Source organism: Acidimangrovimonas pyrenivorans (assembly GCF_042643245.1).
Classification (GTDB): domain Bacteria; phylum Pseudomonadota; class Alphaproteobacteria; order Rhodobacterales; family Rhodobacteraceae; genus Acidimangrovimonas; species Acidimangrovimonas pyrenivorans.
In genome coordinates, this window is record NZ_JBHRSK010000004.1 from 336847 (window position 1) to 391880 (window position 55034).

The 55034-nt window shown below is 68.4% G+C and carries 55 protein-coding genes and 1 tRNA gene (2 of these 56 only partly in view); 33 read left to right on the plus strand and 23 right to left on the minus strand.

Going from position 1 to position 55034, the window contains the following annotated elements; genetic code table 11:
- The 3 genes in view from ACFOES_RS04565 to ACFOES_RS04575 are tightly spaced (at most 4 nt apart) and all read right to left on the minus strand, a layout consistent with a single transcriptional unit that may run on beyond the window.
- Positions 1-199, minus strand: the 5' end (the start) of a protein-coding gene (locus tag ACFOES_RS04565) for an HD domain-containing protein (RefSeq protein WP_377831994.1). The gene continues 443 nt to the left of window position 1, outside the view; 199 of the gene's 642 nt are visible here — the first part of the coding sequence; its start codon is at positions 197-199; the stop codon falls past the left edge of the window.
- Positions 196-423 (minus strand): hypothetical protein, encoded by a 228-nt coding sequence (locus ACFOES_RS04570; RefSeq protein WP_377831995.1) that lies wholly within the window; start codon positions 421-423, stop codon positions 196-198. Before ACFOES_RS04570 ends, ACFOES_RS04565 begins: the two co-directional genes overlap by 4 nt.
- 4 nt (positions 424-427) lie before the next feature.
- Positions 428-1087, minus strand: coding sequence for an alpha/beta hydrolase (locus ACFOES_RS04575; RefSeq protein WP_377831996.1), 660 nt, complete (start codon positions 1085-1087; stop codon positions 428-430).
- Between the two features lie 161 nt (positions 1088-1248).
- On the opposite strand from ACFOES_RS04575, the gene ACFOES_RS04580 reads away from it, so the two are divergent.
- The 14 genes from ACFOES_RS04580 to ACFOES_RS04645 all read left to right on the plus strand — a co-directional run bounded on the left by ACFOES_RS04580 (position 1249) and on the right by ACFOES_RS04645 (position 15248).
- Complete coding sequence (locus ACFOES_RS04580) at positions 1249-1710, plus strand: Fe-S cluster assembly transcriptional regulator IscR (RefSeq protein ID WP_377831997.1); 462 nt, start codon at positions 1249-1251, stop codon at positions 1708-1710.
- Positions 1711-1801: 91 nt separating this feature from the next.
- The gene (locus tag ACFOES_RS04585; protein WP_377831998.1) at positions 1802-2848 is read left to right on the plus strand and encodes a cysteine desulfurase family protein; all 1047 of its coding nucleotides are present in this window, start codon (positions 1802-1804) and stop codon (positions 2846-2848) included.
- 36 nt (positions 2849-2884) lie between these two features.
- On the plus strand, positions 2885-4414 hold the full coding sequence (gene sufB / locus ACFOES_RS04590) for a Fe-S cluster assembly protein SufB (RefSeq protein WP_377831999.1): 1530 nt from the start codon (positions 2885-2887) through the stop codon (positions 4412-4414).
- 26 nt (positions 4415-4440) lie between these two features.
- A complete protein-coding gene (locus tag ACFOES_RS04595; RefSeq protein WP_377832000.1) occupies positions 4441-4752 on the plus strand; it encodes a heavy metal-binding domain-containing protein in 312 nt (103 codons plus the stop codon).
- A gap of 10 nt (positions 4753-4762) precedes the next feature.
- Positions 4763-5518: a Fe-S cluster assembly ATPase SufC gene (gene sufC, locus ACFOES_RS04600; RefSeq protein ID WP_377832001.1), complete on the plus strand. Its 756-nt coding sequence runs from the start codon at positions 4763-4765 to the stop codon at positions 5516-5518.
- Complete coding sequence (sufD, locus tag ACFOES_RS04605) at positions 5518-6804, plus strand: Fe-S cluster assembly protein SufD (protein ID WP_377832002.1); 1287 nt, start codon at positions 5518-5520, stop codon at positions 6802-6804. Before sufC ends, sufD begins: the two co-directional genes overlap by 1 nt.
- Positions 6804-7301 (plus strand): YIP1 family protein, encoded by a 498-nt coding sequence (locus ACFOES_RS04610; RefSeq protein WP_377832003.1) that lies wholly within the window; start codon positions 6804-6806, stop codon positions 7299-7301. Before sufD ends, ACFOES_RS04610 begins: the two co-directional genes overlap by 1 nt.
- On the plus strand, positions 7298-7891 hold the full coding sequence (locus ACFOES_RS04615; RefSeq protein ID WP_377832004.1) for a Yip1 family protein: 594 nt from the start codon (positions 7298-7300) through the stop codon (positions 7889-7891). The genes ACFOES_RS04610 and ACFOES_RS04615 overlap by 4 nt, the downstream gene beginning before the upstream one ends.
- Positions 7891-9111, plus strand: coding sequence for a cysteine desulfurase (locus ACFOES_RS04620; protein ID WP_377832005.1), 1221 nt, complete (start codon positions 7891-7893; stop codon positions 9109-9111). Before ACFOES_RS04615 ends, ACFOES_RS04620 begins: the two co-directional genes overlap by 1 nt.
- A 153-nt stretch (positions 9112-9264) precedes the next feature.
- Complete coding sequence (locus ACFOES_RS04625; RefSeq protein ID WP_377832006.1) at positions 9265-10920, plus strand: tetrathionate reductase family octaheme c-type cytochrome; 1656 nt, start codon at positions 9265-9267, stop codon at positions 10918-10920.
- Positions 10913-11569: a cytochrome b/b6 domain-containing protein gene (locus ACFOES_RS04630; RefSeq protein ID WP_377832007.1), complete on the plus strand. Its 657-nt coding sequence runs from the start codon at positions 10913-10915 to the stop codon at positions 11567-11569. The genes ACFOES_RS04625 and ACFOES_RS04630 overlap by 8 nt, the downstream gene beginning before the upstream one ends.
- A gap of 76 nt (positions 11570-11645) precedes the next feature.
- Positions 11646-11722: transfer RNA gene (locus ACFOES_RS04635), tRNA-Arg, on the plus strand.
- A gap of 223 nt (positions 11723-11945) precedes the next feature.
- Complete coding sequence (locus ACFOES_RS04640) at positions 11946-14591, plus strand: cation-translocating P-type ATPase (protein WP_377832008.1); 2646 nt, start codon at positions 11946-11948, stop codon at positions 14589-14591.
- Positions 14592-14594: 3 nt separating this feature from the next.
- Positions 14595-15248 carry an endonuclease gene (locus tag ACFOES_RS04645; RefSeq protein ID WP_377832009.1) on the plus strand — a complete coding sequence of 218 codons (654 nt, stop codon included), beginning with the start codon at positions 14595-14597 and terminating at the stop codon, positions 15246-15248.
- Positions 15249-15398: 150 nt separating this feature from the next.
- Here ACFOES_RS04645 and ACFOES_RS04650 read toward each other — a convergent pair whose 3' ends face one another.
- The 9 genes from ACFOES_RS04650 to guaA all read right to left on the minus strand — a co-directional run bounded on the left by ACFOES_RS04650 (position 15399) and on the right by guaA (position 24662).
- Positions 15399-16019 (minus strand): TetR/AcrR family transcriptional regulator, encoded by a 621-nt coding sequence (locus ACFOES_RS04650; RefSeq protein ID WP_377832010.1) that lies wholly within the window; start codon positions 16017-16019, stop codon positions 15399-15401.
- Positions 16012-16881: a polyphosphate kinase 2 gene (ppk2, locus tag ACFOES_RS04655; RefSeq protein WP_377832011.1), complete on the minus strand. Its 870-nt coding sequence runs from the start codon at positions 16879-16881 to the stop codon at positions 16012-16014. Before ppk2 ends, ACFOES_RS04650 begins: the two co-directional genes overlap by 8 nt.
- Positions 16882-16926: 45 nt before the next feature.
- Positions 16927-17760 (minus strand): alpha/beta fold hydrolase, encoded by an 834-nt coding sequence (locus tag ACFOES_RS04660; RefSeq protein ID WP_377832012.1) that lies wholly within the window; start codon positions 17758-17760, stop codon positions 16927-16929.
- Between the two features lie 106 nt (positions 17761-17866).
- Positions 17867-18790: a homoserine O-acetyltransferase MetA gene (metA, locus tag ACFOES_RS04665; protein WP_377832013.1), complete on the minus strand. Its 924-nt coding sequence runs from the start codon at positions 18788-18790 to the stop codon at positions 17867-17869.
- A gap of 39 nt (positions 18791-18829) precedes the next feature.
- Positions 18830-19690, minus strand: coding sequence for an ATPase (locus ACFOES_RS04670; RefSeq protein WP_377832014.1), 861 nt, complete (start codon positions 19688-19690; stop codon positions 18830-18832).
- A gap of 50 nt (positions 19691-19740) precedes the next feature.
- Positions 19741-20679 (minus strand): DMT family transporter, encoded by a 939-nt coding sequence (locus ACFOES_RS04675; RefSeq protein WP_377832015.1) that lies wholly within the window; start codon positions 20677-20679, stop codon positions 19741-19743.
- Between the two features lie 125 nt (positions 20680-20804).
- Positions 20805-21938 carry a hypothetical protein gene (locus ACFOES_RS04680; RefSeq protein ID WP_377832016.1) on the minus strand — a complete coding sequence of 378 codons (1134 nt, stop codon included), beginning with the start codon at positions 21936-21938 and terminating at the stop codon, positions 20805-20807.
- A gap of 100 nt (positions 21939-22038) precedes the next feature.
- The gene (locus tag ACFOES_RS04685; protein ID WP_377832017.1) at positions 22039-22962 is read right to left on the minus strand and encodes a DMT family transporter; all 924 of its coding nucleotides are present in this window, start codon (positions 22960-22962) and stop codon (positions 22039-22041) included.
- A gap of 134 nt (positions 22963-23096) precedes the next feature.
- Positions 23097-24662, minus strand: a complete 1566-nt coding sequence (guaA, locus tag ACFOES_RS04690) for a glutamine-hydrolyzing GMP synthase (protein WP_377832018.1) — start codon at positions 24660-24662, stop codon at positions 23097-23099.
- Positions 24663-24926: 264 nt separating this feature from the next.
- Between guaA and ACFOES_RS04695 the strand changes: the two genes are divergently transcribed.
- A complete protein-coding gene (locus ACFOES_RS04695; protein ID WP_377832019.1) occupies positions 24927-26468 on the plus strand; it encodes a trimethylamine methyltransferase family protein in 1542 nt (513 codons plus the stop codon).
- Positions 26469-26486: 18 nt separating this feature from the next.
- Here the strand turns inward: ACFOES_RS04695 and ACFOES_RS04700 are convergent, their stop codons facing one another.
- The gene (locus tag ACFOES_RS04700) at positions 26487-26789 is read right to left on the minus strand and encodes a DUF6477 family protein (RefSeq protein ID WP_377832020.1); all 303 of its coding nucleotides are present in this window, start codon (positions 26787-26789) and stop codon (positions 26487-26489) included.
- A gap of 228 nt (positions 26790-27017) precedes the next feature.
- Between ACFOES_RS04700 and ACFOES_RS04705 the strand changes: the two genes are divergently transcribed.
- The 4 genes from ACFOES_RS04705 (at position 27018) to ACFOES_RS04720 (ending at position 31242) form a co-directional block, all read left to right on the plus strand.
- Entirely contained in the window at positions 27018-28187 is a 1170-nt protein-coding gene (locus ACFOES_RS04705) for a DUF6456 domain-containing protein (RefSeq protein WP_377832021.1), read from the plus strand.
- Positions 28188-28309: 122 nt separating this feature from the next.
- Positions 28310-29263 (plus strand): hydrogen peroxide-inducible genes activator, encoded by a 954-nt coding sequence (locus ACFOES_RS04710; protein ID WP_377832022.1) that lies wholly within the window; start codon positions 28310-28312, stop codon positions 29261-29263.
- Between the two features lie 73 nt (positions 29264-29336).
- Positions 29337-30344: a lipoyl synthase gene (gene lipA / locus ACFOES_RS04715; protein WP_377833003.1), complete on the plus strand. Its 1008-nt coding sequence runs from the start codon at positions 29337-29339 to the stop codon at positions 30342-30344.
- Positions 30345-30480: 136 nt separating this feature from the next.
- A complete protein-coding gene (locus ACFOES_RS04720; RefSeq protein WP_377832023.1) occupies positions 30481-31242 on the plus strand; it encodes a hypothetical protein in 762 nt (253 codons plus the stop codon).
- Between the two features lie 34 nt (positions 31243-31276).
- On the opposite strand, the gene ACFOES_RS04725 is transcribed toward ACFOES_RS04720, so the two are convergent.
- The 4 genes from ACFOES_RS04725 to hpt form a co-directional block, all read right to left on the minus strand.
- A complete protein-coding gene (locus tag ACFOES_RS04725; RefSeq protein ID WP_377832024.1) occupies positions 31277-32167 on the minus strand; it encodes a c-type cytochrome in 891 nt (296 codons plus the stop codon).
- A gap of 18 nt (positions 32168-32185) precedes the next feature.
- Positions 32186-32653, minus strand: coding sequence for a c-type cytochrome (locus tag ACFOES_RS04730; protein WP_377832025.1), 468 nt, complete (start codon positions 32651-32653; stop codon positions 32186-32188).
- A gap of 200 nt (positions 32654-32853) precedes the next feature.
- Positions 32854-33042 carry a hypothetical protein gene (locus ACFOES_RS04735; RefSeq protein ID WP_377832026.1) on the minus strand — a complete coding sequence of 63 codons (189 nt, stop codon included), beginning with the start codon at positions 33040-33042 and terminating at the stop codon, positions 32854-32856.
- Positions 33039-33617, minus strand: coding sequence for a hypoxanthine phosphoribosyltransferase (gene hpt / locus ACFOES_RS04740; protein ID WP_377832027.1), 579 nt, complete (start codon positions 33615-33617; stop codon positions 33039-33041). Before hpt ends, ACFOES_RS04735 begins: the two co-directional genes overlap by 4 nt.
- A gap of 85 nt (positions 33618-33702) precedes the next feature.
- Here hpt and ACFOES_RS04745 point away from each other — a divergent pair, with 85 nt between their 5' ends.
- Positions 33703-34158, plus strand: a complete 456-nt coding sequence (locus tag ACFOES_RS04745) for a type II toxin-antitoxin system RatA family toxin (RefSeq protein WP_377832028.1) — start codon at positions 33703-33705, stop codon at positions 34156-34158.
- Between the two features lie 115 nt (positions 34159-34273).
- On the opposite strand, the gene ACFOES_RS04750 is transcribed toward ACFOES_RS04745, so the two are convergent.
- From ACFOES_RS04750 to ACFOES_RS04760, 3 genes are read right to left on the minus strand one after another with little or no spacing between them, the layout of a single operon-like run.
- The gene (locus ACFOES_RS04750; RefSeq protein WP_377832029.1) at positions 34274-34747 is read right to left on the minus strand and encodes a CinA family protein; all 474 of its coding nucleotides are present in this window, start codon (positions 34745-34747) and stop codon (positions 34274-34276) included.
- Positions 34744-35259: a phosphatidylglycerophosphatase A family protein gene (locus ACFOES_RS04755; RefSeq protein WP_377832030.1), complete on the minus strand. Its 516-nt coding sequence runs from the start codon at positions 35257-35259 to the stop codon at positions 34744-34746. The genes ACFOES_RS04750 and ACFOES_RS04755 overlap by 4 nt, the downstream gene beginning before the upstream one ends.
- Positions 35256-36398 carry a bifunctional 2-C-methyl-D-erythritol 4-phosphate cytidylyltransferase/2-C-methyl-D-erythritol 2,4-cyclodiphosphate synthase gene (locus ACFOES_RS04760; RefSeq protein WP_377832031.1) on the minus strand — a complete coding sequence of 381 codons (1143 nt, stop codon included), beginning with the start codon at positions 36396-36398 and terminating at the stop codon, positions 35256-35258. Before ACFOES_RS04760 ends, ACFOES_RS04755 begins: the two co-directional genes overlap by 4 nt.
- Positions 36399-36594: 196 nt before the next feature.
- Between ACFOES_RS04760 and dusB the strand changes: the two genes are divergently transcribed.
- The 9 genes from dusB to hflX all read left to right on the plus strand — a co-directional run bounded on the left by dusB (position 36595) and on the right by hflX (position 48570).
- Positions 36595-37578: a tRNA dihydrouridine synthase DusB gene (dusB, locus tag ACFOES_RS04765; RefSeq protein ID WP_377832032.1), complete on the plus strand. Its 984-nt coding sequence runs from the start codon at positions 36595-36597 to the stop codon at positions 37576-37578.
- The gene (locus ACFOES_RS04770; protein ID WP_377832033.1) at positions 37575-38717 is read left to right on the plus strand and encodes a two-component system sensor histidine kinase NtrB; all 1143 of its coding nucleotides are present in this window, start codon (positions 37575-37577) and stop codon (positions 38715-38717) included. The genes dusB and ACFOES_RS04770 overlap by 4 nt, the downstream gene beginning before the upstream one ends.
- Positions 38718-40091: a response regulator gene (locus ACFOES_RS04775; RefSeq protein WP_377832034.1), complete on the plus strand. Its 1374-nt coding sequence runs from the start codon at positions 38718-38720 to the stop codon at positions 40089-40091.
- 54 nt (positions 40092-40145) lie between these two features.
- The gene (locus ACFOES_RS04780) at positions 40146-42515 is read left to right on the plus strand and encodes a sensor histidine kinase NtrY-like (RefSeq protein ID WP_377832035.1); all 2370 of its coding nucleotides are present in this window, start codon (positions 40146-40148) and stop codon (positions 42513-42515) included.
- The gene (gene ntrX / locus ACFOES_RS04785; RefSeq protein WP_377832036.1) at positions 42508-43923 is read left to right on the plus strand and encodes a nitrogen assimilation response regulator NtrX; all 1416 of its coding nucleotides are present in this window, start codon (positions 42508-42510) and stop codon (positions 43921-43923) included. The genes ACFOES_RS04780 and ntrX overlap by 8 nt, the downstream gene beginning before the upstream one ends.
- A gap of 75 nt (positions 43924-43998) precedes the next feature.
- Positions 43999-45375, plus strand: coding sequence for a Trk system potassium transporter TrkA (trkA, locus tag ACFOES_RS04790; RefSeq protein ID WP_377832038.1), 1377 nt, complete (start codon positions 43999-44001; stop codon positions 45373-45375).
- 4 nt (positions 45376-45379) lie between these two features.
- The gene (locus ACFOES_RS04795) at positions 45380-46891 is read left to right on the plus strand and encodes a potassium transporter TrkG (protein ID WP_377832039.1); all 1512 of its coding nucleotides are present in this window, start codon (positions 45380-45382) and stop codon (positions 46889-46891) included.
- Between the two features lie 151 nt (positions 46892-47042).
- Positions 47043-47276, plus strand: coding sequence for an RNA chaperone Hfq (hfq, locus tag ACFOES_RS04800; RefSeq protein WP_377833004.1), 234 nt, complete (start codon positions 47043-47045; stop codon positions 47274-47276).
- A 10-nt stretch (positions 47277-47286) separates the two neighbouring features.
- Positions 47287-48570, plus strand: coding sequence for a GTPase HflX (gene hflX, locus ACFOES_RS04805; RefSeq protein ID WP_377832040.1), 1284 nt, complete (start codon positions 47287-47289; stop codon positions 48568-48570).
- 350 nt (positions 48571-48920) lie between these two features.
- Here the strand turns inward: hflX and ACFOES_RS04810 are convergent, their stop codons facing one another.
- On the minus strand, positions 48921-49871 hold the full coding sequence (locus ACFOES_RS04810; protein ID WP_377832041.1) for an MBL fold metallo-hydrolase: 951 nt from the start codon (positions 49869-49871) through the stop codon (positions 48921-48923).
- Between the two features lie 49 nt (positions 49872-49920).
- On the opposite strand from ACFOES_RS04810, the gene ACFOES_RS04815 reads away from it, so the two are divergent.
- Entirely contained in the window at positions 49921-50484 is a 564-nt protein-coding gene (locus ACFOES_RS04815; protein WP_377832042.1) for a DUF2585 family protein, read from the plus strand.
- Between the two features lie 18 nt (positions 50485-50502).
- Here ACFOES_RS04815 and fahA read toward each other — a convergent pair whose 3' ends face one another.
- On the minus strand, positions 50503-51759 hold the full coding sequence (fahA, locus tag ACFOES_RS04820; RefSeq protein WP_377832043.1) for a fumarylacetoacetase: 1257 nt from the start codon (positions 51757-51759) through the stop codon (positions 50503-50505).
- A 64-nt stretch (positions 51760-51823) separates the two neighbouring features.
- Complete coding sequence (hmgA, locus tag ACFOES_RS04825) at positions 51824-53185, minus strand: homogentisate 1,2-dioxygenase (protein WP_377832044.1); 1362 nt, start codon at positions 53183-53185, stop codon at positions 51824-51826.
- A 218-nt stretch (positions 53186-53403) separates the two neighbouring features.
- On the opposite strand from hmgA, the gene ACFOES_RS04830 reads away from it, so the two are divergent.
- The 3 genes in view from ACFOES_RS04830 to ACFOES_RS04840 are tightly spaced (at most 32 nt apart) and all read left to right on the plus strand, a layout consistent with a single transcriptional unit that may run on beyond the window.
- Positions 53404-53892, plus strand: a complete 489-nt coding sequence (locus ACFOES_RS04830) for a MarR family winged helix-turn-helix transcriptional regulator (protein ID WP_377832045.1) — start codon at positions 53404-53406, stop codon at positions 53890-53892.
- A complete protein-coding gene (gene maiA / locus ACFOES_RS04835) occupies positions 53889-54518 on the plus strand; it encodes a maleylacetoacetate isomerase (RefSeq protein ID WP_377832046.1) in 630 nt (209 codons plus the stop codon). The genes ACFOES_RS04830 and maiA overlap by 4 nt, the downstream gene beginning before the upstream one ends.
- Before the next feature lie 32 nt (positions 54519-54550).
- Positions 54551-55034, plus strand: partial view of an acetyl-CoA C-acyltransferase family protein gene (locus tag ACFOES_RS04840; RefSeq protein WP_377832047.1) — the beginning only. The gene runs 692 nt beyond the window's last position; the window shows 484 of its 1176 coding nt (coding positions 1-484); it begins with the start codon at positions 54551-54553; its stop codon lies beyond the right edge, outside the window.

The window sequence follows — 55034 nt, forward strand, 5'->3', positions numbered from 1 at the left end:
GCACCATGGCGTAGAGCGCCAGGTGCCAGCTGTGCTCGCCCGAATTCTCGCGCCGCGAGCCGTCGGTGAGAGTCGTCGCCCGCAGCACCTGCTTGAGCTTGTCGGCCTCGTTGAGAAAGGCGAACTGGGCGTCGAGGCGGGCGCTGTCGAGATGGGTGCTGTCGAGACGGGTGCTTTCGAGGGGCGCGCCGTCGGTCATTCGCCGGCCGCCCGGGCGGCCGCCAGCTTGCGTTCCAGCGCCTTGCGGCCGCGCTGCTCGGCAAGGTGATAGCGCATCGCCGTCAGGTAGACCTCCTGCAGCGTCGGCGAGGAGGCGCCGATGATCTGGGCGATCTCTTCGTGCAGCCGATCGTTGCCAAGCTCGTCCATCGCCGCCAGCGTGTCGCGGGCGAGGGCGTCGGCGAGGTCTTCCAGCGCACTCATCGGTTCAGCGCGAGTTCTCGGTCAGCCGCCGTTTCACATAGGCCGTGACCGTGTCCAGCATCGGCTTCATATGCGCCTCTTCGTCCTTGAAGAAGTGATCGGCGCCCTCGATCTGCTCGTGGGTGATGGTGATGCCCTTCTGCTCGTGCAGCTTGGCCACCAGCGCCTCGGTATCCTTGGGCGGCGCCACCCGGTCGTTGGTGCCGTTGATGATCAGGCCCGAGGCCGGGCAGGGGGCGAGGAACGAGAAGTCGTACATGTTCGCCGGCGGCGCCACCGAGACGAAGCCGGTGATCTCGGGCCGCCGCATCAGCAGCTGCATGCCGATCCAGGCGCCGAAGGAGAAGCCGGCGACCCAGCAATGCTTGGCGTTTTGGTTCATCGACTGCAGGTAGTCGAGCGCCGAGGCGGCATCGGAGAGCTCGCCCACGCCCTGGTCGTATTCGCCCTGGCTCCGGCCGACGCCGCGGAAGTTGAACCGCAGCACGGTGAAGCCCATGTTGTAGAAGGCGTAGTGCAGGTTGTAGACGACCTTGTTGTTCATCGTGCCGCCGAATTGCGGATGCGGGTGCAGCACGATCGCGATGGGGGCGTCTTTTTCCTTCTGCGGGTGGTAGCGTCCTTCGAGCCTGCCTTCCGGCCCGGGGAAAATCACTTCGGGCATGCGCCTAGCCTGTCTTTCCTTGGCGGCGGCAGTCCGCATCATTCTTGACGAATTTGCTCGGGCTACCTAGAACCATTCTAAATGCCGGCAGATGCCAGCGGGGTTGACCCGAGTTAAGGTCGCCGCCGCCATTCGTCAATGTCTTTGACAGGGATCGGACCATGAAACTCTCAACCAAGGGGCGTTACGCGATGGTGGCGCTGGCCGATCTGGCGCTGGAAGGCAAGGACGATCTGGTCTCGCTCGCGGCGATCTCGAAACGGCAGGACATCTCCTTGCCCTATCTCGAGCAGCTCTTCGTCAAGCTGCGCCGCGGCGGGCTGGTGGATTCGGTGCGCGGCCCCGGCGGCGGCTACCGGTTGTCGCGTCCCGCCTCGGAAATCCGGGTCAGCGAGATCCTCGAGGCGGTCGACGAGACCGTCAGCGCGATGCGGACCGGGGCCGGCGCCTCGGGCGGAGCGTCGGGGACGCGGGCGCAGTCTCTGACCAACCGGCTGTGGGAAGGGCTGTCGGCCCATGTCTACGTCTTCCTGCACCAGGTGCGGCTGGCCGACGTGATCCGCAACGAGATGCAGCCCTGCCCGGCAGTGCCGGCGATCCTGAACGTGGTGGACGAGGAATGAGCGCGACGGAGCCCTTGGCGGACGTTGGCGGGGGGCTGTCTGCCCCCCGTGCCCCCCGAGGATATTTGCGTGAAGATGAAAGGGCGACGCTTTGAAATCGCGTCTTTATCTCGACTGGAACGCGACGACGCCGCTGCGCGCGGAAGCGCGGGCGGCGATGGTCGCGGCGATGGATGTCGCCGGCAACCCGTCCTCGGTCCATGCCGAGGGCCGGGCGGCCAAGGCCCTCATCGAGAAGGCGCGGGCGCAGGTGGCGGCGGCGCTGGGGGCCGAGGGGGCCGACATCGTCTTCACCTCGGGCGCGACCGAGGCGGCGGCACTGGCGCTGGCCGGGCGCGGCATGTCCTGCGCCGGGATCGAGCATGACGCGGTCCGGGCCTGGTGCGCCGAGGATCTGCCGGTCGACGGCGATGGCCGGGTGACGGTGGCCGATCCGGCGCGGGCGACGCTGCAGCTGGCGAATTCCGAGACCGGCGTGGTGCAGGATCTGCCCGAGGGGCTGGCGGTCTCGGACCTGACCCAGGGCTTCGGCAAGCTGCCGGTCGCCTTCAACTGGCTCGGCGTCGAGATGGGGCTGATCTCGGCCCACAAGCTGGGTGGGCCCAAGGGCGTCGGCGCGCTGGTGATCCGGCAGGGGCTGGACGTGGCGGCGCAGCTGCGCGGCGGCGGCCAGGAGATGGGCCGGCGCGCGGGCACCGAGAATGTCATCGGCATCGCCGGCTTTGGCGCCGCGGCCGCGGCGGCTGCGCGCGATCTTGCCGATGGCGTCTGGGAAAAGGTGGCTCAGTTTAGAAATATTCTAGAGTCAACAATTGCCTCCGAGGCAAATTCGACTATTATTGTCGGGAAAGGTGCGCAGCGTCTGCCGAACACCACCTGCCTCGTCAGCCCGGGATGGAAGGGCGAGACCCAGGTGATGCAGATGGATCTGGCCGGGTTTGCCATTTCGGCGGGCTCGGCCTGTTCGTCGGGCAAGGTGCGTGCCAGCCGCGTGTTGCGGGCGATGGGGATGGACGAGGGCGCGGCCGCCAGCGCCATCCGTGTCTCGCTCGGGCCGGCGGTGACGGAAGAGGATGTGCTGCGCTTCGCCGAGGCGTGGCTGGCCCAATACCGGAAATTCCGGGCGCGGGCTGCATGAGGTGCGGGGCGCAAGCCCCTGATGAGGAACGGATAAATGGCTGCTTTGGACACACCTGAAACCGATGTCCGCGAGGGCGTGGACCGCGAGACGGTCGAAACCGTCCAGGCGATGGCCGGCAAATACAAGCACGGCTGGGAAACCGAGATCGAGACCGAATACGCCCCCAAGGGGCTGAACGAGGACATCGTCCGGCTGATCTCGGAAAAGAACGGCGAGCCGGAGTGGATGACCGAGTGGCGGCTGGCCGCCTTCGCGCGCTGGCAGCAGATGCAGGAGCCCGACTGGGCGCTGCTGGACATCCCGGCGATCGACTACCAGGACCAGTATTACTACGCCAAGCCCAAGAGCATGGTCGAGAAGCCGAAGAGCCTCGACGAGGTCGATCCCAAGCTGCTCGCCACCTACGAGAAGCTGGGCATCCCGCTCAAGGAGCAGATGATCCTGGCCGGGGTCGAGGGCGCCGAGGCGGCGCCGGCGGAGGGCCGCAAGGTGGCGGTCGACGCCGTCTTCGACTCGGTCTCGGTCGGCACCACCTTCAAGGAAGAGCTGAAGAAGGCCGGCGTGATCTTCATGTCGATCTCGGAGGCGATCCGCGAATATCCCGATCTTGTGAAGAAGTATCTCGGCTCGGTGGTCCCGGTGTCGGACAACTTCTTCGCCACGCTGAACTCGGCGGTGTTCTCCGACGGCTCCTTCGTCTACGTGCCGCCCGGGGTGCGCTGCCCGATGGAGCTGAGCACCTATTTCCGCATCAACGCCGAGAATACCGGCCAGTTCGAGCGGACGCTGATCATCGCCGACAAGGGCTCTTACGTCAGCTATCTCGAGGGCTGCACCGCGCCGAAGCGCGACATCCCGCAGCTCCACGCCGCGGTCGTCGAGATCGTCGTGCTGGAGGATGCCGAGGTGAAGTACTCGACGGTCCAGAACTGGTATCCGGGCGACGAGGAAGGCAAGGGCGGCATTTACAACTTCGTCACCAAGCGCGCCGATTGCCGCGAGGACCGGGCCAAGGTGATGTGGACCCAGGTCGAGACCGGCTCGGCGATCACCTGGAAATACCCGTCCTGCATCCTGCGCGGCGACGACACCCAGGGCGAGTTCTACTCGATCGCCATCGCCAACAACATGCAGCAGGCCGATACCGGCACCAAGATGCACCACCTTGGCAAGAACTCCCGCTCGCGCATTGTTTCGAAAGGGATTTCGGCCGGCAAGGCGCAGAACACCTATCGCGGACTGGTCTCGGTTCACCCCAAGGCCAAAAACAGCCGCAACTACACCCAGTGCGACAGCCTGCTGATCGGCGACAAGTGCGGCGCCCACACGGTTCCCTATATCGAGGTCAAGAACAACTCGAGCCGGGTCGAGCACGAGGCGACGACCTCGAAGGTCGATGATGACCAACTGTTCTATTGCCGCTCGCGCGGGATGGACGAGGAAGAGGCGGTGGCGCTGGTGGTCAACGGCTTCTGCAAGGACGTGCTGCAGGCCCTGCCGATGGAATTCGCCATGGAGGCGCAGAGCCTGGTGGCGATCAGCCTCGAAGGCTCTGTCGGCTAAAGGACGCAAAATCAGAGGGTTGCGAGATGATCGTTACAACCACTCCCTCGGTCGAGGGGCAGCTGATCGCCGAGTATCACGGCATCGTCACCGGCGAGGCGATCCTTGGCGCCAACCTGTTCCGCGACCTGTTCGCCTCGATCACCGATATCGTCGGCGGGCGCTCGGGCGCCTATGAGCAGGAACTGGGCAAGGCGCGCCAGACCGCGCTTAACGAGATGGAAGAGCGCGCGGCGGCGATGGGCGCCAATGCCGTGGTCGGTGTCGATCTCGATTACGAAGTCATCAACAACATGCTGATGGTGTCGGCCTCGGGCACCGCCGTCACCGTCAAGTAGGAAAGAGAACATGCTGGAAATCAAGAACCTGCAGGTCAAACTTGAAGAAGAGGACAAGCAGATCCTGAAAGGCGTCGACCTGACGGTCGAGGCCGGCAAGGTCCATGCGATCATGGGGCCGAACGGCTCGGGCAAGTCGACGCTGTCCTATGTCCTGGCGGGCCGCGACGGCTACGAGGTCACCGAGGGCTCGGCGACGCTCGACGGCGTCGACCTGCTCGAGATGGAGCCGGAAGAGCGCGCCGCGGCCGGGCTGTTCCTGGCGCTGCAATACCCGGTCGAGATCCCGGGAGTCGGCAACATGACCTTCCTGCGCACCGCGCTCAACGCCCAGCGCAAGGCCCGCGGCGAGGAAGAGATCAGCGCCGGCGACTTCCTCAAGCTGGTGCGCGAGAAGGCCAAGACGCTGAAGATCGACGCCGAGATGCTGAAGCGGCCGGTCAATGTCGGTTTCTCGGGCGGCGAGAAGAAGCGCAACGAGATTCTGCAGATGGCGGTGCTGGAGCCGAAGATGTGCATCCTCGACGAGACCGACTCGGGGCTCGATGTCGACGCGATGAAGCTGGTGGCCGAGGGCGTCAACGCGCTGCGCGACGCCGGCCGGGGTTTCCTGGTCATCACGCATTATCAACGGCTTCTGGACCATATCAAACCCGATGTCGTGCATATCATGGCCAATGGGCGGATCGTGAAGACCGGCGGCCCGGCACTGGCGCTCGAGGTCGAGCAAAATGGCTATGCCGACATCCTGGCGGAGTTTGCGTGATGGCGGCGACGGCGCAGAAACTGCAGGCGCTGGAGGCCCGGATCGCGGGGCTCAGCCTGCCCGAGAGCGGCGGCTGGCTGGCGCTGGCGCGCGGTCAGGCGCTGAGCCGGTTGAAGGCGATGGGCCTGCCGGCGCGGCGCGACGAGTACTGGAAATGGACCAACCCGGCGACGTTGATTTCGCCCGAGGTGACGCCGGCGGCGATCTTCGAGACGGACGAGGCGCCGATCTTCGATACCATCGACCGCGTCAAGCTGGTCTTCGTCGACGGGGTCTTCGACGCCGAGGCCTCGGACGATCCGGCGTTGGCCGGGGTCGAGATCTCGCGGCTGGCCGAGGCGGGGGCGCAGGATGTCCACTGGGCGCGCGAGGTCTACGGCGTGCTCGAGGCCAATGGCCAGAGCCCGGTCGAGCGGCCGCTGGCGGCGCTCAACTCGGCCTATGCCACCGACGGCGTGCTGATCCGGGCGACCGGAAAGGCGGCCAAGCCGATCAACCTGGTTTACCTTCATAATTCCGAGACCTCCGAGGCGATCCTGCACCATTGCGTGAAGGTAGATGCGGGGGCCGAGGTGACGCTGCTCGAGAACGGGCCGGCGGCGGCGCGGTTCAACAAGGTGCTGGAAGTCGACGTCGCCGATGGCGGTGCCTTCCACCATGTCCGCGCCCAGGGCCGCGACCACGAGCGCCGCGCCGTGACCCATATCTTCGCCCGTCTCGGCGCCGAGAGCCGGTTCAAGTCCTTCACCCTGACCGCCAACGGCGTCATGACCCGCAACGAGGCGGTGATCGCGCTGACCGGCGACGATGCCATTGCCCATGTCGCCGGCGCGGCGGTCGGCGACGGCGATTTCCACCAGGACGACACCGTCTTCATCACCCATGACGCCGAACGCTGCGAAAGCCGGCAGGTGTTCAAGAAGGTTCTGAGGAACGGCGCGCAAGGCATTTTCCAGGGCAAGATTCTGGTCAAGCCCGGGGCGCAGAAGACCGATGGCTACCAGATCAGCCAGTCGCTGCTGCTCGACGAGGACAGCCAGTTCCTCGCCAAGCCCGAGCTGGAAATCTACGCCGACGACGTCCAGTGCTCGCACGGCTCGACCTCGGGCGCGATCGACGAGACGGCGCTGTTCTACCTGCGCTCGCGCGGGGTGCCGGAACGCGAGGCGCAGTCGCTCTTGGTGCTGGCCTTCCTGGCCGAAGCGATCGAGGAGATCGAGGACGAGGAGATCGGCGCCGATATCCGTGGCCGGCTGGAAGGCTGGCTGGCGCGGCGGATGGGCTGATGACGATCACCGGCGACATCGCCGAAAGCTACCGGGCGCCGGGCCGGGTGGTGCGGCGCAAGCTGGCCAATGGCCAGAGGGAAGAGCGCGCGCTGGCCACCTTGATGGGCGCCTGCGGCATGGCCTTCGTCGCGCAATGGCCGGCGCTGGCCCGGGCGGCGCATCTCAACCCGGACGTGCCGCTCGATGCGCGCATGGGCGGGGCGCTGATGGGCGCGATCTTCCTGCTGCCGCTCCTGGCCTACGGGCTTGCCGCGCTCAGCCACCTGGTGGCGAAGGCGATGGGTGGGCAGGGTGGCTGGTTCGGCGCCCGACTGGCGCTGTTCTGGGCGCTGCTGGCGATCAGCCCGCTGATGCTGCTGCAGGGCCTGGTCGCCGGGCTCGTCGGGCCGGGCCCGGCGCTGTCGGCGGTCGGTTTCGTCGTCCTCGCCGGCTTCCTCTGGCTGTGGCTTGGCGGCTTGCGGGCGGCCGAGGGATTTGGCAAGCAGGCGGCATGATGCTGACAGGGCCCATAGTCGCGACGCTGATCCGCGACAGCCTGACCCGCCCGCGCGCCGCGATGCGGGCGGTGCTGGATCTGAACCTGCCCGCGGGCATCCTGTGGCAGGCGCTGGTGCTGGTCGCCGTGCTGGGCGACCTGGTCGTCTGGGGCGGGCTGGCGCTGACCGCCGAGGGGCGGGCGCTGCTCGACCAGGGCGGGTTGCCCGGGCCGCTGTTCATGGGCGCGCTGCAGCTGGCGCTGCTGGCGCTGATGGCGGTCGGGATCGACCGGATCGGCCGCGCTTTCGGCGGCGAGGGCGATTTCGCCGGCGCGCTGGCGGTCATCGTCTGGCTCCAGGTGGTGATGTTCGCGCTGCAATTCGCCCAGCTGCTGCTCTATCTCCTGGTGCCGCCGATCGCCGACATGCTGGGCATCGCGCTGTTTGCGGTGATGTTCTGGTTGCTGTCCAACTTCATCGCCGAACTGCACGGCTTCCGCTCGGTGGGCGCGGTGTTCGGCGGCGTGGTCATCACCCTGATCGGGGTGGTGATCTTCCTTTCCTTCCTTCTCTTCGCGCTCGGTGTGGGCGTTCCGGGGGCCCCGTGATGTATGATGTCGATGCGATCCGCCGCGATTTCCCGATCCTGTCGCGTCAGGTGAACGGCAAGCCGCTGGTCTATCTGGACAACGGCGCCTCGGCGCAGAAACCGCAATGCGTGATCGATGCGGTGACGCAGGGCTATTCGATGGAATACGCCAATGTTCACCGCGGCTTGCACTACCTTTCGAACCTGGCGACCGACAAGTACGAGGCGGTGCGCGGCACCGTCGCGCGGTTCCTCAACGCCGGCCACGAGGAAGAGATCGTCTATACCTCGGGCACGACCGAGGGCATCAACCTCGTCGCCTATGCCTGGGCGGCGCCACGGCTGCAGGCGGGCGACGAGATCGTGCTCAGCGTGATGGAGCATCACGCCAATATCGTGCCGTGGCATTTCCTGCGCGAGCGTCAGGGCGTGGTGCTGAAATGGGTCGAGACCGACGTCAACGGCGACCTCGATCCGCAGGCGGTGCTGGACGCGATCGGGCCCAGGACCAAGCTGGTCGCGATCACCCAGATGTCGAACGTGCTCGGCACGAGGGTCGACGTCGAGGCGATCTGCAAGGGCGCCCATGACAAGGGCGTGCCGGTGCTGGTCGACGGCAGCCAGGGCGCGGTGCATGCGCCGGTTGACGTTCAGGCGATGGGCTGCGATTTCTACGCCATCACCGGGCACAAGCTCTACGGTCCCAGCGGCTCGGGCGCGATCTATATCAAGCGCGAGCGCCAGGCCGAGATGCGGCCCTTCATGGGCGGCGGCGACATGATCCGCGAGGTCACGCGCGACGCCGTCTCCTATGCCGATCCGCCGATGAAGTTCGAGGCCGGGACGCCGGCGATCGTCCAGCAGATCGGCATGGGCGTGGCTTTAGACTACCTGATGGACCTCGGCATGGAGAATATCGCCGCCCATGAGAAGGGCTTGCGCGATTATGCCAATGCCCGGCTGGGCGGGCTCAACTGGCTGAACATCCAGGGCAATTCGGCGACCAAGGGGGCGATTTTCTCGTTCACGCTGGACGGGGCGGCCCATGCCCATGACATCTCGACCGTGCTCGACAAGAAGGGCGTCGCGGTCCGGGCCGGGCACCACTGCGCGCAGCCGCTGATGGATCACCTCGGCGTCACCGCCACCTGCCGCGCCTCCTTCGGTCTCTACAACACCAAGGCCGAGGTCGACGCGCTGGTCGAGGCGCTGGAGCTGTGCCACGAGTTGTTCGGCTGAGCGGCCGGCAAACCGACACCGCAGATGCGACAATTTGGTGCGCGGGCCGGATCCCGGCTTGCATGGCGCATGTTATGAAGTAACATGATCGTGATTGGAATAGGAAACGCGCTTCCACCGTGAGCCCGGCCAGGCCGGCTTGGAGGAGGCACGATGCGCAGGATGATTATCGGGCTCGCCGCCTGTGTTGTGGCGGGGCTTTCAGGGGTAACGGTGGTTCGGGCCGAGCAAGCGGCGCCGATGTCGACCGCCGCGCCGGCGGTGCCGGGCAGCAACTCGACCGCCGACCATTCCAAATTCGAGATCCTGCAGCAGGATTTCAAATCCGGCCCCGAGGTCACGGCGGCCTGCCTGTCCTGCCATACCGAGGCCTCGGACCAGGTCATGCACTCGATCCACTGGACCTGGAGCTACGACAACAAGGCAACCGGCCAGACCCTGGGCAAACGCAACGTCATCAACGCCTTCTGCGGCAATGTTGCCTCGAACGAGCCGCGCTGCACCTCCTGCCATACCGGCTATGGCTGGGAGGACATGCGCGCGCCGCCGCCGGCCCAGCCGGCGCGGGTCGATTGCCTGGCCTGCCACGCCTCGCCCGATCTCTACAGCAAGCTCGACAACGCCGCCGGAAGGCCGCCGCTGGCCCCGGTGCCGGAGGGCGCCAAGACGATCACCGGCGCCAAGGCGGTGGCGGTCAACCTGTCGAAGGCGGCCCAGTCGGTCGGCCCGCCGCAGCGCGAGAATTGCGGCCAGTGCCATTTCTACGGCGGCGGCGGCGATAACGTGAAGCATGGCGACCTGTCCTCGGCCCTCGTCACGCCGGACAAGTCGGTGGACGTGCACATGGCCGCCGACGGCCAGAACTTCACCTGCGAGACCTGCCATGTCAGCGACAAGCACGTCTTCGCCGGCTCGCGCTACAACGTCACCGCGGCCGATGACGGCGGCACCGGCCTGCCGGGGATGCGCCGCGACGTCGCCACCTGCGAAAGCTGCCATGGCGCCCGGCCGCACCCGGCGACCCTGATCGGCATGAAGCTGAACGACCATGCCGACCGCGTCGCCTGCCAGACCTGCCACATCCCGGAATTCGCCCGCGGCGGGGTGGCGACCAAGACCTTCTGGGACTGGTCGACCGCCGGCAAGCTCAAGGACGGCAAGCCCTATGCCGAGGAGGGCTTCACCCAGTCCGACGGCAAGCATCTGCACACCTATCTCTCGACCAAGGGCAACTTCAAATGGGGCGAGAATGTCGTGCCCTATTACGCCTGGTTCAACGGCCAGGTCGAATACACCACCGCCGACCAGACCATCGACCCGACGAAGCGGGTCGAGATCAACCGCATCGCGGGCAGCGCCAGCGACCCGCATTCGCGGATCTGGCCGTTCAAGCGGATGGACGGGCGCCAGGCCTATGACAGCAAGCGCGACAAGCTGGTCTACAACCATGTCTACGGCCCGACCACGACCACCGCCTTCTGGACCAATTTCGACTGGTCGAAATCGATCAAGGCGGCGATGGATTACGTCGGCGAGCCCTATTCGGGCGAGTACGGTTTCGTCGATACCTACATGTACTGGCCGATCACCCACATGGTCGCGCCGGCCGATCAGGCGCTCGACTGTCAGCAATGCCATGCGAAGGACGGCCGCCTGGCCGATCTTGCCGGCTTCTACATGCCGGGGCGCGATCCCTACGGGCCGGGCGGGTTGCTGGGCATGCTGCTGTTGGCGGCGGCAGGGCTCGGCGTTGCCGGCCACGCGCTGATCCGTCTGCTCACCCGCGGCAAGGGAGGCCGTCATGACTGAACGTCAGGTCAAGGTTTATCCGCGTTTCGAGCGGTTCTGGCACTGGACCCAGATGCTGCTGATCTTCGGGCTGTTCTTCACCGGGCTGAGGATCATGGGGCTGCACGCGTTCATTCCCTTCGGCGCGGCGGTGATGCTGCACACGCTGGCGGCGCTGACGCTGATCGTGCTCTGGCTGTTCGCCATCTTCTGGCACCTGACCACGGGCACCTGGCGCCACTACGTGCCCACCAGCCAGGGGCTGTTCGCGGTCGCGCGCTTCTACGCCTTCGGCATCTTCAAGGGCGAGCATCACCCCTATCGCAAGGCCTATTGGCGCAAGCACAACCCGCTGCAGGCGCTGACCTACCTGGCGCTGAAGCTGGTGCTGTTCCCGGCGATCTGGATCACCGGCCTGGCCTATCTGAGCTACAATTTCTGGGAGACCCAGCCGGGCGCCTCCTTCGGGCTCGAGGTGGTGGCGAATCTGCATATCCTGATCGCCTTCACCATCGCCGCCTTCGTCGTCATCCATGTCTACCTGCTGACCGCCGGCCACAGCTTCCGCGAGCATCTGCGGCCGATGATCACCGGCTTCGACACGGTCGACCTGAGCCCCGAGGAAGAGGCCTATCTGGCCCGCGACGAACCCGGCCGGCTCAAGCGGTGATGGCAGGGACAGGAGTGCGGACCGCGACGGATTTCCCGTTGCGGCCCGCATCTTGAGCGGCTATAGACCCACGCAGGCACCCATAGCTCAGCTGGATAGAGCGCTGCCCTCCGAAGGCAGAGGCCAGAGGTTCGAATCCTCTTGGGTGCGCCATCTTTCTCCCAATACGTGACAGGCGGCTGGCGGCAGTCGGTCGATAGCGGGCGGCGATGTCCTGCCTGGACGCCGGCGTCGACGGACGGAAACGGCCCGGGCTTTGCCGCTGCGCCGGGCGCGCGCCCGTCTCTTGCCGCTGGCGCTGCGACTGCATTGTCTGGCGGCCGGCGGCGGCCTAGACTCGGTTTGGCAGGCAAGGCCGGAGGCGAGGGCAGGACGGATGATCGAGGCGGTGCAGCAGGCCCATGCGCTGACGGGCGAGGCGGTGCTGGCGCAGCTGTCGGTGACGCCGGCAGAAGGCCTGAGCGAGGCCGAGGCCGGGCGTCGGCTGGCCGCGAGTGGCCCCAACCGGATCGCGCAGAAGGAAAAGACCCGCGTCTGGACGGTGCTGTTCCACCAGGTCCGCAGCCCGGTCGTGGTGCTGCTGTCGGCCGCCGCCGTGCTGGCGGCTCTGTTCGGCGAGATCAGGGAGGCCGTCGCCGTCGGCGTCGTGCTGGCGCTCAATACCGTCATCGGCTTCACCACCGAGATCCGCGCCGTGCGCTCGATCGAGGCGCTGCGGGCGCTGGGGACGGCGGAGGCCCGGGTCCGGCGCGACGGCAATGTCCGGCGGCTGCCGGTCGAGGCGCTGGTGCCGGGCGACATCGTGCTGCTGGCCGCCGGCGACAAGGTGCCGTCCGACCTGCGCCTGATCCGGGCCGCCAATGCCGGGGCCGACGAATCGAGCCTGACCGGCGAGGCGGCGACGGTGACCAAATCGCTCGACCCGGTGGCCGGAACGACGCCACTGGGCGACCGCACGCCGATGCTGTTCCGCGGCACCAGCCTGGTCCGCGGCTCGGCGCTCGGGGTCGTCACCGCCACCGGGCTGGCGACCGAGTTCGGCCAGATCACCCGGCTGATCGAGGAGGCGGAGCCGGCGGCCTCGCCTCTGGAGAAGCGGCTGACGCGGCTCTCGGGCCAGCTGATCTGGGCGACGCTGGCGATCTGTGCCCTGGTTGCCGGCGCCGGCGTGCTGCGCGGCGAGGACCCGTTCCTGATGGTCGAGGCGGCGATCGCGCTCGCCGTCGCCGCGATCCCCGAGGGCCTGCCCATCGTCGCCACCCTGGCGCTGGCCCGCGGCATGCTGCGGATGGCGCGCAGCAACGCGCTGGTCGAGCGGCTGTCGGCGGTCGAGACGCTGGGGGCGACGACGGTGATCCTGACCGACAAGACCGGGACGCTGACCGAGAACCGGATGACGGTGCGGCGGGTCTGGCTCGATTCGGGCGAGATCGAGGTCGATGGGGGCGAGGGCGGGGAATTGCGCGACGGCCCCGACCCGGCGCTGGACGCGCTGCTTGACGTCGCGACGCTGTGCAACGAGGCGACGCTGGGCCGCGACGGCCATGCCGACAGCGGCGATCCGACCGAACTGGCGCTGCTCAGGCTGGCGCGGCAGGGCGGGCGCGACAAGCGCGAGCTGCTGAGCGCCAGGCCGCTGCTGCGCGAATATCCCTTCGACGAGCATCGCAAGATGATGGCGACGCTGCATCGCGACGGCGAAAGCGTGCTCTATGCCGTCAAGGGCGCGCCCGAGGCGGTGCTGCCGCTCTGCAGCTCGATCTCCGGCGCTGCCGGGCCGGAGGAGATGACGGCCGAGCGGCGCCAGCGTTGGCTGGCCCATGTCGCCGCACTGGGGCAGCACGGGCTGCGGGTGCTGGCGCTGGCCTCCAAGCGCGACACGGGGCCCGGGGCCGACCCCTATCGCGGGCTGGAACTGGCGGGGATCGTCGGGCTGGAAGACCCGGCCCGGGTCGACGTGCCCGACGCGATCCATGCCTGCCGCGCGGCCGGGATCCGGGTGATCATGGTCACCGGCGACCATGCCGACACGGCGCAGAACATCGCCCGGGCGGTCGGGCTCGACATGGACGGGCTGCGCGTCGCGCCCGGGGCCGAGATCGGCGGGCTGGCGGGCAGGGACGAGCTGGAACAGGTCGCCGTCTTCGCCCGCGTCAGCCCGGCCGAGAAACTGGCGCTGGTGCGGGCCTGGCAGGAGCGCGGCGCCGTCGTCGCGATGACCGGCGACGGCATCAACGATGCGCCGGCGCTGCGTCAGGCCGATATCGGCATCGCCATGGGGCTGCGCGGCACCGATGTCGCGCGCGAGGCGGCGGCGATGATCCTGCTCGACGATGCCTTCCCGACCATCGTCAAGGCGATCCGCGAGGGCCGGGTGATCTTCGGCAATATCCGCCGCTTCTCGGCCTATCTGCTGGCCTGCAACCTGTCCGAGGTGCTGGTGGTCGGCGGCGCCATGCTCGCCGGGTTGCCGCTGCCGCTGCTGCCGCTGCAGATCCTCTATCTCAACCTCGTCACCGACGTCTTCCCCGCCTTCGCGCTGGCGCTGGGGGAGGGCGAGGAGGACGTGCTGGCGCGGCCGCCGCGCAAGCCGGGCGCGCCGGTGCTGGCCCGGCGGCACTGGGCGGCGCTGGCCGGGCAGGGGCTGGCGATCACGGTCGCCGTTCTGGGCGCCGAGCTGCTGGCGCGCGACGCGCTCGGGCTCGACTGGCCGGCGGCGGTGACGGTCGGCTTCCTGACGCTGGCCTTCGCCCAGCTCTGGCACGTGCTGAACATGCGCCGGCCCACGGCCGGGCTGCTGGTCAACGAGATCACCCGCAATCCCTGGATCTGGGGCGCGCTGGCGCTGTGCGCGGTGCTCCTGGCGCTGCCGGTCGAGGTGCCGGTGCTGCGCGCGGCGCTGGGGCTGGTGGTGCCGACACCGGCGATGTGGGGCGTGGTGATCGGCTGCAGCCTGCTGCCGCTGGTGCTGGTGCAATCCGTGATCCTGGCGCTGGGATGGCGCCAGCGCAGGGCGGGCTGAGCGATGGCCGCGACCGAACCGCTCGTCGCTGCCCTGCTGCGCCGCCATGGTGGCAGCCTGGCCGGGGAGCTGGGGCTCGACCTGGCGCACCCGGCACCGGCGGACCTGTTCCGCTGGCTCTGCGCCGTGCTGCTGCTCAGCGCGCGGATTTCGAGCCGGGTGGCGCTGCGGGCGGCCGAAGAACTGGCGGCGCGGGGCTGGACCACGGCCGGGGCCCTGGCGGCGAGCACGTGGCAGGACAGGGTGGCGGCGCTCGATGCAGCCGGTTACGCGCGCTATGACGAGAAGACGGCGACCATGCTGGGCGAGTTGGCCGAGGCGGTCCAGCGCGACTACGGCGGCGACCTGACCCGGCTGCGGGCGGCGGCGGATGGAGATCTGGCGGCGCTGCGCGAACGAGTGATGCGGTTCAAGGGGATCGGGGAACTGGGGGCCGACATCTTCTGCCGCGAGATGCAGGCGGGCTGGGACGAGCTCTATCCCTTCGCCGATGCCCGGACCCTCGAGGCCGCCGTCGGGCTGGGCCTGCCCGGCAGCGCCGGGGAACTGGCGGCGCTGGTGCCGCGCGGGCGGTTGCCGGCGCTGTTGGCGGCGCTGATCCGGGCGCGGCGGGCGGGCGAGACGGCCGAAAGCCTGCTGGCCGGGCCGTCCGGCTGAACCGCGGCTTCGAGAGGGCGGAAACCCCGCCCTCCGAGGATGTTACCGCCGTCTCTTCGCAAGCCGCATCAGCTGTAGCCCACAACATCGCCCGGGCGATTTTCGCCCGGATAGAGTGGCTTGCACGCTGCTATTGCCGTGGCGCGCCAATCAGCTTTCGTCGGGCGGCAGCAGGCCGAGGCCGCGCAGGTAGATGCCGATCCCGGCCTCGAGCAGCTGTTCGGGCGGGAACGGCGCCTTGGCACCGGGGCTGCCGCGGGCGAAGAGCTCGACGACGCCGTGGCTGAGGGCCCAGATATGGGCCGAGAACATCGCCGCCGGCGGGCGCTTTTCCGGCGGGATGCGTTCCGACAGCTTCTCGGCCGCCTTTTCCAGCACGCCGCGGGCGCGGGCCGCGGTCTGGGCCAGTTCGGGGTTGGAATTCAGCGAGATGCCGCTTTCGAACATCGCCATGTAATGGCCGGGGAACTTGCGGGCGAAGGCGAGGTAGGCACGCCCCGTCGCCTCGAAGGCGGCCAGCGCGGTCGGCTTGCCGTCGTTATAGGCGTGTTCCATCAGGTCGGCGAAGATCAGGTAGCCCTGGCGCGCGGCCTCGGCGATCAGGTCGTCGCGGCCGGCGAAATGGCGATAGACGGCGGCCGGCGTCACCCCGGCGGCCTTGGCGGCCTCGGACAGGGTGAAACCCTGCGGCCCCTTCTCCTCGATCAGTTGCAGCGCCGCCTCGACCAGCGCCTGGCGCAGGTTGCCGTGATGGTAGCCGCGCTTAGCCATTCCAGATTTCCGGCCCGCCGCAGATATTGCCGTCGATGGCGCCGATCGCCTTGAAATCCTTGCCCTTGTAGTCGATCCCCGAGAGCACGGTCTGGATCGCTGCCAGCCGGACGCGATACTTGTCGTCCGAGCGGATCACCGTCCAGGGCGCCAGCGGCGTGTGGGTCCGGCTGAGCGTCTCGCGGATGGCGTCGGTATAGGCGTCCCAGCGTTTCAGCCCCTCGACGTCGATCCAGCTCAGCTTCCATTGCTTGAGCGGGTCGCGCTCGCGGTCGAGGAAGCGGCGCAGCTGCTCGGCGCGGCCGACATTGAGCCAGAACTTGACCATGTGGATGCCCTCGTCGACCAGCATCGACTCGAAGCCCGGCACCTGGCTGAAGAAATGCTCGCGCTGGTCGTCGGTGCAGAAGTCGAACACCTTCTCGACCACGCCGCGATTGTACCAGCTGCGATCGAAGATCGTCATTTCGCCGCCGGCGGGCAAGCGGTCGATGTAGCGCTGGAAATACCATTGGCTGGATTCGCGGTCCGACGGCTTCGGCAGGGCGACGACATTGGCGACGCGCGGGTTGAGATATTCGCGGATGCGCTTGATCGTGCCGCCCTTGCCGGCGGCGTCGCGGCCCTCGAAGACCAGGACGATGCGCCGGCCGCTGGCCTTGACGTCGGCCTGCAGCTTGACCAGCTCGACCTGAAGCTTCCCGAGCCGGTCCTCGTAATCGTCCTTGTCCATCCATTGGTCGTAGGGATAGCCGTCGTCGAGGGTCTTGCCCTTCTTGGCCTTGTCGATGGCCTTGCGCACCGCATCCGGCGCCTCGTCCTTGAAAAAGCTGCTGATTGCCCCGTCGAACGGAAGTTCCATGGCCTCACCTCATTCTCTTGCTGCCAAGTATGGCGAATGGCGGGGCTAGTGCAATCCGGCCCGGGCGGCGGCGCGGTGGATGGCGGCGATGATATCGTCGGGATTGGTGTGGTGCGGCATGTGGCCGACGCCCTCCAGCCGGGTCAGGTTGGCGCCCGGCACCTGGCGCAGCAGGCGCTCGGAATGGATGCCGATCGGGACGATGCTGTCGGCGGTGCCGTGGACGATCTCGAGCGGCTGGCGGATCTGGCCGTAAAGCGTCGACATCTGGTGGATATGGGGCAGCAGGCCGTTGACCTGGCGGGCATTGGCGATCAGCACCTTGCGGCGCAGGGTCAGCGGCACCGCGACATGGTCGACATAGCCCTCGGGCACCGGGTCGGGGGCGAAGATCTCGGCGACCAGCTTCGCGGTCATCTTCTCGCTCGCCCAGGCGGTGGCCAGCGGCACCAGCACGGCGGCGCCGGGCCTGACCGAGGTGGCGCGGTACCAGGCGCCGAGGCCGCCGGTCCAGGGGTTGCTGGCGCCCGAGACGACGACCAGCGCGGCGATGTCGTCGGGATGCTCCAGCGCCCAGGACAGGGCGACGGCGCCGCCATAGCTCTGGCCCAGCACGATCGGGTTGAAGGCGCCCAGCCGCTCGGCCGCCTTGCGCAGCACCCGCACCTGCGCCGCCGGGTCGGCATCCTCGGGCCCCAGCGCGTCCGACCAGCCCAGCCCGGGTCGGTCGAAGGCGATGACCCGGAACCGGCCCTTGAGCCGGTCCATCAGGCGAAAGGTGAACTCGCGCGCGTTGCCGCTGGCGCCGTGCAGCAGGATCAGGTCGGGGCCGTCTCCGGCGATATGGGCGTGAACGATGCGGCCCTCGATCCGGATCATCATCCCGCGCGGCGGAAAGGCTTCCTCGGCCGCGCGTTCGCGGGCGCTGACGCGCCGCCGGGTGAGCCCGAACAGGCCGGCTGCAACCGCAGGGAGAAGAACCAGACTACTTGCCAATTTCCCGCATGTCGTAAGGGGTTGTCTGATAAATTTCGTTTATCCAGTTACCATAGAGCAGATGGGCGTGGCTGCGCCAGCGGTTCAGTGGCACCTTGGTCGGATCGTCGTCGGGATAGTAGTTCACCGGCAGCTTCGCCGGGGTTCCGGCGGCGACGTCGCGGTCATATTCCTGCTTCAGCGTGTCGCTGTCGTATTCGAGGTGGTTGAAGATGTAGAGTGCCCGGTGGTCGGTATCCTCGACCAGGCAGGGCCCGACCTCGGGCGAGCCGAGCAGCGTCACCAGCTCGGGCACCGCGTCGAGCTCTTCCTGCTTCATCTCGGTCCAGCGGCTGACCGGCACCGTCAGGTCGTCGGAGAAGCCGCGCAGATAGGGCGAGGCCGGGGCGAGGTTGCGGTGGCGGTAGCAGCCGAAGGCCTTGTGCGCGAGCATGTGCTTCTGGACGCCGTGGAAGTGATAGACCATCGCCATCCCGCCCCAGCAGACGCCGAAGGTCGAATGGACATGGGACTGGGTCCAGTCGAAGACCTGGGTCAGCTCGTCCCAGTAATCGACTTGCTCGTAGGGCAGATGCTCGATCGGGGCGCCGGTGACGATCAGCCCGTCGAACTTGTCGCCGCTGTCGGCGACCTCGGCGAAGGGCTGGTAGAACTCTTCCATGTGCTCGGCGGCGGTATTGCGCGAGAGGTGGTCGGTCATCCGGATCAGCCGCAGGTCGATCTGCAGCGGCGTGGCGCCGATCAGGCGCGAGAACTGGATCTCGGTCTGGATCTTCTTCGGCATCAGGTTGAGCAGCCCGATGCGCAAGGGCCGGATGTCCTGCCGTGCCGCCCGGCCCTCCGACATCACCATCACGCCTTCGCTCGAAAGCACGTCGAAGGCGGGCAGGGTTTCGGGCAGGGTGATGGGCATCGGCGATCTCCGGTTGAAGCGGCTCTTTGGGGGCTGGCGCTAGCGACGGTCGATGGCGGCGGCGATCAGCGCGTCGAAGTCCTCGGGCCCGCGTAGGGCCGAGACCTCTTCGGCGGTGACGGTGACGCCCCATTTCTCCGCCATCGCCGCATAGCGCGGCTGGCGGTGGGCCAGCGCCCGGGCATAGGTCCAGCGCACGAAGGCATCCGGATCGACGGCGCTTTCGCACAGCCCGGTCTCGGCCAGATATCCGCTCCAGCAGTCCAGCAGGAAGTCCGGTTTGTAATACATCGGCTTGGGCGCGCGGTCAAAGCGCCGGATCAGCTCGGCCGTATGGGCGTCCGAGCCCTTGATCCAGACCAGCAGCAGATGCTCCGACAGGGTGGTCAGCAGCGGGTCCCCGGGATCGTCGGGATCGACCACCTCGCAGATCGAGCCGCCGGAATCGCAGACGAAATTGCCGTAGCCGTAGATCTCCTGCGCCCGCTCGATGAAATGCGGGGTATCGCGCAGCGCGGCGATCTCGGCCACCCGGTGCTGCTCCTGCCGGCGCTGGTACTCGGCAAGGCCCAGCCCGCCCTTGTCGGGATCTCCCGGCTTGCCTAGGTAGGTCGAGAGTGGCGAGAGGTTCGAGAAGGTGATGTTCGAGGTGATGTAGACGGAATCCGTCATCAGCAGCTCGCGCAGCAGCGGCACCTTCATCGCCTCGCGCTTGAAGTTGTCCGAGATATGCTCGCCCATGTAGCGGGTGCCGATGCGGTAATCGACCGAGTAATGGAACCAGCCGCCGGCCTCGCGCAGCAGGCTCGAGACATGGGTCTTGCCCAGCCCGGACATGCCGAACAGCAGCACCCGTTTCTTCGGGGCCGCCCGCCAGTCGTCGCCGCTGCTGTAGATCATCTGCCTCTCCCGCCGTCTCCGGCCCCGAATAGCGGGAAGGCGCGGCGGATTCACGTCTTTTCTGCAGCGGTCCGGGCTTTTGTCGTCCGCCGCCGCAGCAGCCGGCCGTCGGTGATCGCCAGTCCCAGCGCCAGCAGGCCGAAGCCGGCGAAGGCGTGGCGCGGCAGGGTCTCGCCCAGCACCAGCCAGCCGAGCAGGATCGCGACCGGCGAGACCAGCAGCGTCACCAGGCTCAGGTTGCCGGCGCCGGCCATGGCGAGGACGCGGTAGTAGAGCAGGTAGGCCCCGGCCGAGGCCAGCACGGCAAGGTAGACCAGCGCGCCCCAGGTGGCGGCGCTGTAGTCGAGGCTGGGCGCGCCGTCGCGCAGCAAGGCGGCGGGGACGAGGACCAGGGTCGAGCCGGTCAGCATCCCGGCGGCGGCGACCTGCGGCGCGACGCCCTTGAAGCTGGCCCGGGCGAAGGCGGCGGCGCAGGCATAGGAGCTGGCGGCGCCGAGCACGGCGAGCTGGCCCAGCGAGGTCAGGTCGAGCCCGGTCAGCGCCGATGGCCCGACGGCGGTGGCGACGCCGGCGAAACCGGTCAGCACGCCCAGCGCCCGGCGCGGGCCCAGCCGCTCGTCGGCGAAGACCAGGGCGGCGACCAGGACGCCGAAGATCGCGGTCGAGGCGTTGAGGATCGAGGCCAGGCCCGAGGCGATGTGCAACTCGCCCCAGGTGATCAGCGAGAACGGGATGACGTTGTTGAGCAGCCCCATGACGAGGAACGCGGCCCAGACCCGCGGGCGGCGCGGTAGCGGCAGCCGGCGGCCGAGGACGTAAACCCACAGCACCACGGCCGCACCGCCGACACGGAAGGCGACCGAGGTCAGCACCCCGACCTCGTCCAGCGCCAGCCGGATCGACAGGAAGGAGCCGCCCCAGATCAGGGCGAGCAGCAGCAACTCGGCCCAGGCGCGGGCGGACAGGGTTTTCTGCACGGGGCGGGACATCGGGCACTCTTTGGATCGCGGAACCTGTCGCCTTGTCGCATGGCGGCCCCGCCGGCGCGACCCGGATCCTGACATGAAAAGGCCCCGCCGGGGCGGGGCCTTTCGGATTTCCGATCGCGGGCGGCTCAGAAGTTGTAGCCGACCTTGATGCCGAACGCCGTGGCGTGGTTGTTGGTGAAGTTCGACAGCGCGGTGCCCGGAAGCGACGGGTTCTCGGTCTGGGCATCGCCGATCATGACGTAGCTGACCCCCATCGTCACCTTCACCTTGTCCTGGGTATAGGTCACGCCGGCGCCGACGCTGGTATAGCCGTCGGTCGGGCCGAGGTTGCCGGCGAAGCCGCCATTCGACTTCTCGTAGCCCAGCTGCACCGCGCCCGACCAGTGCTCGTTGAACTTGCGCCCGATCCCCAGCGTGTAGGTGATGGTGTTGTTGTCATAGGAGACAAGGCTGCCGCCGGTCGCCATGTTGTAGCCGACGGGCGTGATGTCGAACGCCTTCCACTCGCGCCAGCGCACCGAGCCGAAGACCAGCGTCTTGGGCGCGACACCGGTCTGGAATTCGAGGTTCACCGATTGCGGCACGGTGGTCGAGAAGGGCAGCGAAGGGCCGCCATTTTCCGAGACGTCGAAAGTATGCTTGATCTCGCTGTTATAGGTCAGCGCGACCCGCAGCGCGATCTCGGGTTTCTCGTAGGCGACGCCGACCAGATAGCCGAACTCGGTGCTGTCATTGGTCGACATGGTGTAGTTGCTCAGCAGCGGGATCGAAACCGAGCCGCTGGCGGTCTCGCCCCGGATGCCGCCGTAGAGGCTGACATTCGACGGCAGCTTGTAGCGCAGCATCGCGGTGACCGCTTTCGAGCTGATCTTGCCCGTCGAGCCGGCATAGGCATAGCCGGTGCCGGAGGGGTAGGTGACATCGGCGCCGATCGGCTCGTCGAGGACCAGGGCGACGTCGACATTCTTGCTCAAGGCGGTCTTGAAGCCGAGCGAATAGGTGACGTAGCTGTCCGTCATGTTTCCGGTCGAGCTGCCGGCCGGAACGGCAATGGTGCCGGCAGGAGCCGGCGGCGGGGCGTAGATCGGTGTCGCCTGCGTGCCCGAGACATGGGGCGAGACACTGCCGAGCGAGAATTCGACGTAAGTGCCCTTCTCGAACAGGATGCCGACCGATTGCGTCGAGCGCTCGACCCCGCCTGCATGGGCCGCGGCGGCGCCAAGGGCCAGCGCGCTGACGGATACCAAGACTGTTTTCATGTCCCTCCTCCCGGAACGTTCTCGTTATTATGTCAAGAACGCTAGGGAGCGTGAGAATCTCCGTCAATCATTGACCTGACGTCAGCGTGCCAAGGCCCGGTCAGCGTTGCACGGATGCCCGGGTCTCGGCCCGGATGTTGACGAAATTGGCGACGAAGATCAGCGCCGCGCCGAGGAAGACGAAGATATCCAGCGGCTCGTGGTAAAGCAGCATGCCGACGACGGCGATCACCGGCAGACGGGCGAAGTCGAACGGGATGACGATGCTGGCCGGCGCCAGCGACAGCGCCGTGGTCAGGCAGAAATGCGCCAACAGCCCGGCACAGCCGATCAGCACCAGCCACGGGCCGGTGCCGGCGTCGGGCAGGGCCAGCGCCCCGTCCTTGGCCAGCGCGCAGATCACCCCGAAAATGGCCTGCATCGTGGTCAGCCAGAACAGGATCGAGATCACCGGCTCGGTCCGGGTCAGCCGCTTGGTGAAGATCGCGGTCAGGGCGAAGCAGACCGCGGCCGTGGCGGCGGCGAGGATGCCGGGGTCGAGATGGGCCGGGTTGGGCCGGGCGACGATCAGGATGCCGAGGAAACCGGTGGCGGCCGATAGCGCCCGGGTCCGGGTCAGGCGCTCGTTCAACAGCAGCGGCGCCAGCAGCGCGACCCAGAGCGGCGAGGTGAATTCCAGCGCGAAGACCTGGGCCAGCGGGATCAGGGTGATGGCCAGGAACCACAGGTTCTGGCCGGTGAAATGGGCGATGTTGCGGATCAGGTGCAGGCCCATGCGCCGGACGTGGATATCGCCGCTGCGGCGACGGACAAGGGCGACGGTCAGCACGATCAGGACGCCGACGACCGAGCGCCAGGTCATCAGCTCGAACGTGTCCATGCTCAGGCTGACCTGGCGCCCCGCCACCGCCATCGACGAGAACGAGGCGATGGCCCCGGTCATCCACAGCGCCGCCTTCAGCGGCTGGGGATCGTCGAGCGCGGGTATCGCCGGCCGCGCGCCGGCCGCCTCGGTCTGGCTCATTCCCGTCCTTCCGTTTCCAGCGTAGGCCCTCCCGCCCGTCGCCGCCCTGGCGGCGCCTCCCGTCGGTCCCCGCCGCGCTCGCGCGCGGCGGCCGGGACCATTCGGCGACCGGGTCGCGGCCGCTCAGGCGGGCGTCATTCCCACTCGATCGTGCCCGGCGGCTTCGAGGTGATGTCGTAGGTCACCCGGTTGATGCCCTTGACCTCGTTGATGATCCGGGTCGCGGTCTCGCCGAGGAACTCGTGGCTGAACGGGTAGTAGTCGGCCGTCATGCCGTCGACCGAGGTCACCGCGCGCAGGGCGCAGGCATAGTCGTAGGTGCGGCCGTCGCCCATCACGCCGACGGTGCGCACCGGCAGCAGGGCGACGAAGGCCTGCCAGATCTCGTCGTAAAGGCCGTGCTTGCGGATCTGGTCGATATAGACCGCGTCGGCCCGGCGCAGGATTTCCAGCTTGTCGCGGGTGATCTCGCCCGGGCAGCGGATGGCGAGGCCGGGGCCGGGGAAGGGGTGGCGGCCGATGAAGCTTTGCGGCAGGCCGAGCTCGCGGCCCAGCGCGCGGACCTCGTCCTTGAACAGCTCGCGCAGCGGCTCGACCAGCTTGAGGCCCATCTTCTCGGGCAGGCCGCCGACATTGTGGTGCGACTTGATCGTCACCGAGGGGCCGCCGGAGAAGCTGACCGACTCGATGACGTCCGGGTAGAGCGTGCCCTGGGCGAGGAATTCGGCCCCGCCGACCTCGTGGGCGTGTTTCTGGAACACGTCGATGAACAGCTTGCCGATCGTCTTGCGCTTGACCTCGGGGTCGGACACGCCTTCCAGCGCGCCGATGAACAGGTCGGCCTCGTCGGCATGGATCAGCGGGATGTTGTAGGTGTCGCGGAACATGCTGACCACCTCTTCCGCCTCGCCCAGCCGCATCAGCCCGTGATCGACGAAGACGCAGGTCAGCTGGTCGCCGATCGCCTCGTGGATCAGCACCGCGGCGACCGAGCTGTCGACGCCGCCGGAGAGGCCGCAGATCACCTTCTTGTCGCCGACCTGTTCGCGGATCAGGCGGATCGCCTCGTCCTTGTAGGCGCCCATGGTCCAGTCGCCGCTGAAGCCGGCCAGACGCACGAAGTTCTCGTAGAGCTTGCGGCCGTTCGGGGTGTGGTGGACCTCGGGATGGAACTGGACGGCGAAGAAGTTGCGCGCCGGGTCGGCGGTGATGGCGAAGGGGGCGCCGGGCGAGGTGGCGTAGACCTCGAAGCCCGGGGCCAGCTCGGAAACGTGGTCGCCATGGCTCATCCAGACCTGCTCGCGCCCGGCGGCATCGGCGAACCAGCCGTCGAGCAGCGGCAGCCGGCTCTCGCCGGGCGTGACATAGGCGCGGCCGAATTCGGCGGTGTGGCTCTGGCCGGCCTCGACCTTGCCGCCGAGCATCTCCATCATCACCTGCTGGCCGTAGCAGATGCCGAGGATCGGCACGCCGAGCGCGAAGACGCTTTCCGGCGGCCGCGGCGAGCCCTCGTCGAGCACCGAGGCCGGGCCACCCGAGAAGATCACGGCCTTGGGCGCGAAGTCCTGCAGGAAGGCGTCGGTGACGTTCTGGAACGGGTGGATTTCGCAATAGACGTTCAGCTCGCGCAGCCGGCGCGCGATCAGCTGCGTCACCTGGGAACCGAAGTCGATGATGAGGAGGCGGTCATGCTGGGTCATGAGCGTCGAATAAGCGCGCGCGCGCAGGGGCGCAAGAGGATTGCGCGGGCGCAGAGGGCGGCAGGGGGCGCTGCGCCTCGCGCTGTGCGCGCTCCCCGGGATATTTGGGCTGGAAGGAAAGCAGGCGCGGCCCGGGCCGACCTGCCGCAGCGGCGATGTCGGTTTTTCGTCTCAGGTGACGCAATCCGGAGATGTCGGGGCGGCGAAATCAGTAAAAGAAGGCCTAGGAAGCAGCCGCGGGTGCGGCCGGACGGAGGATGATCGATGAGTGCAGCGGTTGGACGGCGGGCACGGGGCGGCGGCGGCGCCGCGCGGCGGGCGGAGCGCACGGCGGTAAGGCGCGACACCGCGCGCTTCATCGAGCGCAACATCCCCAATTTCGAACTGCTCAACGACGAGGCGCTTGAGATCATCGAGCACAACGCCGAGACGGTGCTCGAGGAGATCGGCGTCAACTTCGTCGAGAACCCGGCCGCGCTGGAGCGCTGGAAAGAGGCCGGCGCCGACGTCAAGGGCGAGCGGGTGCGGATCCCGCGCGGGCTGGCGCGCCAGCTCTGCGCCACCGCGCCGTCGCAATTCACCCAAGCCGCCCGCAACCCCGAGCGCAATGTCGAGATCGGCGGCCGCAACCTGGTGCTGGCGCCGGTCTACGGCCCGCCCTTCGTCCGCGACGCCGCCGGCGGCCGGCGCTATGCGACGATGGAGGATTTCCGCAATTTCGTGAAGCTCGGCTACATGTCGAAATGGCTGCACCATTCCGGCGGCACGGTCTGCGAACCGACCGACGTGCCGGTGAACAAGCGCCACCTCGACATGCTGCTGGCCCACATGACGCTGTCGGACAAGCCCTTCATGGGCTCGGTGACCGAGCCGGTGCGGGCGGCGGATTCGGTCGAGATGGCGAAGATCCTGTTCGGCGCCGACTTCGTCGACCAGAACACGGTGATGACCTCGCTGATCAACATCAACAGCCCGCTGACCTTCGACAGCGTGATGATGGGGGCGCTCGAGGTCTACGCGCGGGCCAACCAGGCGGCGATCATCTCGCCCTTCATCGTCGGCGGCGCGATGGCGCCGGTGACGGTGGCGGGCACGCTGACCCAGGTGCTGGCCGAGGTGCTGGCCGGCGTCGCCTACAGCCAGATCATCCGCCCCGGCGCGCCGGTCATCTTCGGCGCCTTCGTCACCTCGATCGACATGAACTCGGGCGCGCCGACCTTCGGCACCCCGGAAGCGGCCCATATCACCTATGGCGCCGGGCAACTGGCGCGGCGGCTGGGGCTGCCCTACCGCTCGGGTGGCGGCTTCTGCGGCTCCAAGCTGCCCGACGCCCAGGCCGGTTACGAAAGCGCCAACAGCCTGAACATGGCGCTGCTGGCCGGGGTCAACTTCATGCTCCACAGCTGCGGCTGGCTCGAGGGCGGGCTGGTGTCCTCCTACGAGAAATTCGTCATGGATGCCGATCAGCTCGGCACCCTGCACCACCTCGCCCGGGGCATCAGCACCGACGAGAACGGCCAGGCGATGGACGCGATCCGCGAGGTCGGGCCGGGCGGCCATTACCTCGGCTGCAGCCACACCCAGGCCAATTTCAAGTCCGCCTTCTGGCGCTCGGACCTGCTCGACTACAAGCCGTTCGAGACCTGGGAGGAGGAGGGTGCGCGCGACACCCAGGCGCTGGCCGGCGTCCGGGTGCAGAAGCTGCTGGCCGATTACGAGGCGCCGGCGCTCGACCCGGGCATCCACGAGGCGCTGACCGACTATGTCGCGCGCAAGAAGGAGTCGATGCCCGACACCTTCACCTGACGTCCGGGCCGGTCGGGGTCAGGGATCGGCAGGTCCGGCCAGCAGCCGGGCCTCGCCCATCAGCGCGATCAGCAGCAACACGTGGCGGGCGAGGCTGTAACCGGCGTCGCCGGCCTGGCGGCTGGCCTCGAGCCGGAGCTCCTGGGCGAGCAGGTCGGCGAGGGCGGCGGCGGGCGCGGGCAGGGCGGCCGCCCGGTCGCCCGGGCGCAGCAGCCGGCGCAGGTCGCGCTCGCGCCGGTAATCGGGCAGGCCGAAGCGCGCGGCGCGGATCAGCAGTCGCGGCCGGCGCAGGTTACGCAGCAGAAATCGGAAATCGGTCATCGGCAGCCCCCTTGGGTTGAACCCGACCGTTCTGGCATGGCCGCCGCAGGTGTTGCGGACCGGCCCCGAGCGCCGAGCGCCGCCTTCAGCTATGTTCAGTATTTGTTAGCAATGATCGCTGCCTGGGCGATTGTTAACCATGAGGTAACAAAAACAACCAAGGGTTGCTTTCGTCCGAAGCGATGCCTGTTAAGACTTGTTAACGAGATGGAAAGGACAAGCCGGACGATGACGGCGCCTGCGACAGCGACTTCCGACCTGCCCGGCTGGCTGCCGCTCTCCGTCCGGCTCTATCTCGATCATACCGAAGACGGGGTGTCGCTGCGGGCCCTGGCGCGGCGCGAAGGCTGTCATGCCTCGACCGTGCTGCGCCGGGTCCGCCGCTGCGAGAGCCGGCGCGACGATCCCCTGGTCGACGAGGCGCTGGCGCATCTGGGGCGCGCCAAGGCCGCGCGCTCCGCGGTCCCAGACGAAAAGGATGACCCCGACATGACGGCAGCCCTGCGTTCCGACACAGCCTCCCCCCCGTTCGTGGAGTCCGAAGCCGCCATCGCGCGCGAGGCGCGGCGCATCCTGCGCCCATTGACCGAGCCGGGCGCGGTGCTGGCGGTCTCGGCCGAGATGGAGAAGGCGGCGGTGCTGCGCAGCCAGCCCGATGGCCACAGCCTGCGCACCGCGGTGGTGGCGCGCAACATCGCCCAGGCCTTCGCGCTCAAGGACTGGATCGGCTGCGGCCGGGCGGTCGGCCGGGTCACGACCTACCGGATCACCGCCGCCGGCCGGGCGGCGCTGACGCGGATGCTGGACGAGGATGCCCGCCGGCGCGGGGCGCAGGCGGGGCCGGGTCAGGGGGCGGGTCAGGGCCCGGGACTGGCCGAGGCGCCAGCGCCCTTCGCCGACCAGCACCGCAGCTGGGAGACGCGCAACGAGACCGGCAGCGACGGCCAGCGCCGGCGGCTGCGCTACAACGCGGCGGAAAGCCCGGTGACGATGCTGGCCCGGCGCCGCGACCGCGACGGCAAGCCCTTCCTCTCGGCCGAGCTGGTGGCGGCGGCCGAGCGGCTGCGCGAGGATTTCGAACTGGCGCAGATGGGGCCGCGGGTGACCCAGAACTGGGACCGCTTCCTGACCGCCGGCGATCGCGGCGGCTTTGCCGGCGCCGGCGGCCCGGCCGAGGGCCCGCGGGCGGCGCGCGACCGGGTGGCGGCGGCGCTGCGCGACCTCGGCCCCGGCCTCGGCGACATGGCGCTGCGCTGCTGCTGCTATCTCGAGGGGCTGGAAGGGGCCGAGAAGCGGCTGGGCTGGTCGGCACGCTCGGGCAAGATCGTGCTGCGCATCGCGTTGATACGGCTCAAGCGGCATTACGACGAGCGCGGCGGGCGCGACCTGATCGGCTAGCGGCGCGCGGGCCGGAAAGGGCGGGGGGCTGTCTGCCCCCCGCACCCCCCGAGGATATTTTCGAGCAGAAAGTGGGGATCAGGAGAGCTTGGATTTCGGGTTGAGGGGAATTAGAAGGGCTTATGGCAATCACCCTCAAGCAACTCGACTATTTCCTGGCGCTGGCGGAAGAGCTGAATTTCGGCCGGGCGGCGGAACGGGTGCATATCTCGCAGCCGGCGCTGTCGATGCAGATCAAGGAACTGGAGAGCATCCTCGAGGTCGCACTGGTCGAGCGGCGGCCGCGCGACGTGCGGCTGACCCCGGCCGGGCGCGAGGTGCTGGAGCGGGCCCGCCGGATCCTGGGCGAGGCGCATGAGCTGGAGGCGGCGGCGCGGCGGCGCGGGCTGTCGCGGCGGCTGAACCTCGGGGTCATTCCGACCGTCGCGCCCTATCTGCTGCCCGTTGCCCTGACCCGGCTGCGGGCGGCCGATATCGGCCGCGAGCTGCGGGTGCGCGAGGCCCAGACCGCTGCGCTCTATGACGGGCTGGCGACGGGCCGGCTCGATGCCATCGTCATCGCCGATTCCGCAACGCGCGGCGACCTGGTGGCGCGGCCGCTGTTTTCCGATCGCTTCCTGCTGGCGGGGGCGGCGGCCCGGCTGGCGGAGGTCGGACGCGGCCGGGACGGTCACGAGGCGCTGCGGCCGCTGGCGCTGGACCCCGAGCAGTTGCTGCTGCTCGACGAGGGCCATTGCCTTGCCGATCAGGCGCTCGAGGTCTGCGGCCTGGACCGGCGGCGGCCCCGGATCGACCTCGGGGCCTCGTCGCTGACCACCTTGTGCGGGCTGGTGGCCGAGGGTTTCGGGCTGACCTTCCTGCCGGAAATCGCCTATCGGAACGAGGCGGCGGCGGCGCCCGGGATGGCGGTGATGCGGTTCGCGCGGCCCGAGCCGGCGCGCCAGATCACGCTGGTGCGCCGGGCGGCGACGGCCGAGGACGACTGGTTCGAGGAGCTGGCCGAGCTGTTGTCGGACGCCGGCGAGGAGCTGGTTGCGCAGGCCTGCCAGGCGGTGCCGCCCGGCAGCCAGGGGTGACGGGCCCGCGCGCCATGCGCCGGGCGCAGGGCTGCCATGTCCGGGCCCGGGGCGGGCGGTGGCGCGCGTTGCCATCGCCGGGAAATCGGCCTATGTCGGAGCGGAGGCCCGATATCGAAGGGGACAAGCCTTGCGCGATCTGAAGATTCCGTCCGAACGCCACCCGGAAAAGGCCCGCCGCGCCGACACCGTCCAGCCCAAGAAGCCGAACTGGATCCGCGTCAAGGCGCCGACCTCGTCGGGCTACAAGGAAACCCGCGACATCATCCGCGGCCAGAAGCTGGCGACGGTCTGCGAGGAGGCGGGCTGCCCCAATGTCGGCGAGTGCTGGAGCCAGGGCCACGCCACCATGATGATCATGGGCGAGATCTGCACCCGCGGCTGTTCGTTCTGCAACGTCGCCACCGGCAAGCCCGACACGCTGGACGCTTTCGAGCCGGGCCGCGTCGCCCATGCGGTGGCCGAACTGGGCCTCAACCATGTCGTCATCACCTCGGTCGACCGCGACGATCTCGAAGACGGCGGGGCCGAGCATTTCGCCCAGACCATCCGCGCCATCCGCCACCGCGCGCCCGGCACCACGATCGAGATCCTGACGCCCGATTTCCTCAAATGCGACCCGTCGGTGCTGGAGGTGGTGGTCGAGGCGCGGCCGGACGTGTTCAACCACAATCTGGAAACCGTGCCCGGGCTCTACCCGTCGGTGCGGCCCGGGGCGCGCTATTTCCATTCGCTGCGGCTGCTGCAGCGGGTCAAGGAGCTTGACCCGACGATGTTCACCAAGTCGGGCATCATGGTCGGGCTGGGCGAGGATTCCCAGTCGGTGCGCCAGGTGATGGACGACATGCGCGCCGCAGATGTCGATTTCCTGACCATCGGCCAGTACCTGCAGCCGACGCCCAAGCACCATGCCGTCGACCGTTTCGTCACGCCCGAGGAATTCGCCGCCTATGAAAAGGCGGCCTATGGCAAGGGCTTCCTGATGGTCTCGGCGACGCCGCTGACGCGTTCGTCCTACCATGCCGGCGAGGATTTCGCCCGCCTGCGCGCGGCGCGGATGGCGAAGCTGGGCCGGGCCTGAGCCGCGCCGCCCGGCCCTTGTGCCGGTGCCGTTGCGGGGCCGGTCGTTACCGGCGGAACGCAGCCGTGCCCGGGCGGGGGCGCTTGCGCGATCTTCGGGCAGGTGGTTGTATTCGGCAATCGAACACGAGGATGTGATGGCCGAGAACACCCTGCCCGAGATGGATCTGGAGGTCTGGAAGACGCGGGCGGGCGAGGAGCTCCGGTTCTGGGACCGGTGGGTCGAGGCCGGCGGCGGCCAGTGGCCCGAGGATTTCGAGCAGCGGGCGAACCCGGCGACACCGCTGAAGGAAAGCGTGCGCGAACTGCTCGACAGGCTGGAGATCGCGCGCGACCGGGCGGCCGAGATCCTGGATATCGGCTCGGGTCCGCTCAGCGTCCTGGGCTATGGCTGCCCCGATCGCGCGGTGAACCTGACGTTGGTCGATCCGCTGGCCGAGGCCTACAACAGCACGTTGGACCGGGCGGGGATCTCGGGTCTGCCGCGGCCTGTCACCGGCTATTTCGAAACCGCGCTCGGACTGTTGGGGGGAAACCGCTTCGACATCGTCTGGTGCCGCAACGCGCTCGATCACTCGATGGACCCGCTGCTGGGGCTCTACAACCTGATCGGCCTGTGTCGGCCCGGCGGCGGCCTGATCCTGAGCTTCCATCCCGACGAGGCCGATGGCGGCGGCTACCATGGCCTGCACCAGTGGAACCTGCGGCTCGAGGGCGAGCGGCTGGTGCTGTCGCAGAAGGACCGGGCACTGGACCTGACGCCGCTGATCGCGATGCAGGAGGTGCTGTCGATCCACCAGGCCGGCAGCAGTCAGGACGACAAGGGCATGGTGACGATCAAGCTGAGAAAGACCCGCGACCCGAACCTGTCGCAGGCGATGCTGCTCGCCCAGGGCTGAGCGCCGGCCGGATGGCGGGGCCTTTGGCGCGGGCCTATGGCTGCGGCGGCACCTTCTTGAGGTAGGCGGCGATGGCCCCGCGGTCGCTTTCGGGCAGCTTCGACAGGTTCTCGACGACATAGGCCATGTGGCCGCCGGCGCTGTCGTATTCCGGCGTCAGCCCGGTGGTGAAATAGGCGACGAGGTCGGCCTGCGACCATTTCAGATGCGCGGGCGTGATGTTCGGGATCGTGCCCTTGCCGTTGGGGTTGGGGGCGCCGGCGAACCAGCGGTCGCTCTCCAGCGCGCCGAGCGCGTTGCGCGGGGTGTGGCACTGGCCGCAATGGGCCACCGCCTCGGCCAGGTAGCGGCCGCGGCTCTCCTGCGGCGTCAGATCGCCGGTCACCGCCCAGTCCCGGCTTTCGAACAGGAAGTTCCAGCCGCCGACCAACCGCCGGATGGTGAAGGGAAAGCGCAGCTGGTGCGGCTGGCTCGGCGTCGCGACCGCGGGCAGGGTGTCGAGATAGGCCTTGAGGTCGGCGACGTCCTGCAGCGTCATCTTGTTGTAGGAGGTGTAGGGGAAGGCCGGGTAGAGATGGGCGCCGTCGGGCCGCAGCCCGCGCAGCATCGCGTTGCCGAAGTCGGCCAGGCTCCAGCGGCCGATGCCGTGCTGCGGATCGGGCGAGATGTTCGGCGTCAGGAAGGTGCCGAAGGGCGAGGTGATCTTCTGCCCGCCCCCCAGCTTGAGCTGGTCCTCGCCCTTGGCGTCGGCGGCGGCATGGCACGAGGCGCAGCCGCCGGCCCAGAACACCAGCTCGCCGCGCTGCGTATCGCCGACGATCCCCGCCAGCGCCCCGGCTGGCAGCGGATCGGGGCGGGTGACGTACCAGAACGCCGCCAGCCCGACCAGGGCCAGGACGATCAGCAGGCGGAGCAGGCGGCGCATCGCGACGGCCGGCCCGGATCAGTTGTCGGGCGCGCGGAAGGTCTTGTGGCAGCCGCCGCAGGCGCCGCCGACCGTGCCCATCGCGCCCTGCAACGAGGCCAGGTCGGTGCCGGCGGCGGCCTTCATCTTGCCGGCGGCCTCGTTGAGGGCGACGATATGCTTGAGGAACTCGTCATGCTTGTCCCAGACCGCCGGCAGGGCACGGGTGTTGTCGGCGCTCATGTCGTCGCTGCCCTCGGGCCAGTAGGCCGCCTGGTCGACCGAGGCCAGCGCGGCCAGGTTGTCGGCCGCGGTCTGGGCCATCTTGGCATCGTAGGGAATCGCGCCCTTGGCCATGCCCCCGAGGGTGCCGAGGTTGAAGGCGAGGTTGTCCATCAGCCCCTTGCGGGCCTTGATCGCCATGTCGGCGGGGCCCTGGGCGAGCAACGGGCCCGCGCAGAGAGCGGCGGCAGCGGCGGCAAGAAGGGCAGGGCGGATGAATTTCATGGCAGAACACTCCCTTGGATTTGAATATCCGTGAGAGTGTAGCGCGGCCTTGCGCCTGTTCCACATGGAATTTTTGTGACCGGCGGAAATCCGGTCGTGCCCCGATCAATCGTCGGAACGCCTGCCCATGAGCAGGCGCTACACGGCTTGTCTCTGCGCCAATGGAAAAACCGCTCGGCTGCCAGGCTGGTCCGGAGACTTCAGCGCAGCCTCACATGCGGCAGCCGGCCGATGCGGTTCGGCACCGCCCAGTCGGGCCAGTAGACGTATCTTGCGAACAGCGCCAGCGCGAGGCAGGCCAGCCCGACCCCGATCACCAGCCTGACCCGCGCCGGCGAGGGCGGATGGCGCAGCCAGCGCGCCATGCGGGTCAGCCAGAGCGGGTTCACGGCGCTCCATCTTCCCTGGCTGCGACCGTCTCGGCCGCTTCGACAAAGCGCACCTTGCCGATATAGGGCAGGTTGCGGTTGTGCTGGGCGTAGTCGATGCCGTAGCCGACGACGAATTCGTCGGGGATCTCGAAGCCGGTCCAGGTGGCGCGCACGTCCACTTCGCGCCGCGACGGCTTGTCGAGCAGGGCGCAGACCTCGAGCCTCCGCGGCGCCCGGCTTTGCAGCAGATGGACGACATGGTTGAGGGTGAAGCCGGTATCGACGATATCCTCGACCACCAGCACGTCGCGGCCCTCGATCTCACCGCGCAGGTCCTTGAGGATCCGCACCTCGCGCGAGCTTTCGGTCGAATTGCCGTAGGACGAGGCCTCGAGGAAATCGACCTCGACCGGCAGGTCGATCTCGCGCACCAGGTCGGCGATGAAGACGAAGGAGCCGCGCAGCAGCCCGACCACGACCAGCTTGTCGGTGCCGGCGAAATGCTCGGTGATGGTGCGGGCCAGTTCCTCGACCCTGGCAGCGATGGTCTTGGCCGAGATCATCTGGTCGATGACATAAGGTCTCTGTGACATACCCGCCCCTTGCTTGCGCCACCCCTTGATTTCGCCGGCAGAACTATCGAAATTCGCGCCCCAAGTCACCAGCAATCGGAGCGACATGCCGACCCATCAGGAAACCCGCGTCCTGCCCTATGCGGCGCAGGAAATGTACGACCTCGTCGCCGATGTCGCGTCCTACCCGAAGTTCCTTCCCTGGACGGCGGCGGCCCGGATCCGTTCGCGCACGCCGGGGCCGGACGGCAGCGAGGTGATGGAGGCCGATCTGGTGATCTCGTTCAAGGTCTTCCGCGAACGCTTCGGCAGCCGGGTGACGCTGTGGCCGGCCGACAGGCGGATCGATACCGAGTATCTCGACGGCCCGTTCCGCTACATGAAGAGCTACTGGACCTTCCGCGACCGCGACGCGGGCGGCTGCGAGGTCGAATTCTTCGTCGATTTCGAGTTCAAGAATGCGATCCTGCAGAAGGTGATCGGCGTGGTGTTCAACGAGGCGATGCAGCATGTCGTGCGCGCCTTCGAGAAACGGGCGCAGGAGCTGTACGGCGCGCGGTGAGGTTCATCGCGACCGCCGGGGATGTCTTTATCCGCAAGAAGGGGCTAGGTCTGCGCCGACCAAGCGTGCGGGCTGCTCGACCCCGCCCTGCGCTCGGGGCGGCCCGGACGTGCGATCAGGCCAGCGCCTCGAGTAGCAGCGTCAGCGCGTGTTCGACCGTCGCCGCCCGGACCTTGGCCCGGCCGATGGCGCCGAATTCCACGGTCTCGGTGACGGTCGGCTTGCCGGCCTGTGCCAGGCCGAAGCACACCCGGCCCTCGGGCTTGTGCCCGGAGCCGCCGGGGCCGGCGATGCCCGTCACCGACACGGCCAGGGTAGCGGCGGAGCGGGCCAGCGCGCCGGTCGCCATCTCGCGCGCGGTCTCTTCCGACACCGCGCCATGGGCTTCCAGCGTCTCGGCCGTCACCCCCAGCATGTCGATCTTGGCGGCGTTGGAATAGGTGACGAAGCCGCGGTCGAACACGTCCGAGGAGCCGGCGATATCGGTGATCGCCCCGGCAATCAGGCCGCCGGTGCAGCTCTCGGCCGTGGCCAGCATGGCGCCGGCGGCGCGGGCGGCCTCGAGCAGGCGCGGGGCGAGTGGGCTCATCCGCCCATCACCCGTTGCAGGATGATCGGGCCGTGGTAGAGCATCGCCGCCAGAATCGTCGCCAACCCGGCGAACAGCCCGGCCCAGAGATCGTCGAGCATCACCCCTGCGGCGTCGCCGCGGCGGTCGGCCTTGCCGATGATCCACGGCTTCCAGATGTCGAACAGGCGGAAGAAGGCGAAGGCGCCGATCCAGCCGGGATAGGCGACCACGGCCCAGTCGGTCAGCCCCATGTTCCAGAACGCCCCGGCCGGGAACAGGAGCGCCAGCCATTGCCCCGCGACCTCGTCGATGACGATCTCGGACGGGTCCTCGCCGGGGCGGTTGCGCAGCTCCTGGCCGCAGGCCCAGAACCCGGCCGCGATCGCCAGCACGGTGGCGACGACCAGCGCCGGGTAGCCGAGGAAATAGTCGATGGCGACGCCGAGGGCGATGGCGGCGGCCGAGCCCCAGGTGCCCGGGGCGGGGCGCAGCAACCCGACGCCGAAGAAGATCGAGACCAGCCGGCTCATCGCGCCACCAGCACCGCGGTGGCCAGCGCCGCGATCCCTTCCTCGCGCCCGGTGAAGCCGAGCCGTTCCGATGTCGTCGCCTTGACGCTTACCCTGTCCATCTCGACCTCCATGATCCGGGCCAGTTCCTGTTGCATCTCGATGGCGTGCGGGCCGATCTTCGGCCGTTCGCAGACCAGGGTGAGGTCGCAATTGGCGAGCTCGAATCCGCGCCCGCGGGCCAGCCCGATGGCATGGGCGAGGAAGATATGCGAGGCGGCGCCCTTCCATTGCGGATCGGAGGGCGGGAAATGGCGGCCGATATCGCCCTCGGCCAGCGCGCCATAGAGTGCGTCGGTCAGCGCGTGCATCCCGACATCGGCATCGGAATGGCCGACAAGGCCATGCGAATGCGGGATTTTCACGCCGCAGAGCCAGACGTGATCGCCCGGTCCGAAGGCGTGGACGTCATAGCCGTTGCCGCTGCGGATATCCATCGGGCTGCCTCTCAGGATGCGGGCGGCGCGGGCGAAATCCGCCGCCACCGTCAGTTTCAGGTTGTCCTCCTCGCCCTCGACGATGGCGACGTCAAGCCCGGCGGCGCGGGCGACCTCGACATCGTCGGCGGCGCCGCCGGGATGGGCGCGATGGGCGGCGAGGATCAGCTCGTAGCGGAAGGCCTGCGGCGTCTGGGCCCGGTAGAGCCCGTCGCGCGGCACCGTGGCCGCGACGGTGCCATCCGCCCCGCGCCACAGCGCATCGGTGACCGCCAGCGCCGGGGCGGCGGCGGGGGCATCGTCCAGCGCGGCGATCATCCGGGCGATCAGATCGGCCGAGACCAGCGGCCGCGCCCCGTCATGGATCAGCACCCGGTCGATGTCGCGGCCGTCCAGCGCCTCGAGCGCGTTTCGCACCGAGGCGTCGCGGCTGGTCCCGCCGGTGACGATCTCGACGCCCTCGGCCAATAGCGGCGCGGCGCGGGCCATGTCGTCGGGATGCAGGACAAGAAGGATGGTCCCGATTCCCGGTGCCGCGCGGAAGGCGGCAACGGTCCGGGCCAGCACCGGTTGACCGGCAAGGTCGCGCCATTGCTTGGGAATCCCGCCGCCCGCCCGCAGCCCACGCCCGGCGGCGACGATGATGGCGGCAGTCGCTTGCATGACGGGCTCCCGGCGGTGTTGCTGCGGTGCGGACCTGTCTAGAAGATGCGCCGCTGCGTGACAATGCGACAAAGCCTTTGGCGAGGGCGCCCAAAAATTAGGCAGATGCCGTTTTCTGACCATGTGGTCCGATCGGTCGAATTGTAATACTTCGTGCTTATGACTAGCTGGAAGTTGACGCACAAGGATTAGGCAAATGGCCATTCGGTTGGCAGACCTGACACTCGATCCGCCCGTTTTTCTGGCGCCGCTCGCCGGAATCACCGACCTGCCGTTCCGGCGGGTGGTCTCGGGGTTCGGCGCCGGGCTGGTGGTGAGCGAGATGGTGGCGAGCCAGGAAGTGGTGCAGGCGAGGCCGCTGGCACGGGCGCGGGCCGAGCTGGGATTCGGCGAGGCGGCGACCGCGGTGCAGCTCGCCGGGCGCGAGGCGCATTGGATGGCCGAGGCGGCGCGCTATGTCGAAGGGCAGGGCGCGCGGATCATCGACATCAACATGGGCTGCCCGGCGCGCAAGGTGACCAACGGCTATTCCGGCTCGGCGCTGATGCGCGACCTCGATCACGCGCTGTCGCTGATCGAGGCGGTGGTCGCGGCGGTGCGGGTGCCGGTGACGCTGAAGACGCGGCTGGGCTGGGACGACAGCCTGCTCAACGCGCCCGAACTGGCGCGGCGGGCCGAGGCGGCCGGCGTCCAGATGATTACCATCCACGGCCGCACCCGGTGCCAGTTCTACAAGGGCCAAGCCGATTGGGCAGCGATCCGGGCGGTGAAAGAGGCGGTCTCTATCCCGGTCATCGCCAATGGCGACATCGTCGATGCCGCGTCGGCCCGGCAGGCGCTGGAGCAGTCGGGCGCCGACGGGGTCATGGTCGGCCGCGGGGCGCAGGGTGCACCGTGGCGGCTGGCGCAGATCGCGGCGGATAGTTTCGGCGCCCCGGCGCCGGCGATCCCCGAGGGCGCGGCGCTGGCCGACCTCGTCGCGGCGCATTACGAGGCGATCCTGTCCTTCTACGGCAGCGAACTCGGGCTGCGGACGGCGCGCAAGCATCTGGGCTGGTATCTCGAACAGGCCGGAGCGACGGCCAGCTGGCGCCGGCCGATCCTGACCGGCGATGATCCGGCCACGGTGCTGCGGCTGGTCCGCGACGCCTTGACCGACAGCGAGAGGGCGGCGGCATGAGGTTGAAACCGGGCCGCAAGCCACGCGAGCCGCTGACCGGGATCGTCTGGCAGTCGCTGCCGCTGCCGGGGGTGCTGTTCGACGCCGACAACCGCATCACCGACATCAACCCGGCGGCGGAAACCTTCCTCAATACCTCGTCCAAGGTGCTGCGCGCCCATCCCGATCTCGACCGGCTGATGATCGACGCGCCGCTGGAAGACGCTCTGGACCGGACCCGCAAGAACCAGGCGGCGCTGTTCATCCACGACGTCAATGTCGGCACCGGCGAACGGCCGCCGGTGCAGTGCAACATCCAGATCGCGCCGCTGACCGACGATAGCGACACCCTGCTGCTCCTGATCTCGCCGCGCGACATCGCCGACCGGCTGGGCCGGGCGATGAGCGTCAAATCGGCCGCCCGCTCGGCGATCGGCATGGCCGAGATGCTGGCCCACGAGATCAAGAACCCGCTCGCCGGCATCGCCGGGGCGGCGCAGCTTCTGTCGATGGGGCTGTCGGCCGAGGACCGCGAACTGACCGACCTGATCGTCGCCGAGACCCGGCGGATCGTGAAGCTGCTCGAACAGGTCGAGCAGTTCGGCAACCTGCGCCCGCCCGAGAGGCGCGTCGTCAACATCCACGACCTGCTCGACCGGGCGCGGAAATCGGCGCTGGTCGGCTTTGCCGCGCGGATGCAGATCGTCGAGGATTACGACCCGTCGCTGCCGCCGACCTATGTCGACGGCGACCAGATGCTGCAGGTCTTCCTCAACCTGCTCAAGAACGCTTCCGAGGCGGCGGGCCAGGACGGCGGCACGATTCGCATCCATACCTTCTACGAACAGTCGCTGCGGCTGCGGCGCAAGGACGGCACCGGCAACCCGCTGCCGCTGCAGGTCGAGATCATCGACGACGGCCCGGGCCTGCCGCCCGAGATCGCCGCCGAGATCTTCGAGCCCTTCGTCTCGGGCCGCGAGAACGGCACCGGGCTCGGCCTGGCGCTGGTGTCCAAGATCATCTCAGACCATGACGGCTGGATCGCGGTCGATTCGGTGCCCGGGCGCACCGTCTTCCGCATCTCGCTGCCGGTCGCCCCAAAGGAAGCAGAGCGCCCGGAGACCCCCGACTCCGGGCCCAAGGAAACGGAGACCCCCTAAATGGACGGCACTGTTCTTGTCGCCGATGACGACCGTACCATCCGCACCGTGCTGACCCAGGCGCTGACCCGCGCCGGCTGCAAGGTGCACGCGACCTCGTCGCTGACCACGCTGATGCGCTGGGTCGAAGAGGGCAAGGGCGACCTGGTGATCTCGGACGTGGTCATGCCCGACGGCAACGGGCTTGAGATGCTGCCCAAGATCGGCCAGGAACGGCCGGGCCTGCCGGTGATCGTGATCTCGGCCCAGAACACGATCATGACCGCGATCCAGGCCGCCGAGGCCGAGGCCTACGACTACCTGCCGAAACCCTTCGACCTGCCGGACCTGATGAAGCGGGCGGCGCGGGCGCTGGACCAGAAGCGCCGGGTGGCGCCGCGCAAGACCGAGCCGGTCGAGGACACGACCGGCGGCGACGACCTGCCGCTGGTCGGCCGCACCGCGCAGATGCAGGCGCTCTACCGGCTTGTCGCGCGGGTGATGAACACCGACCTGCCGGTCCTGGTCACCGGCGAATCAGGCACCGGCAAGTCGCTGATCGCCAAGGCGATCCACGATTTCTCGGACCGCCGGACGCTGCCTTTCGTCGTCGCCTCGGCCGCCGACCTCGCCGGCGCCGACGGTCCCTCGACGCTGCTGGCCAAGGCCAAGGGCGGCTCGATCGTCTTCGACGAGGTCTCGGATTACGACGCCGAGACCCAGGGTCGCATCGTCCGGCTGCTCGACACGCTGGGCGAGACCGCGCCGCGGATCATGGCGACTAGCCAGGCCGACCTGATGGCCGAGATCGAGGCCGGGCGCTTCCGCCAGGACCTGTTCTACCGCCTCGGCGGCGTCACCATCCCGGTGCCGTCGCTGCGCGAACGGGTCGACGACATCCCGCTGCTGGCCGAGCATTTCCTGACCCGCGGCGAGCGCGACCTGGGCATCGTCCGGCGGCTGTCCCCCGATGCGATGGAGCTGGTGCGGGCCTATAGCTGGCCGGGCAATGTGCGCCAGCTCGAGAACACCCTGCGCCGGCTCGCCGTCACCTCGCCCGAGGAAGAGATCACCCGGGCCGAGGTCGAGGCGGTGCTGGGCAGCCAGCCGGCGATGGAGCCGCTCAAGGGCGGCGGCGAGAGCGAGAAGCTGTCAGCCGCCGTGGCCAAGCACCTGCGGCGCTATTTCGACCTCCATGGCGGGGCGCTGCCGCCGCCCGGGGTCTATGCCCGCATCCTGCGCGAGGTCGAGCTGCCGCTGATCGAGATCTCGCTCGACGCCACCGCCGGCAACCAGGCGAAATGCGCCGACCTGCTGGGCATCAATCGCAATACCCTGCGCAAGAAGATCACCGACCTGGATATTCGCGTGACACGCCGCCGCAAGTTGATGTAAAACCGCAACAGATACGTGGCGCTTCGGCTTCAGCCCTGCGGGCGACCACGAGATATGGCGGTCGGGACGCAGGACGTCCCAAAACTGGGGGCATTCCCGTTGGATCGGGCGGCGCGCGGCGCAACCTTCACTCGGCTCAACCGGCTGCGCAAGCAGCGCCGGGTTCAGACGGTCATGACCCTGGCCCTGGTCGGGCTGGGGCCGGGGCTGGCGCTGCTGACCTTCATGGCGCTCGGGCCGCTGAACGAGGGCGCGACCTCGCCGCTGTTGCGCGGCGTGCTGCTGGGCGACCTGATCTACGTGCTGGTCGTCGCGGCGCTGGTGGCGCGGCGGGTGGCGCGGATGATCTCGGACCGGCGCTCGCAATCCGCCGGCTCGCGGCTGCACCTGCGCCTGACCGGCGTCTTCGCCCTGATCGCGCTGATTCCCACCGTCCTGGTCGCGGTCTTCGCCGGCCTGACCATCAATATCGGCCTCGAAGGCTGGTTCTCGACCCGGGTCCGCTCGGTGGTGGCCTCGTCGCTGGCCGCCGCCCAGGCCTATGAGGGCGAGCATCGCCGCGACCTGCAGCAGGATGCCGATGCGCTGGCCGCCTATCTGGACGCGGCGCGGCAGAAGGGCATCTATGTCGATGACGGCGAGCTGCGGCAGTTGCTGACCCAGGGCCAGGCCCAGATCCAGCGCGGGCTGCGCTCGGCCTATGTCATCGACGGCACCGCCCAGATCCGGGCCCGCGGCGACCGCTCCTACCTGTTCAACTACACCCCGCCCAAGCCGCAGGATTTCGCCGATGCCCGCAAGGGCCAGACCGTCATCATCGAGGATCTCGACAATAACGAGTTCCGGGCGCTGGTGGCGCTGCGGCCCTATCTCGACCGCTATCTCTACGTCTCGCGCGTGGTCGATGGCGGCATTCTCAAGCTGCTCGACGAGACCAAGGCGACGGTGCATCTCTACCAGCAGCTCGAACGCGACCGCGGCCGGCTGCTGTTCGAGTTCGGTCTGCTCTATCTCGGCTTCGCGCTGATCCTGATCATGGCGGCGATCTGGCTCGGGCTGTGGTTCGCCGAGCGGCTGGCGCGGCCGGTCGGCCGGCTGGCGGGGGCGGCGCAGCGCGTCGGCGGCGGCGATCTCGACGTCCAGGTGATCGAGGAGGAGGGCGACGACGAGATCGCCATGCTGGGTCGGATCTTCAACCAGATGACGCGCCAGCTGAAAGGCCAGCGCCGGGCGCTGATGGACAGCCACGACCAGACCGAGCGGCGCCGGCGCCAGTTCGACACGGTGCTGTCCTCGATCACCTCGGGCGTCATCGGCCTCGATGCCGAGGGCCGGGTTGACTTCGCCAACCGCTCGGCCCAGCAGATCCTCGACCTCGCCGTCGGCGACGACCAGGGCCAGCCGCTCGACCTTGCCGTGCCGGAATTCGCGGCGCTCTTCGCCCGGCTGCGGCAGGGCGCCGGCGGCGCGGTGCAGGAGGAGATCCGGCTGTCGCGGCGCGGCAAGATCGAGAGCCTGCTTGTGCGGATGGCCGGGCGCCGCAACGAGGAGGGGCGGCTGGAGGGCTATGTCGTCGCCTTCGACGACGTCACCGAACTGGTCAGCGCCCAGCGGATGGCGGCCTGGGGCGATGTCGCCCGCCGCATCGCCCACGAGATCAAGAACCCGCTGACGCCGATCCAGCTCTCGGCCGAACGGATCAAGCGCAAGTTCCGCAAGCTCGACCCCGAGGAGGCCGAGGCGCTGGAGCAATATACCGACGTCATCGTGCGCCAGACCAACGACCTGCGCCGCATCGTCGACGAGTTCTCGCGCTTCGCCCGCATGCCCGAGCCCGAGCGGCGCGAACATGACCTGACCCGGCTCTTGCGCGACGCGGTGGTGCTGCAGGAAAGCGCGCTGACCGGGGTGACGCTGGTCTCCGACCTGCCCGAGCGGCCGATGCTGGCCGAGATCGACGCGACGATGATCTCGCAAGCGTTGACAAACTTGATCAAGAATGCCGGCGAGGCGATTGAATCGCTTCAGGAAAAGGGCGCGCCACGGGGCTATGTGCCGGAAATCCGGGTGGCCTTGTCGACCAGCGACGGCAGCGCCAGGATCACCATCGCCGACAATGGCATCGGCCTGCCCGAGGACCGCTCGCGCCTGTTCGAGCCCTACGTGACGACGCGCGCGAAGGGCACCGGGCTGGGCCTGCCGATCGTCAAGAAGATCATCGAGGAGCATGGCGGCGCGCTGACGCTGACCGATGCGCCGCCCTTCGCCGAGGGTGCCCATGCGGGCGCGATGGCCGAGATTCTCCTGCCGCTTTCGGGGCGCGCAGGGCCGAAGGAGCCCCAGAACGGGGCGGAGGAAGCCCCCCCGGTTGACGGGGCAACGGACAAGGCGGACGGCCGCCGCGAGGAAGAGAGATATGGGTGATATTCTGATCGTCGACGACGAGCGCGATATTCGGGAATTGATATCGGATATCCTGCGCGACGAGGGCTACACGACACGCCTGGCCGGCAATTCGGACGAGTGCATGGCCGAGATCAACGCCGAACCGCCGGCGCTGATGATCCTCGATATCTGGCTCAAGGACAGCCGGATGGACGGGATCGACATCCTCAAGGCGGTCAAGCGCGACAATCCGGACGTGCCGGTGGTGATCATCTCGGGCCACGGCAATATCGAGATCGCCGTCGCGGCGATCAAGCAGGGCGCCTACGATTTCATCGAGAAGCCGTTCAACATCGACCAGCTGATGGTGGTCGTGTCGCGGGCGATGGAGACCTCGCGGCTGCGGCGCGAGAACAGCGACCTGCGTCGCCGCGATGTCGCCTCGGCCGAGATGATCGGCTCGAGCCCATCCTTCAAGTCGCTGAAATCGCAGCTCGAGAAGGTGACCAAGTCGAATGGCCGGGTGATGCTGACCGGCCCCGCCGGCGCCGGCAAGGAGGTCGCGGCGCGCTTCATCCACGCCCAGTCGAACCGGGCCTCGGCGCCCTTCGTCACCGTCAACTCGGCCTCGATCGAGCCCGAGCGGATGGAGGCGGTGCTGTTCGGCCGCGAGAGCACGGATCGCGGGCTCGAGAAGGGGCTTCTGGAACAGGCCCATGGCGGGGTGATCTATTTCGACGAGGTCGCCGACATGCCGCTCGGCACCCAGTCGAAGATCCTGCGGGTGCTGGTCGAGCAGCAGTTCAGCCGCGCCGGCGGCACCGACAAGGTGCGGGTCGACCTGCGGGTGATCTCGTCGACGACGCGGGACCTGACGGCCGAGATCGCGGCCGGCCGCTTCCGGCAGGAGCTCTACGACCGGCTCAACGTGGTGCCGATCGCGGTGCCGTCGCTCGAGGAGCGGCGCGAGGACATCCCGGAACTGGCCGGCCATTTCATCGAGCTGTTCAACAAGAGCCAGGGCCTGCCGCTGCGGTCGCTGTCGGAAGAGGTCGCGGCGCTGTTGCAGACCATGCGCTGGCCCGGCAACGTGCGCCAGCTGCGCAACGTCATCGAGCGGGTGCTGATCCTGGGCGAGGGTACCGGCCCGATCGAGCCGCGCGAGCTGCCGGGCCAGGAGGAGAACACCGAGGAGGACGGCCGGGTGATCCTGTCGGGCGGGCTGGCGACGCTGCCGCTGCGCGAGGCGCGCGAGCTGTTCGAGCGCGAATACCTGCTGACCCAGATCAACCGCTTCGGCGGCAATATCAGCCGCACCGCCAGTTTCGTCGGCATGGAGCGCAGCGCCCTGCACCGCAAGCTGAAATCGCTGGGCGTCGTCACCAGCAGCAAGGCCGGCGCAAGGGTGGCGCGGATCGAGGAGGGCGAGGGCGGTGAGCAGGGCTGAGCGGATCGCGCCGCGATTGACCCTCTCCCCGGCTTCTGCCAATGAAGGGGCTCGTTGCTTGGCAAGGGCGGGTTCATGAAGGTCATCATCTGCGGCGCGGGGCAGGTCGGCTGGCAGATCGCGCGGCATCTCTCGGGCGAGAAGAACGACGTCACCGTGGTCGACAGCAATGCCGATCTGGTCCGGCGCGCCACCGACACGCTCGACGTTCAGGGCATCGCCGGTTTCGCCAGCTATCCCGACGTGCTCGACCGCGCCGGCGCGCGCGACGCCGACATGGTCATCGCCGCGACCCATTCCGACGAGGTCAACATGGTCACCTGCCAGGTGGCCCATTCGGTCTTCGGCGTCACCCGCAAGATCGCCCGGCTGCGCGCCCAGAGCTACCTGCACGCCGATTACGCCGATCTCTACCGCCGCGACCACCTGCCGATCGACGTCGTCATCAGCCCCGAGCGCGAGGTCGCGGATGCCGCGCTTCAGCGCCTCGCGGCCCCGGCGGCCTTCGATACCGAGAGCTTCTTCGGCGGCCGTGCGCAACTGCTGGGCATCGCGCTGGACGAGGACTGCCCGGTCCTGAACACGCCGCTGCGCCAGCTCACCGACCTGTTCTCGACCCTGCGCGCCATCGTCGTCGGCGTCCGCCGCGACAACACCCTGTTCGCGCCCGAGCCGGGCGACCAACTGTTCGCCGGCGACCAGATCTACGTCTTCAGCCATACCGAGGACATCAACCGCACGCTCGAGATCTTCGGCAAGACGACGAAGAAGCAGGAGCGGGTGGTGATCGTCGGCGGCGGCAATGTCGGCCTTGCCGTGGCGCGGGCGCTGGAAAACCGCACCGACCGGGTGCGGGCCAAGATCATCGAGAAGAGCCGGGGCCGGGCCGAGCGCGCGGCGGATGCGCTGGAGCGCACCATCGTTCTCAACGGCGACGGCATGGATATCGACCTGCTGACCGAGGCCAACATCCAGCGCGCCGACGCGGTGCTGGCGGTCACCGACGACGACAAGACCAACCTGCTGGTCTCGGTCCGGGCCAAGCAGGCCGGCTGCCCGATGTCGATCGCGCTGGTCAACGATCCGACGCTGGTATCGCTGATGGGGCCGCTGGAGATCGACGCCTATATCAACCCGCGCGCCACCACCGTGTCGTCGATCCTGCGCCATATCCGCCACGGCCGGGTGCGGGCGATCTACTCGATCGGCGATGCCGAGGCCGAGGTGATCGAGGCCCAGGTGCTGTCGACCTCGCCGATCGCCGGCCAGATGGTGCGCGACATCGATTTCCCCGAAGGCGTGCTGGTCGGCGCGGTGATGAAAGGCGAGAAGGTGATCAAGCCGGAGGGCGGAACCCGGATCGACGAGGGCGACGTGATCGCCATCTTTGCCCTGGCCGCCGACGTGCCCGAGGTGGAGCGCCTGTTGCAGGTCTCCGTCGATTTCTTCTAGGCCGATGCGCCGCCTGCTCGATCTGCCGCTGCTGGTTTTCCTGATGGGGGTCGGGGCGCTGGCGATGCTGGTGCCGGCGGCCCACGCGCTGGTGCTGCACGACTACGCCACCAGCCGCGCCTTCTTCTACCCGTCGGTGCTGCTGCTGGTCCTGACCGCGATGATCGGCGTGGCGACGGTGAACTACACCCCGCGCAACGCCGCCCGCAGCCACCTGATGGCGCTGCTGGGCGCCTATGTCCTGCTGCCCTTCCTGTTCGCCGTGCCGGTGGCCGAGGCCGTGCCCGACACCACCTTCACCAATGCCTGGTTCGAGATGGTGTCCTGCTTCACCACCACCGGCGCCACGGTCTACGACACGCCGGGCCGGCTGCCCGACTCGGTCCACCTGTGGCGGGCGCTGGTCGGCTGGGGCGGCGGCTTCTTCATCCTGCTCGCCGCGCTGGCGGTGCTGGCGCCGATGAACCTGGGCGGGTTCGAGGTGATCTCGGGCGGGGCGGTGGGCCGCGCCGCCGGCGGCCCGATCACCCGCGTCGCCGACCCGTCCGAGCGGCTGGTGCGCTACGCGCTGATCCTGTTCCCGGTCTATGGCGGGCTGACGCTGCTGCTCTGGCTCGGGCTGCTGCTTGCCGGCGACGTGCCGCTGGTGGCGCTCAGCCACGCGATGTCGACGATGGCGACCTCGGGCATATCGCCGGTGCAGGGCATGCAGGGCGCGAGGTCCGGCATTCCCGGCGAGATGCTGATCTTCGTTTTCCTGTTCTTCGCCATCTCGCGCCACACCCTGCCGGGAACGGCGCAGGTCGAGGGCCGCAGGAGCCTGCTGGGCGACCCGGAATTCCGCATGGGGCTGACCGTGGTGGCGATCGTCACCGCGCTCTTGTTCCTGCGACACTGGACCGCCGCGATCGAGACCCGCAGCCCCGACCACCTGCCGCAGGCGCTGTCGGCGCTGTGGGCCAGCGCCTTCACCGTGCTCTCCTTCCTGTCGACCACCGGATTCCAGGCGGTGGGCTGGGAAAACGCCCAGACCTGGTCGGGACTGAACGCGCCGGGGCTGATCCTGGTCGGGCTGGCGCTGCTGGGTGGCGGCGTGGCGACGACGGCGGGCGGGGTCAAGCTGCTGCGCTTCTACGCCCTGTTCAAGCACGGCCAGCGCGAGATGGAGAAGCTGGTCCATCCCAATTCGGTCGGCGGCGCGGGCGCGCTGGCGCGGCGGCTGCGGCGCGAGGGCGCCTATGTCGCCTGGATTTTCTTCATGCTCTTTGGCCTTTCGGTCACACTCGTGATGGCGCTGCTGACGCTGACCGGGATCGAGTTCGAGCCGGCGCTGGTGTTCTCGGTCTCGGCGCTGTCGACGACCGGGCCTCTCGCCGCAGTAGCCACGGAAACCCCTCTGAGCTATGCTGCATTGGCGCCGGCGGCGAAGGCGATCCTGGCCGGCGCGATGGTTCTCGGCCGTCTCGAGACCCTGGCGATCATCGCCTTGCTGGCGCCGGATTCCTGGCGCAGTTGAGCCCGTCCGAAAGGATAGGTCCGTAATGGACTGTTTTTTGGTCTGGAATCTCCGCGAATCCCACTCCATACTCTCTTTGCTATACCATCGGATGTAGGCCGAGGGACAAGAAGCAGCGAAGCGCAAGACGAAAAAAAACAAGGCAAGAATGATGGCCGCCGATAAACAGAATTTGCAGGATGCCTTTCTCAACCACGTCCGCAAGTCCAAGATTCCCGTTACGATTTTCCTTATCAACGGTGTCAAGCTGCAGGGCGTGATCACCTGGTTCGACAATTTCTGCGTCCTGCTGCGCCGCGATGGTCAGTCGCAGCTGGTCTACAAGCACGCGATTTCGACGATCATGCCGGGGCAGCCGATCAATCTTTACGACGGCGACGACTGAGTCTCCGGATATGGGCGACGGCCCCGACAATGACGGCGCGCTCACCCGTGCCTATGTCCTGCATCCCGAGCTGACCTCGGATCGTGACCGCCGCCCGGCCGGGCCGGCGCTGGAAGAGGCCGTCGCGCTGGCGGCGGCCTTGCCCGGGCTCGATGTCGTCGGAGCCGAGATCGTGCGCCTTCCCAAGGTGGCGCCGGGGCGGCTGTTCGGCTCGGGCAAGTCCGAAGAGATCAAGGCCAAGCTCGAGGCCGAAGAGGTCGAGCTGGTGCTGGTCGACGGCCCGGTGACGCCGGTCCAGCAGCGCAACCTGGAAAAGGACTGGGGCGTCAAGCTGCTCGACCGCACCGGGCTGATCCTCGAGATCTTCGCCGACCGCGCCCGGACCCGCGAGGGCGTGCTGCAGGTCGAGCTTGCGGCGCTGTCCTACCAGCGCACCCGGCTGGTGCGGGCCTGGACCCACCTCGAACGCCAGCGCGGCGGATTGGGCTTCGTCGGCGGTCCCGGCGAGACCCAGATCGAGGCCGACCGCCGCGCCATCGACGAGCAGATCACCCGTATACGGCGCCAGCTCGACAAGGTGGTGAAGACGCGCGAGCTGCATCGCGCGGCGCGGCGCAAGGTGCCGTTCCCGATCGTCGCGCTGGTCGGTTACACCAACGCCGGCAAGTCGACGCTGTTCAACCGCATGACCGGGGCCGAGGTGATGGCCAAGGACATGCTGTTTGCGACCCTCGACCCGACGATGCGCGGTGTCATGCTGCCCTCGGGCCGCAAGGTGATCCTGTCCGACACGGTGGGCTTCATCTCGGACCTGCCGACGCAACTGGTCGCCGCCTTCCGGGCGACGCTGGAAGAGGTGCTCGAGGCCGATCTCGTCCTTCATGTTCGCGACATCTCGCATCCCGACACGGTCGAGCAGGCCGAGGATGTCGAAAAGATCCTCGAAAGCCTCGGCCTGCGCGAGGACGTGGCGCGGTTCGAGGCCTGGAACAAGATCGACCTGCTGGACGGCGAGGCGCGGGCGGCAGCCGAGGCCCAGGCCGCGCGCAGCCCGGCGACCTTCGCGATCTCGGCCTGGACCGGCGACGGTGTGCCGGCGCTGCTCGACGCGGTGTCGGACGCGCTCGACGAGGAAAAGACCGAGCGCGTGCTCGACCTGGCTTACGCCGAGGGCCGCAAGCGGGCCTGGCTGCACGAGCAGGGCGTGGTGCTGTCGGAGGACGAGACCGAGACCGGCCACCGCATCACCGTGCGCTGGACCGCGCGGCAGGAGAAGCGGTTCCGGGAGCTGTAGGGCAGGGGGCTTGCCTTTGCGCCTGTGCCCCGCTGCTGCGCGGAACCAAGGCCGCAGGCCGCCGCGCAAGCGCCGGACCGTCCCGGCGGTCTGGTGCTTTGTCGACGTAAGCGCGACGCTCGTATGGCGTACGGACTTGGCCAGCAAGAAGCGCGCCGCCCCGTCTTGGTAGCGCCAGCCCACGGTCCGGCGCTTGCACGGCTTGCTCTGCTGAACGGAGCTTGGAAGGCCTGAACCGTTTGGACGGTTCAGGCTTGAGCTGTTCCCTTGGCCGAAGCGTCCGGGGCTCCGCCCGTTCGCGCCTCAAAGGCTCCACCGGAGCGTTTGCCGGGCTTTGCCCGGACCGGCGCTCACCCTTGCAGGGCGTCCCACATCTCGCGGTCGCGCTCGGCGGTCCAGATCCGGGGCGTGTCGATGCCGCGGGCCTCGTCATAGGCGCGGGCGACGTTGAAGGGCAGGCAATGCTCGTAGATCGCGTAGTCCGAGAACTTCGGATCGCATTCCGCCCGGCAGGCGTCCCAGGCCTCCTTCAGCGAACCGCCGCGCGCCGCCACACGGGCGACCGGCCGATAGGTGCTCTCGACGAAATCGCGGGTCTTTTCCAGCGCCTCGGCCACCATCGGCCGACCGACCAGCGCGTCGCCGCGGCCCGGCGCGATGCTGGCCGGGTCGAAGCTGGCGATGTTGTCCAGCGTGTCGCCCCAGTCGGCGAAATGACCGTCGCCGCAATAGCAGGCCGAGTGATACTCGACGATGTCGCCGGTGAACATCACTTCCTGGTCCGGCACCCAGATCACCGCGTCGCCGGCGGTATGGGCGCGGCCGAGATGCATGATGTCGACCCGGCGGTTGCCGAGATAGACCGACATCGCGTCCGAGAAGGTCGTGGTCGGCCAGGTCAGGCCGGGAATGCTCTCATGGCCCTGGAACAGGCGCGGGAAGCGGGCGAATTCGCTGTCCCAGTCCTCCTGCCCGCGCTCGACCACCATCGCCCGGGCATCATCCGACATGATCACCTGCGGCGCGGCGAAGGCCGAGGCGCCGAGGACGCGGACGGCGTGGTAATGGGTCAGCACGAGATGGCTGATCGGCTTGTCGGTGACGGTGCGGATCGCCTCGATCACCTTGCCGGCCAGCCGCGGCGTCGCCTGCGCCTCGACCACCATCACCGACTCGTCGCCGATGATGACGCCCGAGTTCGGGTCGCCCTCGGCGGTGAAGGCATAGAGCCCCTCGCCGATCTCGGTGAAGCTGGTTTTCTTTTCGCTCAGGTCGCCTTGCGAGGCGAATGCCTTGGCCATGTCTTCAATCCTTCTAGACAGTCTGCGGGGGCTGTGCTTCGCTCGCCCCATGTTGGATCGTCGTTTGCTTCCCTATTGGGTCACGCTGTTCATCGTTCTTCTCGGTGCCGCGGTCCTACTGGCGATGGGCCGCAGCCTGATCTGCCCCTGCGGCACCGTGCTGCCGTGGTATGGCCCGACCGGCACGCCGGATGCCAACATGCACCTGACCGACTGGTACACGCCCAGCCACCTGCTGCACGGCTTCCTGTTCTTCTTCCTGCTCCGGCTGGTGGCGCGCCGGGTGCCGATCGGCTGGCGCCTGGTGGCCGCGACGGCGCTCGAGGTGGGCTGGGAAATCCTCGAGAACACCAACTGGACCATCGACCGCTACCGCAGCACCACGGTCTCGACCGACTATATCGGCGACAGCGTGGTGAACTCGGTGACCGACGTCACCTTCATGCTGCTGGGCTTCTGGCTGGCCCGGCGGCTGCCGGTCTGGGCCAGCCTTGCCATCTGCATCGGCTTCGAGCTGCTCACCGCCGTGGTCATCCGCGACGGGCTGACGCTGAACGTCATCATGTTCATCCACCCGATGGACTGGATCCTGAACTGGCAGACGGCAGGCTGAGGCGGCGGCGCGCATCGGTCAGCTTTCGTAGGGGTTCGGCGGCGCCGGCAGGATCTTGCCCGAACAGGCGCCGAAACCGATGCGGTAGCCGTCGCCCTTCGCCGCGCCGCGCAGGGTCAGGGTGTCGCCGTCCTCGAGGAAGCTGCGGCTCTCGCCGGTGTCGAGCGTCACCGGCTCCTTGCCGCCCCAGCTCAGTTCCAGCAGGCTGCCGCGGCTTTCCTTCGTCGCGCCCGAGATCGTGCCCGAGCCGAGCAGGTCGCCGGCATTCATCGGGCAGCCCGAGGTGGTGTGATGCGCCAGCTGCTGGGCGGCCGAGTAATACATCTCGCGGTAGTTGGTGCGGGTGATCACCGTCTCGGCCTTACCCTCGGGCGCCAGCCCGACCTCGAGCTCGATATCGTAGAGCATCGGCCCCGGTTCGCGCAGGTAGGGCAGCAGGTCCTTCTCGCGCTCGGGCGTCGAGACCCGGAACGCTTCCAACGCCGCCTTCATCACCACCCAGGGGCTGATCGTCGTCGCCGTCGCCTTGGCCTGGAACGGGCCCAGCGGCTGGTATTCCCAGGCCTGGATATCGCGCGCCGACCAGTCGTTGAGCAGGACATAGCCGAAGATCATGTCGTCGGCCTCGGCGACCGAGACCATGCCCTCGGACGGTGTGCCGACCACGGCGCCCATCTCGAGCTCGAAATCGAAGCGCTTGCAGGGGCCGAAATAGGGCAGCTCGGCCTGCGGCGGCTTCAGCTGTCCCAGCGGCCGGCGGACATCGGTGCCCGAGACCACGACCGAGGAGGCGCGGCCGTTGTAGCCGATCGGCAGGTGCAGCCAGTTCGGCGGCAGCGCGTTCTCGGGGCCGCGGAACATGCAGCCGACATTGTAGGCGTGGTTCTTGCCGGCGTAGAAATCGGTGTATTCCGAGACGGCGAAGGGCAGGTGCATCAGCGCGTCGGCCTGGCGGTAGAGATGCGGCAGCACCTTGGCCTGCTCCTCCGCGCCCTCGGCCAGCAGCTGCGTCATCCGCGCCCGGAAGGCGGCCCAGGCCTCGGGGCCCAGCTCCATCAGCTCGTTCCAGAACGGCAGGTCGAAGACCGGGATCTCGCTCAGCGAGATCACCCCGTCCTCTTCCAGGCCGGCGACGTCGACGATCATCTCGCCGATGGCGACGCCGCAGCGCGGCTCGGCCTCGCCGACGGAAAACACCCCGCAGGGCAGGTTGTTGAGCGGAAAGTCGGTGTCGGGCGCGTTGGCGCTCTCCACCCAGCTTTTCATCAGGGGCATGCGCGTTTCCTCGTGAATTCGGCTGCGCAGAGACTGCGCAGCCGTTGGCAGATGTGCAAGCGGATTACTTGGTGCCCGGCGTGCCGTCGAATTTCTTCTCGAGGCTGTCCCAGCAGTCGATGTAGTCGTCCTGCAGCGGTGCCTCCTTGGCGGCGAAGGCGGTCAGGTGCTGCGGGAAGCGGGTTTCGAACATGAACTGCATCGTGTTTTCCTGCTTGGCCGGCACCATCGGCTCGGTCGAGCCATGCTCGAAGGCGTTGCGGTCCGGGCCGTGCGGGATCATCATGTTGTGCAGGCTCATGCCGCCGGGGACGAAGCCCTTGGGCTTGGCGTCGTAGATGCCGTAGATGTTGCCCATCAGCTCGGACATGATGTTCTTGTGATACCACGGCGGGCGGAAGCTGTGCTCGGCCACCATCCAGCGTTCGCGGAACAGGACGAAGTCGATATTGGCGGTGCCGGGCTGGCCCGAGGGCGCCGTCAGGACGGTGAAGATCGACGGGTCCGGGTGGTCGAACAGGATCGCGCCGACCGGGGAATAGGTCCGCAGATCATACTTGTAGGCGGCGTAGTTGCCGTGCCAGGCGACGACGTCCAGCGGGCTGTGGTCGATCCAGGTCTCGTGGAACTGGCCGCACCACTTGATGACGACGCGGCTCTTCGCCTCGCGGTCCTCGAAGGCGGCGACGGGGCATTTGAAGTCGCGCGGGTTGGCCAGGCAGTTGGCGCCGATCGGGCCGCGGCCGGGCAGGTCGAATTTCTGGCCGTAATTCTCGCAGACGAAGCCGCGGGCGGGGCCTTCCAGCACCTCGACCCGGTAGACCAGGCCGCGCGGCAGGATGGCGATCTCCTTCGGCTCGAGGTCGATGACGCCGAGCTCGGTGCAGAAGCGCAGCCGGCCCTCCTGCGGCACCACCAGCATCTCGCTGTCGGCCGAGAAGAAATACTCGTCCTGCATCGACTCGGTGATCAGGTAGATGTGGGTGGCCATGCCGACCTGGGTGTTGACGTCGCCGGCCGTGGTCATCGTCCGCATGCCGGTGAGCCAGGTCAGCGGGGCGTCGCCGACCGGCACCGGGTCCCAGCGGTACTGGCCCAGGCTGATCACGTCCGGATCGACATTGGGCGCGGATTTCCAGTAGGGCAGGTCGATCTTCTGGAACCGGCCGGTATGTTTCACCGAGGGCCGAATCCGGTAGCACCAGGTGCGCTCGTTCTGGCCGCGCGGGGCGGTGAAGGCGGTGCCGGAAAGCTGCTCGGCATAGAGGCCGTATTCGCATTTCTGCGGGCTGTTCTGGCCCTGGGGCAGGGCGCCCGGCAGCGCCTCGGTCTCGAAATCGTTGCCGAAGCCCGGCATGTAGCCCTCGTGCGGGCCGGTGATCGATGCGGCGCGGACCATCCCGCGCGGCAGTTCGTAGCTGGTCATGATGCCTCTCCCGGACAGGCGCCGCGACTCCCACGCGGCGGCTTGCGTCTCGCCGGGACGGTATCGTTGCAGATGCAACGATGTCAAGCACGGGACGGCGCAGCGGTTCCTTCGGGGCCGTTCGCGGGCGAGCCGTGGTCGGATGCCGGCGACGGGCGGCGCTTGCGTCGGCAGGCGCTTCGGTGCAGTCATTGCAGGCGAAACGATCAGGAGTGCCCGTGCCCGATATCGACCCGCCCGAGTTCGACCCGCCCGAGTTCGACCCGCCCGAGTTCGACCCATCCGGGTTCGACCTTGCCGATTTCCTGCCCTACCAGCTCGCCGTCGCCGCGGCGCGCGTCAGCCGGGCCTTCGCCGAGCGTTACCGCGCCGAATTCGGCATCTCGATCCCGGAATGGCGGGTGCTGGCCCATCTGGCCCAGGCCGGCGCGGTGTCGGTGCGCGAGATCCATGCCCGGGTCGACATGGACAAGTCCAAGGTCAGCCGGGCGGCGCAGCGCCTGGTCGAGGCCGGCCATGTCGAGAAGCGTCCCCATGCCGAGGACGGCCGGCTGATCGACCTGCGGCTGACGCCGGACGGCGCGGCGCTGGTCGCCCGCATCCTGCCGATCGCCACCGAATTCCAGCGCGAGCTGGTGAGCCGGCTCGGCCCGGACGGCGCCGGGTTGAAACGCGCCCTCAGGCGCCTGATGGAGGATCCCGAATGACACGGCTTTACGATTACTGGCGCAGCTCGGCGTCCTACCGGGTGCGGATCGCGCTCAACCTGCTGGAAATCCCCTTCGAATCGGTGCAGGTCGACCTGCTGGCGGGCGAGCAGAAGGGCGCGGCCAACCTTGCCCGCAATCCGCAGGGCCTGGTGCCGACGCTCGAGATCGACGGCCGGCGCCTGACCCAGTCGCTCGCCATTCTCGAATATCTCGACGAGACCCGCGATGCCGGGTTCCTGCCCGAGGATGCCGCCGGCCGGGCCCGGGTCCGGGCGCTGGCCTATGCCATCGCGATGGAGATCCATCCCGTCTGCAACAGCTCGGTCAGCGCCCATGTCGTGAAGGCGTCGAACGGCGCCATCACCGCCGAGGCCTGGATGGCGCATTTCATCGGCCCGCGGCTGGCCGCCTTCGACGCCATGCTCGACGATCCGGCGACCGGCCGTTTCTGCCATGACGACCGCGTCACGCTGGCCGACATCTGCCTGGTGCCGCAGCTTTACAATGCGCGACGCTGGAATGTGGACGTGACGTCACTGAAGCGCCTGCAGGCGGTCGCCGCTAGGTTGGAGGCGCTGCCGGCCTTCGAGGCCGCGCATCCCGATCATTACAAGCCCGCGTGAGCCGGGCCGCAAACCACGGAGTTTCCAGTCCCATGTCCGATATCGTGATCCTCTCCGGCGCCCGCACCGCCATCGGCACCTTCGGCGGTGCGCTGGCCTCGATGCCGCCAAGCAAGCTGGGCGCCATCGCCGCCGGCGCCGCGCTGGAGCGCGCCGGGGTGAGCGGCGAGCAGATCGGCCATGTCGTCTTCGGCACGGTGATCAATACCGAGCCGCGCGACATGTACCTGTCCCGCGTCGCCGCGCGCGAGGCCGGGGTGCCGGATTCGGTGCCGGCGATGAACGTCAACCGGCTCTGCGGTTCCGGCGCGCAGGCGATCGTCTCCTCGGCGCAGTCGCTGATGCTGGGCGATGCCGATTTCGCGCTCGCCGGCGGCGCCGAATGCATGAGCCGCTCGCCCTATATCCTGCCCGCCGCCCGCTGGGGCCAGAAGATGGGCGATGTCGGCGCGATGGACATGATGCTGGGGACGCTGAACTGCCCCTTCGGCTCGGGCCATATGGGGGTGACGGCCG

Excerpts from the sequence above, each read along its gene's own strand:
- ACFOES_RS04780 (WP_377832035.1), top strand. The coding sequence starts at position 40,146 with ATGGCGGTCGGGACGCAGGACGTCCCAAAACTGGGGGCATTCCCGTTG.
- ACFOES_RS04775 (WP_377832034.1), top strand. The coding sequence starts at position 38,718 with ATGGACGGCACTGTTCTTGTCGCCGATGACGACCGTACCATCCGCACC.
- hflX (WP_377832040.1), top strand. The coding sequence starts at position 47,287 with ATGGGCGACGGCCCCGACAATGACGGCGCGCTCACCCGTGCCTATGTC.
- hpt (WP_377832027.1), bottom strand. The coding sequence starts at position 33,617 with ATGTCACAGAGACCTTATGTCATCGACCAGATGATCTCGGCCAAGACC.
- ACFOES_RS04645 (WP_377832009.1), top strand. The coding sequence starts at position 14,595 with ATGGCCGCGACCGAACCGCTCGTCGCTGCCCTGCTGCGCCGCCATGGT.
- ACFOES_RS04670 (WP_377832014.1), bottom strand. The coding sequence starts at position 19,690 with ATGATCTACAGCAGCGGCGACGACTGGCGGGCGGCCCCGAAGAAACGG.
- sufB (WP_377831999.1), top strand. The coding sequence starts at position 2,885 with ATGGCTGCTTTGGACACACCTGAAACCGATGTCCGCGAGGGCGTGGAC.
- ACFOES_RS04650 (WP_377832010.1), bottom strand. The coding sequence starts at position 16,019 with ATGGCTAAGCGCGGCTACCATCACGGCAACCTGCGCCAGGCGCTGGTC.
- ACFOES_RS04750 (WP_377832029.1), bottom strand. The coding sequence starts at position 34,747 with ATGAGCCCACTCGCCCCGCGCCTGCTCGAGGCCGCCCGCGCCGCCGGC.
- ntrX (WP_377832036.1), top strand. The coding sequence starts at position 42,508 with ATGGGTGATATTCTGATCGTCGACGACGAGCGCGATATTCGGGAATTG.
- ACFOES_RS04630 (WP_377832007.1), top strand. The coding sequence starts at position 10,913 with ATGACTGAACGTCAGGTCAAGGTTTATCCGCGTTTCGAGCGGTTCTGG.
- ppk2 (WP_377832011.1), bottom strand. The coding sequence starts at position 16,881 with ATGGAACTTCCGTTCGACGGGGCAATCAGCAGCTTTTTCAAGGACGAG.
- sufC (WP_377832001.1), top strand. The coding sequence starts at position 4,763 with ATGCTGGAAATCAAGAACCTGCAGGTCAAACTTGAAGAAGAGGACAAG.
- ACFOES_RS04725 (WP_377832024.1), bottom strand. The coding sequence starts at position 32,167 with ATGCGCCGCCTGCTCCGCCTGCTGATCGTCCTGGCCCTGGTCGGGCTG.
- ACFOES_RS04705 (WP_377832021.1), top strand. The coding sequence starts at position 27,018 with ATGACGGCGCCTGCGACAGCGACTTCCGACCTGCCCGGCTGGCTGCCG.
- ACFOES_RS04770 (WP_377832033.1), top strand. The coding sequence starts at position 37,575 with ATGAGGTTGAAACCGGGCCGCAAGCCACGCGAGCCGCTGACCGGGATC.
- ACFOES_RS04575 (WP_377831996.1), bottom strand. The coding sequence starts at position 1,087 with ATGCCCGAAGTGATTTTCCCCGGGCCGGAAGGCAGGCTCGAAGGACGC.
- ACFOES_RS04570 (WP_377831995.1), bottom strand. The coding sequence starts at position 423 with ATGAGTGCGCTGGAAGACCTCGCCGACGCCCTCGCCCGCGACACGCTG.
- guaA (WP_377832018.1), bottom strand. The coding sequence starts at position 24,662 with ATGACCCAGCATGACCGCCTCCTCATCATCGACTTCGGTTCCCAGGTG.
- dusB (WP_377832032.1), top strand. The coding sequence starts at position 36,595 with ATGGCCATTCGGTTGGCAGACCTGACACTCGATCCGCCCGTTTTTCTG.
- maiA (WP_377832046.1), top strand. The coding sequence starts at position 53,889 with ATGACACGGCTTTACGATTACTGGCGCAGCTCGGCGTCCTACCGGGTG.
- ACFOES_RS04580 (WP_377831997.1), top strand. The coding sequence starts at position 1,249 with ATGAAACTCTCAACCAAGGGGCGTTACGCGATGGTGGCGCTGGCCGAT.
- trkA (WP_377832038.1), top strand. The coding sequence starts at position 43,999 with ATGAAGGTCATCATCTGCGGCGCGGGGCAGGTCGGCTGGCAGATCGCG.
- ACFOES_RS04620 (WP_377832005.1), top strand. The coding sequence starts at position 7,891 with ATGTATGATGTCGATGCGATCCGCCGCGATTTCCCGATCCTGTCGCGT.
- hfq (WP_377833004.1), top strand. The coding sequence starts at position 47,043 with ATGGCCGCCGATAAACAGAATTTGCAGGATGCCTTTCTCAACCACGTC.
- ACFOES_RS04695 (WP_377832019.1), top strand. The coding sequence starts at position 24,927 with ATGAGTGCAGCGGTTGGACGGCGGGCACGGGGCGGCGGCGGCGCCGCG.
- sufD (WP_377832002.1), top strand. The coding sequence starts at position 5,518 with ATGGCGGCGACGGCGCAGAAACTGCAGGCGCTGGAGGCCCGGATCGCG.
- ACFOES_RS04795 (WP_377832039.1), top strand. The coding sequence starts at position 45,380 with ATGCGCCGCCTGCTCGATCTGCCGCTGCTGGTTTTCCTGATGGGGGTC.
- ACFOES_RS04615 (WP_377832004.1), top strand. The coding sequence starts at position 7,298 with ATGATGCTGACAGGGCCCATAGTCGCGACGCTGATCCGCGACAGCCTG.
- ACFOES_RS04640 (WP_377832008.1), top strand. The coding sequence starts at position 11,946 with ATGATCGAGGCGGTGCAGCAGGCCCATGCGCTGACGGGCGAGGCGGTG.
- ACFOES_RS04810 (WP_377832041.1), bottom strand. The coding sequence starts at position 49,871 with ATGGCCAAGGCATTCGCCTCGCAAGGCGACCTGAGCGAAAAGAAAACC.
- ACFOES_RS04730 (WP_377832025.1), bottom strand. The coding sequence starts at position 32,653 with ATGAAATTCATCCGCCCTGCCCTTCTTGCCGCCGCTGCCGCCGCTCTC.
- hmgA (WP_377832044.1), bottom strand. The coding sequence starts at position 53,185 with ATGACCAGCTACGAACTGCCGCGCGGGATGGTCCGCGCCGCATCGATC.
- fahA (WP_377832043.1), bottom strand. The coding sequence starts at position 51,759 with ATGCCCCTGATGAAAAGCTGGGTGGAGAGCGCCAACGCGCCCGACACC.
- ACFOES_RS04675 (WP_377832015.1), bottom strand. The coding sequence starts at position 20,679 with ATGTCCCGCCCCGTGCAGAAAACCCTGTCCGCCCGCGCCTGGGCCGAG.
- ACFOES_RS04815 (WP_377832042.1), top strand. The coding sequence starts at position 49,921 with ATGTTGGATCGTCGTTTGCTTCCCTATTGGGTCACGCTGTTCATCGTT.
- ACFOES_RS04660 (WP_377832012.1), bottom strand. The coding sequence starts at position 17,760 with ATGATCCGGATCGAGGGCCGCATCGTTCACGCCCATATCGCCGGAGAC.
- ACFOES_RS04625 (WP_377832006.1), top strand. The coding sequence starts at position 9,265 with ATGCGCAGGATGATTATCGGGCTCGCCGCCTGTGTTGTGGCGGGGCTT.
- ACFOES_RS04700 (WP_377832020.1), bottom strand. The coding sequence starts at position 26,789 with ATGACCGATTTCCGATTTCTGCTGCGTAACCTGCGCCGGCCGCGACTG.
- ACFOES_RS04745 (WP_377832028.1), top strand. The coding sequence starts at position 33,703 with ATGCCGACCCATCAGGAAACCCGCGTCCTGCCCTATGCGGCGCAGGAA.
- ACFOES_RS04595 (WP_377832000.1), top strand. The coding sequence starts at position 4,441 with ATGATCGTTACAACCACTCCCTCGGTCGAGGGGCAGCTGATCGCCGAG.
- ACFOES_RS04710 (WP_377832022.1), top strand. The coding sequence starts at position 28,310 with ATGGCAATCACCCTCAAGCAACTCGACTATTTCCTGGCGCTGGCGGAA.
- ACFOES_RS04720 (WP_377832023.1), top strand. The coding sequence starts at position 30,481 with ATGGCCGAGAACACCCTGCCCGAGATGGATCTGGAGGTCTGGAAGACG.
- ACFOES_RS04680 (WP_377832016.1), bottom strand. The coding sequence starts at position 21,938 with ATGAAAACAGTCTTGGTATCCGTCAGCGCGCTGGCCCTTGGCGCCGCC.
- ACFOES_RS04610 (WP_377832003.1), top strand. The coding sequence starts at position 6,804 with ATGACGATCACCGGCGACATCGCCGAAAGCTACCGGGCGCCGGGCCGG.
- metA (WP_377832013.1), bottom strand. The coding sequence starts at position 18,790 with ATGCCCATCACCCTGCCCGAAACCCTGCCCGCCTTCGACGTGCTTTCG.
- ACFOES_RS04755 (WP_377832030.1), bottom strand. The coding sequence starts at position 35,259 with ATGAGCCGGCTGGTCTCGATCTTCTTCGGCGTCGGGTTGCTGCGCCCC.
- ACFOES_RS04760 (WP_377832031.1), bottom strand. The coding sequence starts at position 36,398 with ATGCAAGCGACTGCCGCCATCATCGTCGCCGCCGGGCGTGGGCTGCGG.
- ACFOES_RS04685 (WP_377832017.1), bottom strand. The coding sequence starts at position 22,962 with ATGAGCCAGACCGAGGCGGCCGGCGCGCGGCCGGCGATACCCGCGCTC.